The organism is Litoreibacter roseus (assembly GCF_009811795.1).
GTDB lineage: Bacteria > Pseudomonadota > Alphaproteobacteria > Rhodobacterales > Rhodobacteraceae > Litoreibacter > Litoreibacter roseus.
In genome coordinates, this window is record NZ_BLJE01000001.1 from 1,138,170 (window position 1) to 1,194,990 (window position 56,821).

55 protein-coding genes and 2 tRNA genes (2 of these 57 only partly in view) are annotated in these 56,821 nt (G+C 58.3%); 45 read left to right on the forward strand and 12 right to left on the reverse strand.

The window, feature by feature from the left end; all coding sequences use genetic code 11:
* On the forward strand, nucleotides 1–553 hold the 3' portion of the coding sequence (locus tag KIN_RS05675; protein WP_159804951.1) for a TRAP transporter small permease. The gene continues 110 nt to the left of window position 1, outside the view; only the last 553 of its 663 coding nucleotides appear in the window; its start codon lies off the left edge, out of view; the stop codon is at nucleotides 551–553.
* A gap of 3 nt (nucleotides 554–556) precedes the next feature.
* Entirely contained in the window at nucleotides 557–1,948 is a 1,392-nt protein-coding gene (locus KIN_RS05680) for a TRAP transporter large permease (protein ID WP_159804952.1), read from the forward strand.
* On the opposite strand, the gene KIN_RS05685 is transcribed toward KIN_RS05680, so the two are convergent.
* Both KIN_RS05685 and KIN_RS05690 read right to left on the reverse strand, forming a co-directional pair.
* A complete protein-coding gene (locus KIN_RS05685; RefSeq protein WP_159804953.1) occupies nucleotides 1,945–2,718 on the reverse strand; it encodes an FHA domain-containing protein in 774 nt (257 codons plus the stop codon). The two genes, KIN_RS05680 and KIN_RS05685, sit on opposite strands and share 4 nt — an antisense overlap.
* The gene (locus KIN_RS05690) at nucleotides 2,715–3,281 is read right to left on the reverse strand and encodes a hypothetical protein (RefSeq protein WP_159804954.1); all 567 of its coding nucleotides are present in this window, start codon (nucleotides 3,279–3,281) and stop codon (nucleotides 2,715–2,717) included. Before KIN_RS05690 ends, KIN_RS05685 begins: the two co-directional genes overlap by 4 nt.
* 297 nt (nucleotides 3,282–3,578) lie before the next feature.
* Here KIN_RS05690 and KIN_RS05695 point away from each other — a divergent pair, with 297 nt between their 5' ends.
* The 13 genes from KIN_RS05695 to KIN_RS05755 all read left to right on the forward strand — a co-directional run bounded on the left by KIN_RS05695 (nucleotide 3,579) and on the right by KIN_RS05755 (nucleotide 18,167).
* Nucleotides 3,579–4,286 carry a YMGG-like glycine zipper-containing protein gene (locus KIN_RS05695; protein WP_159804955.1) on the forward strand — a complete coding sequence of 236 codons (708 nt, stop codon included), beginning with the start codon at nucleotides 3,579–3,581 and terminating at the stop codon, nucleotides 4,284–4,286.
* Nucleotides 4,287–4,353: 67 nt separating this feature from the next.
* Nucleotides 4,354–4,809, forward strand: coding sequence for a hypothetical protein (locus KIN_RS05700; RefSeq protein ID WP_159804956.1), 456 nt, complete (start codon nucleotides 4,354–4,356; stop codon nucleotides 4,807–4,809).
* A gap of 48 nt (nucleotides 4,810–4,857) precedes the next feature.
* Nucleotides 4,858–6,426 carry an FHA domain-containing protein gene (locus KIN_RS05705; RefSeq protein ID WP_159804957.1) on the forward strand — a complete coding sequence of 523 codons (1,569 nt, stop codon included), beginning with the start codon at nucleotides 4,858–4,860 and terminating at the stop codon, nucleotides 6,424–6,426.
* A gap of 113 nt (nucleotides 6,427–6,539) precedes the next feature.
* Entirely contained in the window at nucleotides 6,540–7,133 is a 594-nt protein-coding gene (locus KIN_RS05710) for an FHA domain-containing protein (protein ID WP_159804958.1), read from the forward strand.
* A complete protein-coding gene (locus KIN_RS05715) occupies nucleotides 7,133–8,512 on the forward strand; it encodes a PP2C family protein-serine/threonine phosphatase (protein ID WP_159804959.1) in 1,380 nt (459 codons plus the stop codon). Before KIN_RS05710 ends, KIN_RS05715 begins: the two co-directional genes overlap by 1 nt.
* Nucleotides 8,513–8,530: 18 nt before the next feature.
* Entirely contained in the window at nucleotides 8,531–9,721 is a 1,191-nt protein-coding gene (locus KIN_RS05720) for a serine/threonine protein kinase (protein WP_159804960.1), read from the forward strand.
* Nucleotides 9,721–11,022 carry a trypsin-like peptidase domain-containing protein gene (locus tag KIN_RS05725; protein WP_159804961.1) on the forward strand — a complete coding sequence of 434 codons (1,302 nt, stop codon included), beginning with the start codon at nucleotides 9,721–9,723 and terminating at the stop codon, nucleotides 11,020–11,022. Before KIN_RS05720 ends, KIN_RS05725 begins: the two co-directional genes overlap by 1 nt.
* 4 nt (nucleotides 11,023–11,026) lie before the next feature.
* Complete coding sequence (locus KIN_RS05730) at nucleotides 11,027–11,728, forward strand: ATP-binding cassette domain-containing protein (RefSeq protein ID WP_243144822.1); 702 nt, start codon at nucleotides 11,027–11,029, stop codon at nucleotides 11,726–11,728.
* Nucleotides 11,728–12,912: an ABC transporter permease family protein gene (locus KIN_RS05735; protein WP_159804962.1), complete on the forward strand. Its 1,185-nt coding sequence runs from the start codon at nucleotides 11,728–11,730 to the stop codon at nucleotides 12,910–12,912. Before KIN_RS05730 ends, KIN_RS05735 begins: the two co-directional genes overlap by 1 nt.
* Nucleotides 12,905–14,533, forward strand: a complete 1,629-nt coding sequence (locus KIN_RS05740; protein WP_159804963.1) for a formylglycine-generating enzyme family protein — start codon at nucleotides 12,905–12,907, stop codon at nucleotides 14,531–14,533. The genes KIN_RS05735 and KIN_RS05740 overlap by 8 nt, the downstream gene beginning before the upstream one ends.
* 37 nt (nucleotides 14,534–14,570) lie before the next feature.
* The gene (locus KIN_RS05745) at nucleotides 14,571–14,840 is read left to right on the forward strand and encodes a hypothetical protein (protein WP_159804964.1); all 270 of its coding nucleotides are present in this window, start codon (nucleotides 14,571–14,573) and stop codon (nucleotides 14,838–14,840) included.
* A gap of 29 nt (nucleotides 14,841–14,869) precedes the next feature.
* On the forward strand, nucleotides 14,870–16,219 hold the full coding sequence (locus KIN_RS05750; protein ID WP_159804965.1) for a serine/threonine-protein kinase: 1,350 nt from the start codon (nucleotides 14,870–14,872) through the stop codon (nucleotides 16,217–16,219).
* Between the two features lie 4 nt (nucleotides 16,220–16,223).
* Nucleotides 16,224–18,167: a vWA domain-containing protein gene (locus tag KIN_RS05755; RefSeq protein ID WP_159804966.1), complete on the forward strand. Its 1,944-nt coding sequence runs from the start codon at nucleotides 16,224–16,226 to the stop codon at nucleotides 18,165–18,167.
* 12 nt (nucleotides 18,168–18,179) lie between these two features.
* Here KIN_RS05755 and KIN_RS05760 read toward each other — a convergent pair whose 3' ends face one another.
* Nucleotides 18,180–19,073, reverse strand: coding sequence for a LysR family transcriptional regulator (locus KIN_RS05760; RefSeq protein WP_159804967.1), 894 nt, complete (start codon nucleotides 19,071–19,073; stop codon nucleotides 18,180–18,182).
* A gap of 121 nt (nucleotides 19,074–19,194) precedes the next feature.
* On the opposite strand from KIN_RS05760, the gene KIN_RS05765 reads away from it, so the two are divergent.
* The 12 genes from KIN_RS05765 to KIN_RS05820 all read left to right on the forward strand — a co-directional run bounded on the left by KIN_RS05765 (nucleotide 19,195) and on the right by KIN_RS05820 (nucleotide 30,788).
* Nucleotides 19,195–20,160, forward strand: coding sequence for a Bug family tripartite tricarboxylate transporter substrate binding protein (locus KIN_RS05765; RefSeq protein ID WP_159804968.1), 966 nt, complete (start codon nucleotides 19,195–19,197; stop codon nucleotides 20,158–20,160).
* Nucleotides 20,161–20,169: 9 nt separating this feature from the next.
* Nucleotides 20,170–20,640: a tripartite tricarboxylate transporter TctB family protein gene (locus tag KIN_RS05770; RefSeq protein ID WP_243144843.1), complete on the forward strand. Its 471-nt coding sequence runs from the start codon at nucleotides 20,170–20,172 to the stop codon at nucleotides 20,638–20,640.
* A gap of 4 nt (nucleotides 20,641–20,644) precedes the next feature.
* Entirely contained in the window at nucleotides 20,645–22,150 is a 1,506-nt protein-coding gene (locus tag KIN_RS05775; RefSeq protein ID WP_159804970.1) for a tripartite tricarboxylate transporter permease, read from the forward strand.
* Nucleotide 22,151: 1 nt separating this feature from the next.
* Entirely contained in the window at nucleotides 22,152–23,366 is a 1,215-nt protein-coding gene (locus KIN_RS05780) for a CaiB/BaiF CoA transferase family protein (RefSeq protein WP_159804971.1), read from the forward strand.
* Nucleotides 23,367–23,399: 33 nt separating this feature from the next.
* A complete protein-coding gene (locus KIN_RS05785) occupies nucleotides 23,400–24,626 on the forward strand; it encodes a CaiB/BaiF CoA transferase family protein (RefSeq protein WP_159804972.1) in 1,227 nt (408 codons plus the stop codon).
* Nucleotides 24,623–25,402, forward strand: a complete 780-nt coding sequence (locus KIN_RS05790; RefSeq protein WP_159804973.1) for a citryl-CoA lyase — start codon at nucleotides 24,623–24,625, stop codon at nucleotides 25,400–25,402. The genes KIN_RS05785 and KIN_RS05790 overlap by 4 nt, the downstream gene beginning before the upstream one ends.
* A 113-nt stretch (nucleotides 25,403–25,515) precedes the next feature.
* Nucleotides 25,516–26,478, forward strand: coding sequence for a Bug family tripartite tricarboxylate transporter substrate binding protein (locus KIN_RS05795; protein WP_159804974.1), 963 nt, complete (start codon nucleotides 25,516–25,518; stop codon nucleotides 26,476–26,478).
* A gap of 9 nt (nucleotides 26,479–26,487) precedes the next feature.
* Complete coding sequence (locus KIN_RS05800) at nucleotides 26,488–26,931, forward strand: tripartite tricarboxylate transporter TctB family protein (RefSeq protein WP_159804975.1); 444 nt, start codon at nucleotides 26,488–26,490, stop codon at nucleotides 26,929–26,931.
* Nucleotides 26,932–26,935: 4 nt separating this feature from the next.
* A complete protein-coding gene (locus KIN_RS05805; RefSeq protein WP_159804976.1) occupies nucleotides 26,936–28,441 on the forward strand; it encodes a tripartite tricarboxylate transporter permease in 1,506 nt (501 codons plus the stop codon).
* Entirely contained in the window at nucleotides 28,441–29,802 is a 1,362-nt protein-coding gene (locus KIN_RS05810) for an acyclic terpene utilization AtuA family protein (protein ID WP_243144823.1), read from the forward strand. The genes KIN_RS05805 and KIN_RS05810 overlap by 1 nt, the downstream gene beginning before the upstream one ends.
* Nucleotides 29,795–30,100 (forward strand): DUF4387 family protein, encoded by a 306-nt coding sequence (locus tag KIN_RS05815; protein WP_159804978.1) that lies wholly within the window; start codon nucleotides 29,795–29,797, stop codon nucleotides 30,098–30,100. The genes KIN_RS05810 and KIN_RS05815 overlap by 8 nt, the downstream gene beginning before the upstream one ends.
* Nucleotides 30,101–30,206: 106 nt before the next feature.
* Complete coding sequence (locus KIN_RS05820) at nucleotides 30,207–30,788, forward strand: SEL1-like repeat protein (RefSeq protein ID WP_159804979.1); 582 nt, start codon at nucleotides 30,207–30,209, stop codon at nucleotides 30,786–30,788.
* A gap of 87 nt (nucleotides 30,789–30,875) precedes the next feature.
* Here the strand turns inward: KIN_RS05820 and KIN_RS05825 are convergent.
* Nucleotides 30,876–30,950 (reverse strand) — tRNA-Asn (locus tag KIN_RS05825).
* Between the two features lie 71 nt (nucleotides 30,951–31,021).
* Nucleotides 31,022–31,933, reverse strand: a complete 912-nt coding sequence (locus KIN_RS05830; protein ID WP_159804980.1) for an MBL fold metallo-hydrolase — start codon at nucleotides 31,931–31,933, stop codon at nucleotides 31,022–31,024.
* A 43-nt stretch (nucleotides 31,934–31,976) separates the two neighbouring features.
* Here KIN_RS05830 and KIN_RS05835 point away from each other — a divergent pair, with 43 nt between their 5' ends.
* From KIN_RS05835 to KIN_RS05860, 6 genes are all read left to right on the forward strand, one after another.
* The gene (locus KIN_RS05835; protein ID WP_159804981.1) at nucleotides 31,977–33,281 is read left to right on the forward strand and encodes an ATP-binding protein; all 1,305 of its coding nucleotides are present in this window, start codon (nucleotides 31,977–31,979) and stop codon (nucleotides 33,279–33,281) included.
* 165 nt (nucleotides 33,282–33,446) lie between these two features.
* A complete protein-coding gene (locus KIN_RS05840) occupies nucleotides 33,447–36,296 on the forward strand; it encodes a xanthine dehydrogenase family protein molybdopterin-binding subunit (RefSeq protein WP_159804982.1) in 2,850 nt (949 codons plus the stop codon).
* Nucleotides 36,293–36,814, forward strand: a complete 522-nt coding sequence (locus KIN_RS05845) for a (2Fe-2S)-binding protein (RefSeq protein ID WP_159804983.1) — start codon at nucleotides 36,293–36,295, stop codon at nucleotides 36,812–36,814. The genes KIN_RS05840 and KIN_RS05845 overlap by 4 nt, the downstream gene beginning before the upstream one ends.
* Entirely contained in the window at nucleotides 36,811–37,749 is a 939-nt protein-coding gene (locus tag KIN_RS05850; RefSeq protein ID WP_159804984.1) for a hypothetical protein, read from the forward strand. The genes KIN_RS05845 and KIN_RS05850 overlap by 4 nt, the downstream gene beginning before the upstream one ends.
* The gene (locus KIN_RS05855; protein ID WP_159804985.1) at nucleotides 37,746–38,438 is read left to right on the forward strand and encodes a Crp/Fnr family transcriptional regulator; all 693 of its coding nucleotides are present in this window, start codon (nucleotides 37,746–37,748) and stop codon (nucleotides 38,436–38,438) included. Before KIN_RS05850 ends, KIN_RS05855 begins: the two co-directional genes overlap by 4 nt.
* A 62-nt stretch (nucleotides 38,439–38,500) precedes the next feature.
* Entirely contained in the window at nucleotides 38,501–38,737 is a 237-nt protein-coding gene (locus tag KIN_RS05860) for a LysR family transcriptional regulator (protein WP_159804986.1), read from the forward strand.
* A 31-nt stretch (nucleotides 38,738–38,768) separates the two neighbouring features.
* Here KIN_RS05860 and KIN_RS05865 read toward each other — a convergent pair.
* Nucleotides 38,769–38,845 (reverse strand) — tRNA-Ile (locus KIN_RS05865).
* Nucleotides 38,846–38,948: 103 nt separating this feature from the next.
* Between KIN_RS05865 and purM the strand changes: the two genes are divergently transcribed.
* From purM to rnd, 3 genes are all read left to right on the forward strand, one after another.
* Complete coding sequence (gene purM, locus KIN_RS05870; RefSeq protein WP_159804987.1) at nucleotides 38,949–39,998, forward strand: phosphoribosylformylglycinamidine cyclo-ligase; 1,050 nt, start codon at nucleotides 38,949–38,951, stop codon at nucleotides 39,996–39,998.
* On the forward strand, nucleotides 39,995–40,567 hold the full coding sequence (gene purN / locus KIN_RS05875) for a phosphoribosylglycinamide formyltransferase (RefSeq protein ID WP_159804988.1): 573 nt from the start codon (nucleotides 39,995–39,997) through the stop codon (nucleotides 40,565–40,567). Before purM ends, purN begins: the two co-directional genes overlap by 4 nt.
* Before the next feature lie 88 nt (nucleotides 40,568–40,655).
* Nucleotides 40,656–41,825: a ribonuclease D gene (gene rnd / locus KIN_RS05880; RefSeq protein ID WP_159804989.1), complete on the forward strand. Its 1,170-nt coding sequence runs from the start codon at nucleotides 40,656–40,658 to the stop codon at nucleotides 41,823–41,825.
* On the opposite strand, the gene KIN_RS05885 is transcribed toward rnd, so the two are convergent.
* Nucleotides 41,822–42,280 (reverse strand): hypothetical protein, encoded by a 459-nt coding sequence (locus KIN_RS05885; RefSeq protein WP_159804990.1) that lies wholly within the window; start codon nucleotides 42,278–42,280, stop codon nucleotides 41,822–41,824. The two genes, rnd and KIN_RS05885, sit on opposite strands and share 4 nt — an antisense overlap.
* Before the next feature lie 136 nt (nucleotides 42,281–42,416).
* Between KIN_RS05885 and KIN_RS05890 the strand changes: the two genes are divergently transcribed.
* Nucleotides 42,417–42,842, forward strand: coding sequence for a SufE family protein (locus KIN_RS05890; RefSeq protein ID WP_159804991.1), 426 nt, complete (start codon nucleotides 42,417–42,419; stop codon nucleotides 42,840–42,842).
* Here the strand turns inward: KIN_RS05890 and KIN_RS05895 are convergent.
* A complete protein-coding gene (locus KIN_RS05895) occupies nucleotides 42,839–43,465 on the reverse strand; it encodes a DUF1638 domain-containing protein (RefSeq protein WP_159804992.1) in 627 nt (208 codons plus the stop codon). The two genes, KIN_RS05890 and KIN_RS05895, sit on opposite strands and share 4 nt — an antisense overlap.
* A 225-nt stretch (nucleotides 43,466–43,690) precedes the next feature.
* The gene (locus KIN_RS05900; RefSeq protein ID WP_159804993.1) at nucleotides 43,691–44,395 is read right to left on the reverse strand and encodes a cobalamin B12-binding domain-containing protein; all 705 of its coding nucleotides are present in this window, start codon (nucleotides 44,393–44,395) and stop codon (nucleotides 43,691–43,693) included.
* A gap of 135 nt (nucleotides 44,396–44,530) precedes the next feature.
* On the opposite strand from KIN_RS05900, the gene KIN_RS05905 reads away from it, so the two are divergent.
* Nucleotides 44,531–45,613 carry a PA0069 family radical SAM protein gene (locus KIN_RS05905; protein ID WP_159804994.1) on the forward strand — a complete coding sequence of 361 codons (1,083 nt, stop codon included), beginning with the start codon at nucleotides 44,531–44,533 and terminating at the stop codon, nucleotides 45,611–45,613.
* Nucleotides 45,614–45,864: 251 nt separating this feature from the next.
* Here the strand turns inward: KIN_RS05905 and bmt are convergent, their stop codons facing one another.
* From bmt to KIN_RS05920, 3 genes are all read right to left on the reverse strand, one after another.
* Nucleotides 45,865–46,881, reverse strand: coding sequence for a betaine--homocysteine S-methyltransferase (gene bmt, locus KIN_RS05910; protein WP_159804995.1), 1,017 nt, complete (start codon nucleotides 46,879–46,881; stop codon nucleotides 45,865–45,867).
* A gap of 44 nt (nucleotides 46,882–46,925) precedes the next feature.
* The gene (locus KIN_RS05915; protein WP_159804996.1) at nucleotides 46,926–48,761 is read right to left on the reverse strand and encodes a phosphatidylglycerol lysyltransferase domain-containing protein; all 1,836 of its coding nucleotides are present in this window, start codon (nucleotides 48,759–48,761) and stop codon (nucleotides 46,926–46,928) included.
* 191 nt (nucleotides 48,762–48,952) lie between these two features.
* The gene (locus KIN_RS05920; RefSeq protein ID WP_159804997.1) at nucleotides 48,953–49,270 is read right to left on the reverse strand and encodes a DUF1476 domain-containing protein; all 318 of its coding nucleotides are present in this window, start codon (nucleotides 49,268–49,270) and stop codon (nucleotides 48,953–48,955) included.
* A 180-nt stretch (nucleotides 49,271–49,450) separates the two neighbouring features.
* Here KIN_RS05920 and purC point away from each other — a divergent pair, with 180 nt between their 5' ends.
* The 7 genes from purC to KIN_RS05955 all read left to right on the forward strand — a co-directional run.
* Entirely contained in the window at nucleotides 49,451–50,212 is a 762-nt protein-coding gene (gene purC, locus KIN_RS05925; protein ID WP_159804998.1) for a phosphoribosylaminoimidazolesuccinocarboxamide synthase, read from the forward strand.
* 52 nt (nucleotides 50,213–50,264) lie between these two features.
* Nucleotides 50,265–50,495, forward strand: a complete 231-nt coding sequence (gene purS, locus KIN_RS05930; protein ID WP_159804999.1) for a phosphoribosylformylglycinamidine synthase subunit PurS — start codon at nucleotides 50,265–50,267, stop codon at nucleotides 50,493–50,495.
* Entirely contained in the window at nucleotides 50,495–51,532 is a 1,038-nt protein-coding gene (locus KIN_RS05935; protein ID WP_159805000.1) for a zinc-dependent alcohol dehydrogenase family protein, read from the forward strand. Before purS ends, KIN_RS05935 begins: the two co-directional genes overlap by 1 nt.
* Nucleotides 51,533–51,542: 10 nt before the next feature.
* Nucleotides 51,543–52,211, forward strand: a complete 669-nt coding sequence (purQ, locus tag KIN_RS05940) for a phosphoribosylformylglycinamidine synthase subunit PurQ (protein ID WP_159805001.1) — start codon at nucleotides 51,543–51,545, stop codon at nucleotides 52,209–52,211.
* A gap of 53 nt (nucleotides 52,212–52,264) precedes the next feature.
* Complete coding sequence (locus KIN_RS05945) at nucleotides 52,265–54,040, forward strand: sensor histidine kinase (protein WP_159805002.1); 1,776 nt, start codon at nucleotides 52,265–52,267, stop codon at nucleotides 54,038–54,040.
* Between the two features lie 25 nt (nucleotides 54,041–54,065).
* Nucleotides 54,066–55,397 (forward strand): sigma-54-dependent transcriptional regulator, encoded by a 1,332-nt coding sequence (locus tag KIN_RS05950; protein WP_159805003.1) that lies wholly within the window; start codon nucleotides 54,066–54,068, stop codon nucleotides 55,395–55,397.
* A gap of 212 nt (nucleotides 55,398–55,609) precedes the next feature.
* Nucleotides 55,610–56,821 carry the 5' portion of an MFS transporter gene (locus KIN_RS05955; protein ID WP_159805004.1) on the forward strand. 24 nt of this gene lie beyond the right edge of the window, so only the first 1,212 of its 1,236 coding nucleotides appear in the window; its start codon is at nucleotides 55,610–55,612; its stop codon lies beyond the right edge, outside the window.

The following is a 56,821-nucleotide window of genomic DNA, read 5'->3' on the forward strand; positions in this document are numbered from 1 at the left end:
CAACTCCAACATTCTCTGGGCGCTTGAATTGACGGTATTCATGTTTGCGTGGCTCGTGCTTTTGGGCGCGTCCTACGCCGTGAAGAAAACCGCGCATCTGGGCGTGGACGCGATCCTTAACCTGGTGTCGCCCGCAACGCGGCGCATCCTCGGGCTGATGGCCGCCTTCGCCTGCGTAAGCTTCGCATTTTTGATGTTCAAAGGGGCGTGGGATTACTGGGCGAACTTCGCCAACCTGCCACAAACAGAGGGGCGCTGGTTTCCGCTGGGGTTCGAAGAAAGCTTCCGCGGCAAGGGCTGGTACGAGGTGAATGACATTCCCGTACCCGAAGCCATGAAGTTTTTGGAAGGTCTCCTGAACGACGGGGACGAATACGAAAAGATGCCGCGTGCCGTGCCTTACATGGTTCTGCCATTGTCCATGGGACTGCTGCTCTTCCGGACATTGCAGGTCACATGGAAAATCTACACCGGCGAAAAAGATATGCTGATCGTCAGCCACGAAGCTGAAGAAGCGGTCGAAGAAGCTGCACAGCAAGCGAAAGGCACCTGATCCATGGAAATCGCACTTCTTTTCGGGATGGTCATTGGCCTGATGCTGATCGGTGTGCCGATCGCTATGTCGCTTGGCCTCAGTTCGATTCTGTTCCTGCTGTGGTTCTCCGACAGCTCGATGGCCTCTATCGCTCAAACGCTGTTCGAAGCCTTCGAAGGTCACTTCACGCTTCTTGCGATCCCATTCTTCATCCTTGCGTCGTCGTTCATGTCGACAGGGGGGGTGGCGCAGCGGATCATCCGGTTCTCCATCGCATGCGTCGGGCATTTCCGGGGCGGTCTTGCGATTGCAGGTGTATTCGCCTGCATGATGTTCGCCGCACTGTCCGGGTCGTCGCCTGCCACGGTTGTGGCCATCGGGACAATCGTGATCGCCGCTATGAAACAGGCGGGCTACACCAAGGAATTTGCCGCGGGCGTGATCTGTAACGCAGGCACTCTTGGTATCCTGATCCCGCCATCCATTGTGATGGTGGTCTATGCGGCGGCGGTCGAAGTTTCGGTGGGCCGGATGTTCCTCGCAGGGGTGATCCCCGGTCTGATGGCGGGTCTGATGCTGATGATTGCCATCTATGTTATGGCGCGGATCAAGGACATGCCGGCGGGTGAATTCGCGGGTTTTGGTGAAATCTTTGCGGCGTTTCGGGACGCGGCGTGGGGTCTGCTGCTGATCGTGATCATCATGATCGGCATTTACGGCATTCCGGGCGTCACAGGGGCAATCTTCACCCCGACAGAGGCGGCTGCGGTTGCGTCGATGTACGCCTTCTTCGTGGCCTGCTTCATCTACCGGGACATGGGGCCCTTGCGCACGAAGGATGGTGAGCGGCTGGCGCTTTATCAAAATCCAAAGGCCATCGTCACAGCGTTCTTTCACAAGGACACACGGCAGACGCTCTTTGATGCGGGCAAGCTGACCGTGACGCTCATGTTCGTGATTGCCAACGCACTGATCCTCAAGCACGTCCTGACCGATGAGCAAATCCCTCAGAAGCTGACACAGATGCTGCTGGATGCAGGCTTCGGTCCGGTGATGTTCCTTGTGATCGTCAACATCATCCTTCTGATCGGCGGTCAGTTCATGGAGCCGTCTGGCCTTCTGGTCATCGTTGCACCGCTGGTGTTTCCAATTGCGATTGAACTGGGCATCGACCCGATCCATCTGGGGATCATCATGGTCGTGAACATGGAGATCGGGATGATTACGCCGCCGGTGGGGTTGAACCTCTTCGTGACGTCTGGTGTGGCGAACATGCCGATGATGGCGGTCGTGAAGGCGGCTCTGCCGTTCTTGGCAGTGTTGTTCGTCTTCTTGATCATGGTGACTTATATTCCGGCAATTTCCACGTTCCTTCCCAATCTGGTGATGGGGCCGGAACTGATCGTGAATTAGCGATCAATCCGTATCACGACGTTTCCAAGACGAAAGCTTTGGGCGAGGCCGACCTTTTCGGCCTTGCCCGGTTTCAGGCGCCGGTTGTCCAGAAAGGTACCGTTGCGCGCGCCGGGCTTGCCCGCTCCGCCGTAGTCCATGATGTAAAGTGAGCCGTCCCGCAGCATCAGAACGCAGTGCTGTCCTGAGACGTCACCATCCCCGACCAGCGGCAGGTCTGCCCATGCCGGGTCCCGCCCGATCTTGATGTTGCCGGTTTTTCGAAACCCGGGGATCTGTTCAAGTCTCACAGGGGGCTTGCCCGCATGGTTGCCGCTGCGAACCTGTAAGGCCCAGTCCTTGAAGGGTTTGATCGGCTTTGGTGCCATGGGTGAAAACCAGGACGCGCCGGTTTTGCGATCATAGCGGGCAGCGCCGTTCGGGTTGAGGCCTGTGAGCCCGAGAAACGTCAGCTTGCCCACGAACCGGGCGGCTTTGCGCGTCGCTGGCAGGTTGCCCCCATCATTGGTACGCATATCCAATTGCAGGATGGATCGGCCAAAGGACCGCCCACCCAGCACCAGTTCTGATAGCACCCAATAAAGCGCCAGCAGCGCGATGAAGACGCCAAGAAAGGCCAGAATGACCTCATTGCCGCGCGCTGAAATAGGCAGCACAGGCAGCAGAAGCCTCGCAAGAAAGGCTACAAGCACCAAATCAACGATCGCGGCAGCCAGCAAGAGCCGCGCTGCACTGCGCCCGTCAAGGCGTCCGCCAACCGGGCCCGTCACGCGAACTCCATCAAAGCGATCATGGCGAGCGTCACACTGGCGAATGTAAGGATCGTGGCGGAGCGCTGTTCCATCACGTCCGGAGTGTTGTATCGCGCATGTGCACGAAATTCGAAGGTGACGAGATACAGCATGATGCTGAGCCCGATCAACGTCAGGAAATGAAGCTGTGGCAACGCGCCCCTATAACCGGGATCGGTCACCATATCCGCCGAGGATACCAGCAGAACACCCCAGATCCCCGCAACAAAGAAAGATCCAACCCGCCACGCGTCCTTCCGTATGCGGGTCATGTAAGCCAGCAGCAGCCCGAGGCCCCAGCCCAAAGCGGTACAGATGATCACGAAAGCCGCCAGACGAATGGGCAGAGAGGCTTGCTGAAGCGCGTCAATGACAGTTGGTCCGGATCGCGATCCGCCACCATTGCCGACTGCGTTCAACGTGATGCCCAGGCCGGCCAGTAGCGTTGTGACGACAGACACAAGCCCTTTGATCAGATCAATGGCATTGTTGGAGAAGTCGACCCACTGTTTCAGCGGGCCGCTTTTCACCCAGCGGTTCATGGCTCCCACGTCTGGTACGCTCTTTTTGCGTGACCGGGACCCGGTGCTGTGTCTGTTACTCACCTGAAATGCCCCCCACGAACAGCTCAGAATTCGTTAAACCGATTGTCTATTGACACACCGCCCAAAACTGCATGGAGGCGGTGATCATACCACGCACAGTACGCACGCGCTGATTGTATCCTAATCTGATCTCCGGCAACCTTGTCTATGTTTTTTATTAAAACCTGTTGAGATCGTATGTCTTTTCGATAACCTGCGAGTCGTGTTTTTTGTGTGTTCGTGGGGGACAAATTTATGCAAAAGCTTATTTTTTCGGCATTCGCCGTGCTTATTATGCTGCTATCAGCCTGTACGGAAGAGAGCCTTCAACTGGCCAGTGTCACCGGGGGTGGCAATAAAACGCCTGCAGAAAAGGCGCTGGAAAAAGAAGTTAAAAGCCTCAATCAGCAAACCCGCGATATCATTGTCAGAAACACGGTCCAGGGTGCGCTGGCGGGGGCCGCCGCGGGATGCCTTGTCGGCGCATTGATCGGTGACAGCGGCGATTGCGCACGCGGCGCGGCAGCAGGTGCGGTGATTGGCGGGATTGGGGGCAATCAGGTTGGGCGCAAGGCCGCCAACGTGAATAAAGAACTGGTCAAACAGCGTGAGATCATCGCGAATTTGAACGGCGTGAACAAGCGTCTGACGTCGGTCGAGGGTAATCTCAAGCGCGTCGTGGCAAGCCAGAATGCGGAAATACGGTCCTTGCGGCGACAGCGCGCCAACAATCAATTGTCCAGTTCCGATTACGCAAAACGCGTGAATGCGATCAACGACAATCGCAAGGCGGTCCGCAACGGTCTTGGGACGGCTGAGCAGAACGTCGCCAAATCCCGCACCGAACTCGTAAAATTGGAAAAAGAAGGCGGTCGTCCGCTAACGTCCTCCAAGAAAGCGGCGTCCAGTACCCAGCGTCGTCTGTCGAGTTTGCGTAAATCCGTGGCGCTTGTGTCGGGCTGACGGTCCTGCCGAAGTCTATGGTCCGCCGCCGGATCTCAATCCTTGTAGACGTGTTTGGAGTTCTCAGATGAAACCTGTTTCGATTTTGACCTTTTGTGTGGCCGCCGCAGGGCTTGCCGGGTGTACCGGATCTACTGATCCGTCAGAAGCCGGGCTGTTCGACAATATCCGCAACATCAACACCGGTGAATATGATCGCCAGATCGCCCAGAACGAGGCCGAGGCTGCCCGGATTACGCGCGAAAACCAGGCCCGCCAAAGCTCCATCAATTCGCTGAACCGACAGAAGGCGTCCAACGCCTCAACGATTTCATCTTTGCGTCGGGAAATCGCCGCTCTGCAATCGCAACTCTCGTCTCTCAGGGCGGATGCGGGATCGGATGCGGGCAAGCTGGCGCAGATCAATCAGCTGGAAAACCAGCTTGTTGAGGTGCGGTCCGACGCCAACAACGGGGCCAGTGCCGGAATTGTACGCGCAGAATTGGGTCGCATCCGCAGTGCCGTGCGCGCATTGTCGAGCTAGGGAAGAAGCGACCGCAGAACCAAGAAACGTGAGGAGGGTAGGCGACATATGCAGGCAGGGTTAGGGGCGATTGGGGCGGCAATGCTCTGCTCACTTTTGATGGTCGGTGCGCCGTCCTTCGCGCAGGACAGCGGTACGGCTGAGCCGACGCAAGCGCAGGCCGGAACGCCGCAGCGTTACCCCGAGACGGGCATTGCGATCCTTGATTGCGACCCCGGTGCCCCCGCGCCTGACGACAGCTGCCTCGTCCGGCTGCCACCGAAGACCTTGCGCAACGGTCTACGGGCCAGTGAAGAGGCATCGTTTACATTTGCCCGGCCGGGGGCTGAACAGTTTCCCGAAGACATTGCCCTTTCGGCTACCCTTCTGCTGGTTGACGTAACACCGGGTCTCAACAGTGCCCGCCGCGCGACCTTCGCGAACGAGAAAGCCCTGTTGCGGAGCTTTGTCGAGGGATTGCCGGAAGGCGAGTCCATCGCGCTTTACACCTTCAAGGAAGATCTTCTGCGGGTCGTTGATTTTACCACCGATCACAATGACGTTTTGGTTGAGATCGACGCGCTTGCCTTGACTGGGCGCAACACACTGATCGCAGAACACACGAAGCAGGCGATCGACATTCTGGACCGCAAATCTGACGTTCTGCTGAAAAATGTTATTCTCGTCACCGACGGTCAGGATGAGGGTTTGGATTCCATCGCTGAAATCTCCGCAGCCGCGATTGAGGCGGAGGTCGGGATTTCCGCCCTCGGCATGGCATGGCGAGGCTTCGGCGACGCGCAGGTCGGTCGGGACGAAAACTTTCTGCGCCGCCTGACGGATGGACTTGGTGCAACCCAGATGGTCATTTTGCGCCGTCCGGCCGAAGCCACAACTGCGGTTACGAATTTCGCCGAAGATGTGTCCGCCTCCCGCCGCGGGTCCGGTTTGATCGTGCCAGACGGCGAGGCGCAGGCCGCCGATATTATTCTCGAACTGCGGGAACCTGAACCCGGTGTAGAGGGCGAATACCAAACCAACGAGGTGCGTGTGCGATTTGTCCCGGTCGCAGGTGAGGCTGCCCCCGAAACCCAGACACCGTCTGAACCTGCACAAGTCCCCGAAGCTACATTGTTTGGTGTACCGATCCTTTGGGCTTATATTGTAGCAGGACTGTTGATTTTGCTCGCGCTGGTTGTGTTGTTGATGAAACGTCGCAGCCATGCCTCGGACACAGGAACTGTTGACGACGACATTGACATTGATTTCGGCAGCGAAAGCGATGCTGATTTTGCCGCCGATCCCGATGATGCAACACAGATAGTGGGCGGCACCGTGCCGGACAAAACGCCTTCGGCGTTTCTGGTGCGCGAGCCTGACAATGCAAGAATGCCGCTCGTGGGTCAGCGGATTTCCATCGGGCGAGGCTCGGCCAACGCTGTGATCCTCAACGATGTGAGCATCAGCCGCGTCCATGCGGAACTGCATCGCAACAGGGATGGCGGGTACTCGGTCACGGATATGGATAGCCTCAATGGCACGTTCATCAACGGGCGTCAGGTGCGGGGCACATTACCGGTTCGTGCGGGGGATACGCTGAAGTTCGGTGAGATCAGCACGAAGCTGGTCTTGCCCTGAAGCCGGTCCCGCGTCGGGGCCGCACACGGGGAAAGTCGCGCGAACACACCGTTTGCGCCGTTAACGAGAGAGGGATCAGGGGGGCTGATCCCACACTTATAGGAGCTGCCGTTATGGGCAATGATAAGACAAAGTGGATTTTTGACGACAATGATGACCTGTCCTCGGACAGCAGTGTCGACTTCACCGAAACGATTGGAAACACGCAGGGTCATGACGAATTTACCGTCACGCCCGACGATGATGAAACGACGAAGATGGTTCCCCAGTCGGAAAAGACGACGATTGCGGTGGGTGACGCCTTCGATCCCGAGGAAGACCCTGACACCGCCGGGATGTCTGACCCGGTTGTTGGATGGCTCGTGGTCGTAAAAGGACCCGGTATGGGGCAGGCCGTTGCCTTAGGGGCGGGCATGAACACGGTCGGGCGCAGTCCCAGCCAGCGCGTCGCTTTTCCCTTTGGAGATCGCCTCATGTCCTCGGAAGATCACGCGCGGATCATATATGACGATGACAGCCGCGCATTTTTCATTGCCCACGGGTCTGGAAAGAACATCACGAAGGTAAACGGTCAGATGGTCGCCAATACGTTGCCGCTTGAAAATGGCGCAACCGTGGAGCTGACCAAAGCTACGCATTTGCGCTTCGTTGCTTTCTGCTCTGAAGACTTCGACTGGGCGGATGTGACAGACGCCGACGGGGCATAATGGTTCAGGTCGCCGGCAACCGCATTCTCGGTCAGCGCGAAAATCAGGAAGATGCGTTCAAGATCGTTCTGCAAAGCGAGCAGGACCCCAAATCTGATATTCTTCTGATCGTCTCCGACGGCATGGGCGGACATGTGGGCGGGGAGGTCGCCAGCGCGCTGGCCATTGATGCGTTCGAGACGCATTTTGTGTCCGGCTCTACCGCGCCGCGCCCCGGCGACCGCTTGCGGGATGCCACATTGCGGGCAAACGAAGCGCTTGGCGTCAGGATCTCGAAGGATCACACGCTCAAGGGCATGGGATGCACACTTCTCGGTGCGCTCAAGCTGAACGACCGGCTGATCTGGTCGAGCGTCGGCGACAGTCTTCTGTATCTGTTTCGGGGCGGCGTGCTGAAGCGCCTGAATGCGGACCATTCGATCTACGGCGAACTGATGGAACTTGTCGCGCAAGGGAAGATGACCAAAGCGGAAGCGTCAGCTCATCCTCGCAAAAACGCGCTGCGGTCCGCGATCACCGGCGAGCCGATATCGCTGGTCGATGTGAACTCTATCGCGTTGGAGCCGGGCGATCTCGTTCTTTTGGCAAGCGATGGTCTTGATACCCTGTCCGAACAGGAGATCGCTGAGGTCTTGCGCCATGCAAAACGCTCCGACGTGCCGGTCAAGGTGCGGGAGCTTTTGAGTGCGGTCGAAAAGGTTGGCAAGGCCACCCAAGACAATACGACGGTTTTGATCTACCAGCACGAGGGCGCTGGTGCGAGCGGCGTCTACGATGACAGCCTTTGGAAGCTTGGTGGCAAGACAGGCAATGGCGGTCTTGGTGTTGCCCTTGGATTTGTTGTCGGCGCGGTTGTTGCAGGGGGCATTGGGCTTGGCGTCTACATGCTGTCGCCCGACGAGCCGCCGCTGGTCACCGAGGAAGACCCGGTCGAGACCGCACCGGCGACCGAGGACCGGATGATCGTTGAAGAGGATGCAGAGCGTGCGCCTTTGCCTCAGATTACGCCGGACCCTGATGCGCAAGAGACCGTACCCGAAGGCGACGCAATCGTCCCCGAAGCGCCGACGCCGGCGCCCATTGAGGAAAGCCCGATAGAAGAGGGGCAGGATACCCAAACGCCGGAAGACGCGCCTGATCCGGACGCGGATAACGCAGACAGGGACGAAACGCAGGAAAGCCAGATCGAAGAGGCCGAGCCCATTGAACCTGCCCCCGCACCGGGGGATGCCGATCCGCCTCAGACAGATGATCCGACGGATGGCGCGGCAGATGATGGCGGCACCGACACGGGTGCAGGCGAGCAGACCGAGGAAGAGGTAACCCCTGCGCCTGAGACGTCCCCGGCCGCCCCAGCCGATGGCGCGCAGAGCGGATAGGTAAGGGGTGATCGATCCATGAGCACAGCCCTGCCCAAAGGTTTTGTCATCGGCGGCATGACACTTGGCGCACCGCTGGGCAATGGCGGCTTCGGGATCACTTATCTGGCGCGCGACAACAAGACGAAGCAGAAGCTGGCGCTCAAGGAATACTTCCCGGCCGAGTTCGCCGACCGTACCAGCGATATGCGCGTCGTCGCAAAACCAGAGTGGCGTAAGCTCTTTGACATGGGATTGGATGCATTTCTGAGCGAGGCAAATATCCTGAAGACGTTGCCGCGCCAGCCGGGGCTTGTTCGGGTGCGGGGCGCGTTTGCCAAGATGGAAACGGCTTATTGTGTGATGGAATACATCGAAGGCGATCCGATGGATAAAATGATCCCGCGGGTGGTGCAGCAGTACGGCTCTGTGCCCGAAGGTTTGATCGAGCAGTTCGTGGTGTCGATCACACAGGCCCTGTCTGCGGTTCACAGCAAGAAGCTGATCCACCGGGATGTGAAACCAGGCAACGTCATGATCCGTCGCGACGGCCAACCGGTGCTGATCGACTTCGGCGCCGCGCGGCCATACGGCAAGGCTGCCGGTGACGCGCTGATGTTCACGCGCAAATACGCCGCGATTGAGCAGTTTCCCAGCGAAGGACTCCGCCTGCGCAGACGGCTGCGCGAGGGGCCTTGGAGCGATCTCTATTCGCTTTCGGTGATGCTCTACGAGATGGTTGCGCGACGCGTCCCCCCGGACGCGATGACCCGGATGGAGGCAGTGCAGCAGGGCAAGAAGGACCCTTACGTGCCGGTCGCCGCGATGTTGCAGCGCAATAAGACACGGGACAAGTATTCCGACCGCCTTCTGGAAATGATAGATTTCGGATGTGCGCTGCTTCCTGAAAACCGACCCGCAAACGCCACTGCATATTGTCGGATCTACACCGAGAAGCTGGCGCCGCAGGACGCGTCGCTTACCCAGCATGAACAGTTTGGCATGGCCGAAAAGGTCGGCACATTCATGCGCGGTGCGGCGACCAAGATCACCAGTCGCAAGCCCCCCCGGGATCAACGCACAGAACCTCAGGACGCACCTGTCTCATCCCCGCAAAAGGACACCTCGAAGCGCAAAGGCGTTGTTCGGATGCTGGGGCTCATTTTTTTGCTGGCCGTTGGTGCCGCGATCTATGGCTGGATCGGCCAGCCCTCTCTGGAGGATTTTTAATGCTGCGATTTGCACTACGCATTGTGCTCTTTCTCACGCTGGCGTTTCCGGCTTGGGCCAAGCCGCCCAAGGATATGATCCAGAAAGCTGATGTTTCGACGGGGCGGGTTTTCACGATCAAGGAAAAGGGAGTGGGCACGGGATCCGGCTTTGTGGTCGGAACGCATGCGGGCAGCAACGATCTGCTCTTTGTTACCAATTTTCACGTCGTACAGGGCGGCAAGCAGTGGTTTGTGGGTTTTGGCGTGGGCGATGTCGTGCATCGGTTTGACGGCAAGGTCTTCGCAGCATCGACCGAGCTTGATCTGGCGGTGTTGAGACTGGATATGTCCAAGGCATCTTACCGCCCGCCCGCCATTCCCATCGGCACGGCCACTCTGGAGAAGGGTGATGAAGTTTTTGCCTTGGGGTTCCCGGGCACCACTGACGCGACCGTGAGCCGGAAGATGAGTGCCGATGCGTTCGAGACTACGCTGACACCGGGGATCGTCAGCAAGCTGTCTACGGGCCGTTGGAGCAAGCAGATTCGTGATCTTGAGATCATCCAGCACACCGCGGCGATCAATCGGGGCAACTCCGGTGGGCCACTGATTGATTACTGCGGTAACGTTGTGGGGGTGAACACAGCCGTTCGCAAGGGGCTGTCCAGTGTGAACCTGTCATCCTCCGCCGAGGTGTTGGCCGGATTTCTACGCTCTACCGACATTCCATTCCAACAGGTCGTGCAGTCCTGCAATCCGGATGCCACGCCGGCCCGACCGCAGCAGGTCGATCCCGGCGATGAGGTCGCATCGAACAACTCAGATGCGCCTGGCGGCTTGCCTGCATGGGGTATCGCGCTCATTGCTTTGGGCGGCGTCGCTGCGCTTGGCGGGGTCGCGGTTTACGTGACGCGCAGCGGCGCGAGCGCTCCGCTGGCGCCCACCTATGATGACACTTCGATGCTGTCGGGCGGTGTTGCCGGGGCCGCAGCGTCAATGGGAAAACCTGCCTTGGAACTCGCAGTGAAGCTGCCCGACGGCGGGACAAAATCTTTCGCAGTGAGCACAGAGCAACTGCGGCAGGGCGTAACAATCGGCCGGGCCGACAGTGCGGGTATCACAATCGACAGCCCCAAGCTCAGTCGGGAGCATGCCAAATTGGCCCTGAAAGACCGCAAACTGACCCTTCAGGACATGGGTTCGACCAATGGTGGTTCGGTCGATGGCAAGGCGCTGACGGCAGACAAGTCAGTTCAAATCAATTCCAAGAGCCGGATCGAGCTTGGCAATGTGCGTTTGAAAATTAGCAAGGTCGGATGAATCAGTGGGGGGCCAGGTCGTTCATATCCGAAATCTCGGTGTACGGCTCGGACCGGAGCTTGCCGTGATTGTCGAGGCGATGGATATGTCCGCCGGTGATGTGGTTGTGCTGGATGCAGAAAGCGGCGCGGGCAAAAGCACGGCCCTTGGTTTGATTGCCGGGGCCATTCCGGCCTCCGCCTTCGATGGCACGGTACATTGCCTTTCCAACACAGAGATTACACCACACGCACCGCGGTTGGACTACGGCAGTCCGGATCGCATCGGGTTCGTGCTTCAGACCAATATCCTGCTGCCTTACCTCACAGCCCTTGAAAACATTCGTCTTCCTGTCGAGATCGCCGGCCAGACGCTTGATACCGCTTGGCTTACGCATCTTCTGGGGGCCTTGGGGCTGAGCGGGCTGGAGTATCGGAAGCCCACCGAGATTTCGGTGGGCCAGCGTCAACGTGTGGCCATCGCACGGGCGCTTCTGGGGCGGCCTGATCTGCTGCTGCTGGATGAGCCTGTCTCGGCGTTGGACCCCGGCAATGTGGGGCAAGTCGAGGCTTTGATCGAGGTGCTCGCGGAAGATGCAAAGAGTGCCGTCATTCTTGCCAGCCATCAGGCGGCGCGGGGGGCTTTTGCGGGCGCGCGTCGCGCCCATCACCGGGTGGAACAGAGGGACGGTGTGACACATTCGATCTTCGCCATGGAAACGGTCTGATGGCGCTGTCCCTTACCCTTGCGCTGAAAGACATGCGTCACGACTGGCAAAGTGCGCTGTGTTTCGTCGCCGCACTCGTGGGGGTTCTCGCGCCACTTCTGATCATTCTCGCGCTGAAGAATGGTATTATTGGCACGATGGTCGGGCGGCTGATTGATGATCCGAACAACCGCCAACTTATCGCGGTGGGCGCAGGGTCGCATACGCCAGCGTTCTTTGACGAGATGCGGGCGCGAGATGATGTGGCCTTCATTGTGCCTGCGACCAGATCCATCAACACGGTCGCCAACGCGCTTAGAAATCGCAACCCCCGCGCGTTGGAGCGCGCGGTTCCGCTGATCCCGACCGGCCCCGGTGATCCGCTGCTGCCAGATATTCCCCTTACGGAGGGGCAGGCTGTTGCGTCGGATACGCTGCGGGAGCAGTTGTCACTGGAGATAGGCAGTACCGTCGAAATGGTCATCGGGCGCGAGTTGGACAGCCAGTCGCAGACTGCCCGCGCCGATCTGACGGTCACCGGGTTCGTTCCACCGGACCTCTATGGCCGGGCGGCGCTGTTTATCTCACTGCCCGATCTTCTGGCGGTGGAGCGGTTCCGCGATGATGCGTCCGTGACGCCGGAGACATGGCGCAACCCCGCACCGTTTGACCGCTATGCGAGTTTTCGTATTTATGCGAAAAGCCTCGATGACCTGCGACCGCTGCAGATATATCTTGAAGAACAGGGCGTTCAGGTTCGGCCACGCGCCGAGAATGCAACGCTGTTGCTGCTGTTCCGCAAAAATCTCAACATCCTATACGCCGCGGTGGCGGTGATTGCAGCACTTGGGTTCTGGGCCGCCATGGCCGCCAATCTGCGCGGTATGGTGGAGCGCCAGCGGATCGCCTTCAGCCTACTGACGCTTTTAGGCCTGCCCGAGGCGCAGCGTCGCCTTATCCCGATTTTGCAGAGCACAACTCTTGTGATCCTCGGGGTCGCGGCGACACTGGTGCTGGTTTTACCGGCGATTGCACTGATCAACCTGGGCTTCGCGACAGCGCCGGGGCAGTTCATTGCGCGCCTGTCGATGCTCGACATCGCGGCAACGTTGACGCTTGGCCTGATCACTGCTCTGACCGCTTCCATCTGGGCGGTCGCTGCAATCGGCAACATCCATTCAGAAGAGGTACTGCGCCATGCGTAAGGCTCTTACTCTTGCATTCTCGTTCCTTATGGCGACCTTGCTGCCATCTGCCGGTCTGGCCGAGATCACGTGGAAAGACAGCTATTACAATCCGCAACCCGCGAACGGTGATCTGGTCTTACCGATGCCCTGCGGCGGGGCGATGGTGTTTCGCAAGGTCGCAACGCCAAACTCCGATGGCGCGATCGGGGATGTGGCTGTCACCCTGGGGCAGGAAGGCAAGGATCAACCTTATCTGAACGGGCTCAGGCGGTCCTATGTCTCTGGTCCGTTCACCGATAACGAAGGCGGTCGGGACAAAGGGTATTTCTTCCTCGCCAAATACGAACTGTCAGAGATCCAGTTTGATGTGGTCATGGGGGAATGCCCGGACAAGGCGCCGCGCAAACGGGCGTTCCGGCCGAAAGTTGACACCAGCAAGCTGGAGTTTGAGCGCTTTGCCGAGGCCTACACGCTTTGGCTGATGGGCAACGCCAACAACAGTCTGCCGCGCGTGGGTGACACCAAAGGCTACCTTCGCTTGCCAACGGAAGAAGAGTGGGAATTCGCCGCTCGCGGGGGCCTCTCCGTTGAGGAGGCGCTGTTTCGGGCGCCGCTGCCACCGCTGGAAGAGGGGCAGGATCATTCGGAATTTATCGCTCACGGAGGAACTGAAAGCGCTGGTGGCAAAATACAGGTGATCGGAACGCTGGGGCCGAACCCGTTGGGGCTGCACGATATGCTGGGCAATGTGGCGGAGATCGTCTCGACCCCATTTTCCCTTGTGCGCCACGGCCGTCTTCATGGCCAGGCGGGGGGCTACGTCAAGCGGGGCGGCGACGCACGCACGCCCTTGGGCTCGATCAACAGTGCCACGCGCTTCGAGGTCGCGCCGTTTGACGTGCGTGCAGGCACGGTGACCACGGATCGCTTTACCGGTACACGGCTTGCGATTGCCGGACTTGCGATCACATCGTCGGATCAAGCGACCGACCTTGCAGCAGCGCTCGAGCGTCTTGCGGCGCTGGATGCACAACTCTCTACAGCGCAGAGCGAAGAAGAAGTTCTGGCGATTATTGATCAATTGACCGATCAGGTCGCTTCCCCGCGGGCCAAATCACAACTTGCCGTGATCCGTGACACGGTTCAACGGGGACGGGCAGAGCGAAATGCGCAACGGGACAAGTCTATCCGCCTGATCCTCGGCTCCGGCACGCTGATCTGTGACCAGGCGGTGCAGCGCTATCTCAATGCGCTGGCGATCCAGTCCGTGTTGCCGACCTATCAGGACTACGAAGCAGAAGCGCTTGCGACCGGCGACGCGGATCTTCTGGCGGAAGTGCGCGACGCGATGGCTGAAGCCACCGAAAACCTTGCCAAACTGGAAAAACGGATCGCCGCCGAAGTGATCGAATATGCGAACCTCGTTGAAGGTTTGGCCGATGATTATTCGCAAGATCTGCTGACGCGGCAGGCGACGTTCATTCAGGAAGATGTGGCCGGACGCGGCACACGCCGCGCCAGTTGCCTGACGTCTTTGCGCAATCATCTGGTGACCCGAAAGGCGGCCGGGTTTTCGGATACCGAGCTTATGTCATTAGACTTTCAGGGCATTGCGTTGAACGAGGCGGACGCGCAATGAATGGAATACGCTTTCAAACCGCTTTTGGGGCCGGACCATGCGCGACACACTAAACAAGTCTCTTGAGATCCTGATCTGGATTTCGACCGGCTTTCTGGTTCTGATTTCCTGCTATTCCGGTGCGATGATCATCCGCTATGGCGGTCTTATCCCAGGATCCGAGACCTGGGCGATCATTGGCGGTTTTCTCACGATCATTTTCGGCGTGACGACATCGTTCGTCTTTGCTGGCCTGTGCTTTCAGGTCATGGATATTCGCAATTTCACCAAGCACATGGCGATGGGCATCAAGCGGTTGCAGAAATGAAGTTCAAGGGTTTTAGGGGGTAGAACCAGATGGCAGAACAGGCGGTAGGGCTAAAGCCCGGCGACGTGATTCAGAACACCTATGAAATCCTCTCATTGCTCGGCGAGGGGGGGATGGGCGCAACCTTCAAAGGGCGCAACGTTGCTACGGGCCACGAGGTCGCAATCAAGGTGATGACGCCGGAATTTGCGCGCAACGACAAGGCGTTGGATTTGTTTCGACGGGAATCCTCGCTGCTGCGCACTGTTCAAAGTGATGCCGTTATCCGCTATGAAACCACCTTGCAGGACGCCCAAAACCGGCTGTTTCTCATAATGGAGTACGTCAATGGCAAGCCTTTGGCGTATTACGTCAAGAAGGGCGCGCGGCTGACCTCACGCGATGTGCTGAAACTGGGGCTGCAACTGGCGGGTGGCTTGGACGCGATCCACAAGCTGAACATCGTCCATCGGGACGTGGCGCCCGACAATATTCTCGTGCCCGAGGATGACATCCTGAATGCCAAGCTGATTGATTTCGGCTTGGCGTCGAACACGGTTGGGACCGAAAAGTCGATCATCGGCGACAGCGTTGCTGGCAAATTCAGCTATATGGCGCCGGAACAGCTTGGTCTCTTTGGGGGCAAAGCGACGGCTGCCACTGATATCTACGCGCTCGGGCTGGTCCTGCTTCAGGTTGCGGGCCAAGCGGTTCCGGGCGCGGGCATGGGGGCGGCCGCGCTGGAGATCAGAAGTAAGGATATTCGATTGAAGGGGGCCGGTCTGTCCCAGCCCTTGACCAAGGTGCTGGAAATGATGCTGCGGGCTGATCCGACGAAGCGGCCAAGCGATCTGCTTGGGCTGATCCGGCAGGCAATTGCCGCCGAGGAAAAGAGTGAGCCAGGCAGGAAGCGCGGTCCGGTGTCGACGCCGGTGACGATGCCCCATGACAACAAGAAGTCCTCCAGGTCGCCTGCGCTGTTCATAGGCGGTGCGCTGGTGGCGTTGGTGATTGCCGTGGGTGGTAGCGCCTATCTGTTTTTGGGGTCGGGGGCTGTGCCAGAGGACGCAAGCTTGCGCACGGTGGATCGGGCAATCGAGGTAACTGATCAGGCCGATCCGGTCGCGGAAGCTGTTGCCTTGATCAACAAAGGCGGCACCGAAAACCTTGAGGTCGCCTTGGGCGCGCTGATGAAGCTTGGCACCGACAAGGAGACACCCGCAGAAACGCGGGAACGCGCGTTGGTGGAAGTCGCGCGCATGTACGACCCAGATACATATGATGCAGCGCGCTCGCCCTTCCCACAGGCCAACGCGGCCGCGGCCCGCAGGCTCTATCAGCAAGCGGCAGAGCTTGGGTCCGCTGAAGCGCAGAACGCGCTCACCCGGTTGGGGGAGTAGTCCCATGATAAGATCGGTTTGCTTTGCGCTTTTGATGGCTTGTGCGGCGCCCGCTGTCGGGCAGGACCGACCACTGTTGATGGACGGAAAATCGCAGCTTTATGAACGTGTGCTCGTTCGGGATCGCGTACCCGCCCGTGACGGGCCGAACGGCGCTCCGGGGGAAGAGGTTGCCCCCCTCAAGCCGCTCTATGTCTATGCGCGTGACGGGGACTGGGTTCATGTCGCACCGCGTGACGAGGGGGGCGGTCAGTTCTGGTTGCCCTCCGACGCCGTGGTGAGTTGGAACCAGAACATCGTGGTGACATTCGAAGCATCTTCAAATGTAGACCGCGTTTTGTTCTTTTCAGATCTGGACGGTCTCTATGACGTGGTCGAGGCAGAAGACCCTGGCCCGGGCGCTGCCGCGTTGAGAGAGGCCGCGAAAGCCGCCGAAAGTGGTGGGCCCGCCTCTGAGACGATTGTGGCGCTCGGTCCACGGGAACAGGTTGATCAGCGCCAAAACCTGTACGTAATGCCCATTCTGGAGGCTGAAGAGGCCATTTTCGAGAACGGTGCATTGGTCAACCTGCTGAAGGTTGCCGTGGCACGTGCCAATACAGGGGACCGTCAAGCGACCCCGAAGGTGGACGCCCCGATCGGCGCCCCGGATCGGTTCCGGGAAAACTTCAAGGCAGGGATCGTCTTCGTCGTGGACACCACCATTTCGATGGAACCCTACATCCGGGGCACCCGCGCGGCCTTGCAGGAGATCTATCAGAACGTCGCGCAAAGCGCGGCGGGGGATGTGGTCTCGTTCGGTCTCATCGGCTATCGCGACAGTCTGACGGCGGCGCCAGGTCTGGAATACGACGTACGGACATTCGTGACGCTGCAGGACGGCAGCGACCTGCAATCTTTCCTCAACGGCATCGACCAGATGACCGAGGCGAAAAGCTCGTCGCGTAATTTCCGGGAAGACAGTTATGCCGGGGTCGAACACGCCATCCGTGCACTGGATTGGTCCGGGTTCGGCAGCAAGCTGATCGTGCTTGTGACAGATGCCGGACCGCGCGAGGCCGGGGACGAACTGTCCTCGACCAAGCTCAGCGCCGCCGGGCTCAACACTGTTGTGAAGGAACGTATAGGGGCCGCGATTGCGGTTCTGCACTTGCGAACTGACAAGGGTGCGCAGGATCATGACCGGGCCGAGCAGGCCTATCGCGATCTGTCCCGCGAACCCAATCAGGCCTCGCTTTACTTCGGCGTCGAGAATAGCGATCCGGCTGAATACAAGCGGGTAGCTCAGAACTTGGGGCAATTGATCGTCGATCAGGTGGTCAGTTTCCGCAAAGGGACGGAGCCTGAGGACTTTCCGAAGAGCGCGCCGAATTCCGAATTTGCCCGGGCGCTCAGTTCGGCGGGGCGTACGATGCAACTGGCCTATCTGGGTCGCGAGCAGGGCACCGAAGCGCCCGATGTGTTCGAGGCCTATGTTGCGGACAGAGATTTTGACCGAACCGGATTGAAGCCGCTTTCAATCCGGCTTCTGCTCACCAAGTCGGAACTGAGCGATCTGGATGAGGCGCTGAAGATCATCATTGAGCAACAGGAAGAGAACATCCTGAACCCAACCGAGTTCTTTTCCCAGGTTCTTGGCGCAGCGGCTGACATGAGCCGCCGTCCTGACGAGGTGTCCCGCAGAAGCGATCTCAGTCTCGCCGAAGCCGTGTCGATCAGTGAATATCTTGAGGGGCTTCCGTATCAGTCAAGGATTATGAGCATCACCGAGGAAGACTGGATCAAGATGTCCTTTTCCGAGCAAATCACCGTGACCAATGAGTTGTACGAAAAGCTGGAACGTTATCGGCGATACAACGAGGCGACGGATCAGTGGGTCGACTATCTGGGAACGGGCGCGCAGGCAGAAAATCTGCTCTATCCGATGCAACTGAATGACCTGCCGTGATTGGCCCGGTGTTTAGGCCTTCAGGCGCGGCTCGATGATCTCACGCAAGACCGCGCTGAACTGCTCAATATCAGAGCGATCCTTGCGGTTCGGCGTGACGAAACATCCAAATTCAACCTGCATGGCAGGCTTCCACGGAATGAGGCGGATACCGTCTGATATCTCGGGATCCACGGCAACAGGATCCGCGAACGTATAGCCCAACCCCAAGTAGACAAGCCTGTAGGCTGCGGACCCGGCCGACACCTCATGCTGGATCTTCAGGGAAATGCCCGCCCGCTCGCATTCCCGATCAACGATACGTCGAATCGCGGTGGTCTCATCAAGCGCGATGTAGGGAAGATGCTTCACGTCATCCGGCCCGAGCGATTGTCTGTCTGCCAAGGGATGCCCCCGCGCGATCGCGATCCGCAGGTCCGTTTTGCCAAGCTGGATCGGTTTCAACGTATCAACGGGCAGGGGCAGAACCGAAATGCCGATGTCATACCGCCCGTTCATGATCTGGCGGCCCAAATCCCGGCGCGGGTGAATCTCCAGCTTGATCGGAAGCTCCTCGCGGCGCTTCGCCATCTCGGCGATGGCCGGGATCACTAGGCCGTTTACAATACGCGAATGGCAGATAACGCGCAAAGGCTCGGATTTGCCCGAACGCACTTGCGAGAAGAAGCTGGGAATATCCTCGATTTGGGACAGGATGCGGAGGGCCTCGGGATAGAACCGTTCGCCTTCCTCGGTGGGGATCAGCCGCTTCTTGTCGCGACGAAAAAGCTGAACCGCGAACTCCTCTTCTAGAATTTGCAGCAACCGGCTTGCCGCTGACTGGCTCAGGTGCATACGATCTGCGGCTCGCCCCAGCGTGCCTTCTTCCATAACCAGCGAAAACACCTTCAGACTTCGCAAGTTCATTGTTCTAATTTTCCGATATATGAATTGAATAATTGCGTTTTTTCTACGTTATCAATGCCGCTAATGTCCAGCGCTAGACAAAGGCACCAGGAAGGTGCCGTTCCACTTGGGAGGACTACGAATGAAACGTCGCGAACTTATCAAGACAGGTATGGCCGCAACTGCGCTTGGCCTTGCGGGCGTGCCCGCATTTGCAGAATGGAACCCGCGCCGTCCGATCGTTACGATTTTGCCATACGCGGCAGGCGGTGGAACAGACGCTTTGGGTCGCGCTGCGGCTGCGTCGGCTGAAGGCATTCTGCCCGTTCCGCTGATTATCGTGAACAAGCCCGGCTCCTCAGGGATCACGGGTGCGACAGAGGCCGCAGCTGCGCGCCCTGATGGCAACACGATGATGCTCACGTCGTCTGGATCGTTTTTGCTGACATCAATGCTGCGGGAGACTGATGTTAACCCGTTTGACAGCTTTGAAATCGTGGCCCAGATCGGCAATTTGACCCCAGCCGTCATCGTTCCTGCCGGCAGCCCTTTCCAGACCCTGCAGGATCTGGTGGACGCGGCAAAGGCAAATCCCGGTGGGCTGCGGTGGGCCCATAACGGCCGCGGCGGGTTCCACCAAGTTGCGGGACAGAGCTTCCTGAACAGAAACGACCTTCAGGCGCAGGATGTGCCTTTCAAAGGTGGCGGGCCAACACGGGCGGCTGTCATCGGCGAGCAGGTTGATTTTGCGTTTGTCGGCATTCAACAGGCGGCTGGCTTTGAAAACGAGCTTCGTGTGCTCGCATTGGCCGCGCCGGAACGTGACCCGATCCGGGATGACGTACCGACCATTCCCGAACTGGGCTTTGACTACGTTGCCGTATCTTCACCCATCGTCCTGTTCGCACCGAAAGGCACCGACCCCGAGATCGTGTCGGGCATGGAAACTGCGCTGAAGGAGATCACGGAAACGCAGCAATTTTCGGATCTGATGCGCGAGCGTGGCAATGTCCCGGCTTTCTTGACAGGGGAAGAGACCGAAGCCCGTCTGCGTGCAATGCAAGAAGAAACCCAGCCGGTGATTGATGCGCTGAAAGAGCAGGGCTGATCCTTGAGCGTGGGCTCCTCTCCCGCCCCGCAGGCTGTCGGTTTGGCACTGGTCCTTCTGGGGATTGGTGCCACAGCGACCAGTCTGTCTATTCCGTTGGATCAGTACGGGCGGTGGGGCGCACGCATCTTTCCGTTGGCCGGTTCCTTATCCCTGCTGCTTCTGGGCGGGATTGAGCTGCTTTCAGCGCGGAATATCTCTAAAGAGCCCACGGACACCCGTCATTTGCCGGCGATTTTTGCATTGCTGGCACTGGCCATCGGCTATGTCTGGGCCATCGCGCATTTCGGTTATCTGCTGAGCACTGGGGTCGCCGCGCCGATCGCCATGTGGATTTTTGGTGTGCGGCATCCGGTTGGCCTGTTGATTGCCGCACTCCTTTGTCCGGCTCTTTATCATCTGATCTTTTTCAAACTTCTTGGTGTGTTCCCACCGCTTGGGCTTTGGTTTGACCTGCTCGATGTAATCGGGGGCTACTGAGGCAATGGAAATTTTTGTCGGCCTCGCAACAGTTCTCACTGACCCCATTCTGATGGGATGGGTTTTTGCCGCCGCTGTTGTGGGCATGGTCGTCGGGGCCATTCCGGGGCTAACGGCATCCGCTGCAATTGCAATGCTCCTGCCACTCACGTTCTACATGGAGCCTCTGCCCGCCTTGGCGTTTCTTTATGTCATCGGCAAGTCGGGCAGGTACGGCGGTTCAATCGCCGCGATCCTCTTCAATACACCCGGCACCGCCGCATCTGCAGCGACACAGATCGACGGTTATCCGCTGGCCCGTCAGGGCAAGGCGGGAAAGGCGATGAAGGTTGCAACCATCTCATCGGTCATCGGGGATTTTGTTGGGGAAATCCTTTTGATTGTGGGCGTTGCGTGGATCGCGGCGATTGCCCTGAAACTTGGCCCGCCGGAGCTGTTTACCGTATATTTTGCGGCCTTCATCGTGATCGGATCCGTGATTGGGAAATCCGTGACGCGCGGGCTGGCCTCGGCAGCGTTGGGTGTTCTGATTAATATGATTGGACTTGATCCAATCAGCTCCACCGAGCGGTTCACCTTCGGAAGTTTTGATCTGACAAACGGGATCGGCCTTGTGCCTCTGATGATCGGGATTTTCGTCTTGGGTGAGGTTTTCGCGCAGATCGAAGAGCGAGGAAAGACCGCAGAGATGGTGCCGGATGGGGACGACGCCGCGCGAAACGGTCTGACATGGGCTGAGTACAAACCCTGTATGCCCCATGTGATCCGGTCTTCCTTCATCGGCTCCTTCATCGGCATGCTGCCGGGACTGGGCTCCGCCATCGCGGCCTTTGTGGCATATGGCGAAGGTAAACGGCGCGCAAAGAACCCGGAGGAGTGGGGCAAGGGCGCGCTGGAGGGCATTGCCGCACCGGAATCTGCAAACAACGCGGTCAGCGGTCCATCCATGGCGCCCCTTTTAACCTTGGGCATCCCCGGATCAACCATCGGCGCGATCTTGATTGGGGTCTTCCTGATCCACGGAATCCAGATCGGGCCAACCCTGTTTCTGACCTCCCGCGATCTGATCTATGCGCTCTTCGCGTGCGGTCTTATCGGCATCGTCATGTACGGCGTTATCGGCTATTATGGTGCGGCTTATGTGGGGCGGTTTATCACCCGTATCCCGACCCAAGTTCTCTATCCAATTATCTTTCTGACATCTTTCATCGCCGCCTATACGTCCCGCGGAAACCTCTTTGATGTCTACGTGATGGTGGCTGCGGGCTTTTTGGGCTGGGGTATGCGCAAGCTCGACTTCAATCCTGCGGCATTTGTCATTTCTTTCGTTCTCGCTGGCGGGGCGGAGGAGACATTTCGCCAAGCACTTCTGCTGTCGGACAACGGCGTTCTGATTTTCGTGACCCGACCGATCGCGCTTTTGTTCCTGCTGCTGGGATTTGCTGCGCTGGCCGTGCGGGTGCGAAGCCTGAATCGTCAGGCGCGCGCAAATGCGCTGAGGGATGCCTAAAATGAGTGGTCCGTTAAAGAGTATCCGTGTGATTGACTGGACCCACGTGTTGGCGGGGCCGGCCTGTTCCTATTTTCTGGGACAACTCGGGGCCGAGGTCATCAAGATCGAACATCCAGGCCATGGTGACGCGATGCGCCACCGGGGCGGCACCGACAAGGCGCGCGCTGCGCAAGGGATGAGCACAGCCTATCTGACCCAGGGGGCCGGTAAGACGTCCATCGCCGTGGATCTGGGGCGGCCACGCGGGCGCGAGGTGTTTGAACGACTTTTGAAATCGGCGGATGTTCTGGTCGAAAATCACCGGCCTTCGACGCTGGACCGGTTGAACCTGTCGGAGGCGCAAACCCGTGCGATCAATCCGCAGCTTATTCATTGCGCGATGACAGGGTATGGGCGGGCAAACGATATGGCTGATGTCCCTGCCTACGATATCAACATTCAGGCAATCTGCGGTTTGATGGATTTGACCGGAACTGCAGATACTGGCCCGATCAGGACAGGCGCGCCCATAATCGATTACGCTACGGCCCTGTCGGGGGCGTTTGCAGTGACCGCTGCGTTGTATCAACGCGCGCAGACGGGCGAAGGCGCCTTCGTTGACGTATCCATGCTGGAGACCGCGTTGACGTTGATGAGTTCCACCGTCACCGATTTTCGTTTGACCGGTACTGTTCCGAAGCCGCGTGGAAATGCAGCCAACAGCAGATCTCCGGCAGCCGGGACGTTTGCGTGCCGAACCGGCCACATAAGCCTCGGAGTGAATGAAGAGCGTCAGTTTGTTGCGCTGGCCGAGGCTTTGGGTCAGGCCAATTGGCTGCGCGATCCCCGGTTCGCCGAAAGAGTGGCGCGCGACGAGAATGCAGCAGCGCTTGGGGATGAGATCGCAGCGGTTTTGGTGACCCGCGACGCGGAGGAGTGGGAGCCACGGCTCAGCCACCATGGCGTACCCGCGGCTCGGCTGCGTAGTTTGCCAGAGGCGCTCGATTTGCCGCCGGTCCACCAACGCGGTTATCTTTCGGACGCTCCCGACACCACCGGCGCGGCTCTGCCGTTTGAGATAGATGGCACTCGCGAGATCGCAGCCGGACCGTCCCCCGCCTTGGGCGCGGACACTGTCGCAATTTTGCGTGATCTCGGGTACGATACGTCGGAAATTGAAGCGCTCGGCGAAGACGGCGCTGTGGACCGCGTAGAACCTGCAACTGTTGGGTGACTGTCGCGTGCATATTCGTTATGCCCAGATGTGATGATACCTGACGACCCAAACCCCGCCGATTTTGACCCGTCCAAACCGCTTAGCGGTATCCGAGTTCTCGACCTGACGAATGTTCTATCGGGTCCGTTCGCGTGCCATCAACTGGCACATCTTGGCGCGGATGTGATCAAGATCGAACGACCCGGCAGCGGTGATCTGGCCAGACAGCTTGGTGCTGATCCAGATCTCAATGCCAAGAATATGGGCGTATCTTTTCTGGCGCAGAACGCTGGTAAGGCGTCCGTTTGCCTGAACCTGAAAGATGCGCGCGGTGTGGAGCTGCTTAAACGGTTGGCAGCCGAGGCCGATGTGCTCGTGGAAAACTACCGCCCCGGCGTTATGGAGCGGCTTGGTGTCGGTGCGGAGACGTTGCGCGCTGTAAACCCGCAATTGATCTATTGCGCGATTTCCGGCTTCGGTCAGGATGGTCCGTGGAAAGATCGACCGGCTTATGACCAGATCGTTCAGGGTCTGGCGGGGGTGATGTCGGTTACCGGAGCGCCGGACGGTGATCCATTACGCGTGGGCTTTCCAATCGCCGACACCGTGGGCGGTTTGACAGCAGCATTCGCAATCACCGCAGCACTGAATGCACCCAAGCGGGGCTGCGTTATTGACGTCTCAATGTTGGAAGCCACGCTTTCCACGATGGCGTGGGCAATCTCAAACTTTCTCATAGCGGGGGTTGCTCCTCAGCAATTCGGCAATGAGAATCCGACCTCCGCCCCGTCCGGTGCGTTCCGAGCGGCGGACGGGTTTCTCAACATTGCAGCGAACAAGGATCAGCAGTGGACGGCGCTTGCGCAGCATCTGGGTCGCGACGATTTGCTGATCCGTCCCGATTTCGCCACCCGTGAAGATCGCAAGCGCAATCGCCTGGTTCTGCGGGCCGAGCTAGAGACCGTTCTGGTCACCAGACCTGCGGCCGACTGGGCGCGGGAACTGAACGACGTGGGCGTCCCCGCAGGGGCAATCATGACCGTACCTGACATTCTCAGTCATTCCCAAATAACGGAGCGCGGGTTTCTGGCCACCTATCAGTCCGATAGCCTGGACATGCCAATCCGGGCCGTGCGGACCGGGATCAAGATGAACGATGCTGCACCTCACGTCGCCGATGCGCCGCCAGCTTTGGGGGCGGATACGGCACGTATCCTTGGCGCCATCGGAGTGTCAGAGGCAGACCTGAAAGACCTGAAGGCCGGAGGGGTAATATGAGTGACGTCAGCGACTGGTGGACGACGGGCATCATCGATATGGAACCTGGGCGGATAGATATCCGCGGTCGGCCCATTCAGGAATTGATCGGCGAGGTCAGTTTCGCGCAGATGATTTGGCTGATGCTCAGGGGTGATCTGCCGTCCAAAGGACAAGCGCAGTTGCTGGAAGCGGCATTGGTCGCCGCCGTCGATCACGGACCACAGGCCCCTTCGATCGCCGCGGCGCGGATGGCCGTGACCTGCGGGCTTGATCTCAACAATGCGATGGCGAGTGCGGTAAACATGCTGGGTGACGTCCATGGCGGTGCGGGGGAACAGGCGGTGCACATGTTTCGGCAGATAGATCAAGATGGTGATCTGGACGCAACTCTCGCTTCATGGCGTTTCGCGCATGGCAAATACATTCCGGGCTTCGGCCACAGGTTTCATAAACCAACCGACCCGCGCGCGCCGCGCCTTCTGGCGCTGGTCGGAGAGGCGGTGACGGCAGGTGTTTGCGATGGCCGGTTCGCGCAGATCGCCATACGATTGGAACGCCAGCTGGCAGAGGACGCAGGTCGCCCCATCCCGATGAACATCGATGGTGCCACCGCCGTTATTTTCGCCGAGCTGGGGTTCGCCCCTGAACTGGCCCGAGGCATCTTCTGCCTATCGCGGTCTGTGGGCATTCTGGCCCATGCGTGGGAGCAGAGCCAGCAAGGCGGGCGCAACAAGGGACCAACGCCCCCGGGCTACCGTTGGACCTATAAAGCGGATGACCCGAACCCTTCATAAGTCTGGACAATTTGGCGCGAGATATGCCAGTCCTGCGCTCGACAATCTGTCATATTTGACCCTGCGCCATCTGCGGCGCATCATATTGAAAATGTTCCATCCGGAGGTTCCTCATGAACATATCCATTCGCGCGCTCGGTCTGAGCGCGTTTCTCACCCTCAGTGCAGGCGCCGTCAGTGCTGCCGAGTGCATCGCGCCAGCGAACCCAGGGGGCGGATGGGACTTCACATGCCGCCAAATCGGCAAAATTTTGTATACACTGGGCGAAGTTGATAGCCCTGTTCAGGTGACCAACATGGCTGGCGGCGGCGGCGGCCTTGCCTTTGGCCACGTCGTGAATGAGCGCAACACGGACGAGGACCTCATCGTGGCGGCGTCTTCGGCAACGGCAACACGGCTTGCGCAGAACGCATTCGGCGGCCTGACAGCTGATCAGGTTCGCTTTGTCGGCGCCATTGGTGCGGATCCGGGTGTGATCGTCGTGGCCGACGATAGCCCGTATCAGTCCCTCAACGAATTGGTTGATGCGATCAAGGCCGATCCCGGCTCGGTCGCGTTCGCAGGCGGTTCCGCGGCCGGTGGGTTTGATCATCTCAAGGTCCTTCAGGTCCTGAAAGAGGCGGGCTTCGATGACATTCGCAAGATCAAATATATCGGCGTCGATGGCGGTGCGGACGCAATCACACAGACCGTCGGCGGGTTCACCCAAGCAATGACCGGCGATATGTCCGAGATCGTGGGCTTCCTGAAAGCTGGCGAAGTGCGTGCCCTTGCTGTCTTGACCCAAGACCGGGTGCCTGGTTTTGAAGATGTCCCAACGGCCAAGGAACAAGGTTTCGATGTCGTCGCCGTGAACTGGCGTGGTCTTTACGTGCCCAAAGACATCTCGGACGAGGCATTCAACGCATGGGCGGACAAACTTCTGAACGTGGCAAACAGCAGCGAATGGAAGGCCGCAATGGAGGCAAACGGCCTGGCGCCCTTCACTATGGTTGGCGATCAGTTCCAGAATTGGGTTAATACCGTCGTGGCATCCGTAGAGGCACTCAGCCGCGAAATCGGTGTGATCCAATAGGGCACGACAATGCTGCACTCTGACCGCGTCTTCGGACTGGTCGTAATTCTTGTGGCGCTCGCATACATCGCGAGCGCCCTTCAAATCCAGACAAGTTTCATGTCCGACCCTGTCGGGTCCAAGACCTTCCCGATGCTAGTGGGGGCTGTCGCTGCGATTTGCGGTGGGACTATGGTCTTCCGCCCCGGTGAAGACGCCCATTGGCCAGCCCTGCGAACCTTACTCTCTCTGGTGCTTTCGGTCATCGTGATGGTCGTCTACGCCTATAGCCTGAAACCCTTGGGCTTTCTTATCCCGACCGCGGTGACGGCGGCGATCCTCAGCTACCAAATCTCACCGCGCCCGGTTTTTGCAATTCTGACGGGCGTAGGTTTATCTGTTGGTCTTTTCCTTCTGTTCAAATACGCGCTGGACCTTGGGCTCGTACCGTTTCCCAAGATGAGCGCGGGCTGAACAGATGGAGCTTCTGTCCAATCTCGCCCTTGGCTTTAGTATCGCGCTGTCGCCGACGACACTGTTTCTCGCGGTCATCGGTTGTTTTCTGGGAACGATCATCGGCTCCCTTCCGGGGCTCGGACCCTCCAACGGCGTCGCTATTCTGATCCCGCTGACTTTTTCGCTGGGCTTCGACGCGACTGCGGCTCTTGTTCTGATGACATCAGTCTACTACGGCGCGATGTATGGCGGGCGTATCTCGTCCATCCTGCTGAACATTCCGGGCGACGAGCCTGCGCTGATGACCACGCTGGATGGGTATCCGATGGCCAAGCAGGGCAGGGCGGGGGATGCCTTAGTTCTATCCGGCGTGGCGTCGTTTGTCGGTGCGTTCCTGGCGACGATCGGTTTGATGCTGCTCGCCCCCGTTCTGGCGCAGGTTGCCTATCTCTTTGGTCCTGCGGAGTATTTCGCCCTCTATCTTCTGGCCTTTTCCACGTTGGGTGGCATTGCATCCAACAATCAGGCCAAAGCCGCGCTTGCGTCATGTATTGGCCTGGCGATTGCGATGATCGGGCTGGACAACAATACCGGCATGCCGCGGTTCACCTTCGGCAATCTGCACTTGATGGATGGCGTCGACTTCCTTGTCGCAATTGTCGGCCTGTTCGCGGTGGCGGAAGTCTTCATTTTCATCGAAAGTCACGGGAAGGGATCTTCCATAGGCGTGAAGCTGGAGAAAGTCCGGATCCCGTTCCGCGATATTAAGAACTCGTTCTGGACAATGATCCGCGCAAGCGGTGTCGGCTTTGTGGCGGGCGTGCTTCCGGGGGCGGGGGCATCCCTTGGATCGTTCCTTGCCTATATGTCCGAGAAATCACTGGCCGGGCCGAAGGGCGGTTTTGGGACCGGCGTGCCGCGTGGTGTGGCCGCACCAGAGGCTGGCAATAACGCAGCTGCAGGGGGCGCCCTTGTACCGATGTTGACCTTGGGCGTGCCGGGTTCTGGCACCACGGCGGTGCTGCTCGCCCTTTTGATGACCCTGAACATCACGCCGGGGCCAACGCTCTTTACAGACAGGCCGGATGTTGTCTGGGGGCTGATTGCCTCCCTGCTTATCGCGAATTTCGTGTTGCTCGCAATGAACGTCCCGATGGTGAAAGTCTTTGTTCGGGTCCTGTCGGTGCCGCCCGCAATTTTGCTGCCTGGCGTCACGATGATCTCCTTTGTCGGGATCTATTCCCTCACCGGCAGCTATTTCGACCTGCTGCTTATGGTGGGGTTCGGGGTGATCGGCTACGTATTCCGCAAGCTGGATGTGCCGACGGTGCCGATCATTTTGGGCATCCTTCTGGGCAAGCATATGGAGGACGCGTTGCGCCGGGCCATGGTGCTGTCAGACGGAGACGCCTCGTACCTATTTTCCTCTGGCATCGCCATCACGCTGTGGATCGCTGCCGTGCTTGGCTTCTTCGCGCCGATCTTCGTGCGGCGGTATCTCAGAAAACCCGCTGCTGTGAGTGATTGATGGTCAAGGTTCTTGTTCCGTCGGGCGCTTTGGGACTGGGCTACGATCCGGTCGCACTAAAGCGTGGGATCGCGGCAAACCCCGATCTTATTGCGATTGACGGCGGATCGACGGACAGCGGGCCGTTCTATTTGGGCGAAGGGGTGTCGAAATATGCGCGGGCCTCGACCAAGAAGGAATGGGCCGGTCTGATTGTCGCGCGACAGGCGGCTGGCGTCCCGCTTGTGATTGGAACGGCCGGGACGTGCGGCGCGGGACGCGCTGTCGATTGGCTGGTGGACATCACAGACGAAATTCTGCGCGAGACGGGGACCTCGGCGCGGGTCGCTGTGCTGAAATCTGATCAGAGTGCGCGCCATTTAAAAGCGTCTCTTGCACAGGGTCACATCACACCGTTGCAGCCAGCGCCGGATATCTCTGAGGCTCTGCTGGACGCCTGCAGCAATATCGTGGCGCTTGCAGGGGCGGAGCAGATCAACGCCGCCTTGGACACTGGCGCGGACATCGTCATCGCGGGCCGGACGACGGACACGGCTATTATCGCAGCGCTTCCACTTGCCAGAGGATGCCATGCGGGCGCGGCATGGCACGGCGCCAAGATTGGTGAATGCGGCGCGCTTTGCGCGACCAATCCCCAGTCCGGGGTCATCATGCTGGAGTTCGACGCCGAGGGGTTTACTGTGACCCCGCTTGCGGACGGAGCCTACGCCTCGCCACATACCGTGTCGGCCCACATGCTTTATGAAAACAGCGATCCGTTCCTTCTGTATGAACCTGGCGGGCATCTGGATGTGACCGATGCCCGGTACACGGCGCTGGATGAACGACGTGTGCGGGTCGAGGGCTCAAGGTGGGTGCCATCAGACCGCTATACCGTAAAGCTCGAAGGGGCACGTATCGCGGGGTATCAGACCATCCTGATGGCACTGATCCGCGACCCACGTTACGTGGCGGCGTCTGATCATTGGTGTGCGGATGTTTCTGAGAAATGCAGCCAGAAAGTTTCTGACCGTTTGGCTCTGGCGCCCGACGCATTTCATATTGAGCTGCGTCAGATCGGTAAGAATGCGACGCTTGGTGCCTTGGAGACCGCGATCGGTGATCCGGTTGAACTGGGCATTCTTGCAATCATCACAGCTGACACTCAAGACATCGCCGTCGAGATAGGGAAGCTGTTAAACCCGTACCTGCTGCACCATCCCCTCACATCGGGCGAAGAGCAGCCAAGCTTCGCGTTTCCGTTCTCGCCCCCGGAAATTGATCGCGGGCCGCTTTGGGAATTTTGCCTCAATCATGTTTTGACCCTGCAGGACCCAATGGACGGGTTCGATCTGCAGGTGCTGGAGCTTGGTCTTGACTGATCGCGTATCGGATATCGTCCAGAAGGTCAGGTCCAAGAACGCGGGGCCGTTCTGGGTGACACTTGATCTCTTTTGCGGCTCGGCGCCGGCGTTCGAGCGGATCACGCGGGGACTTTCAGATGAAAAGATCGCTTCCCTGCTTGGGTTGGAATCCGGCGCGCTGAAGCGATTTGAGCTTCCAGATTTACACGTGCTGAAGTTCAGTGCGCCCCGTCCAGCGGTTCAAGGCATCCGCGAAGACCGTGACATGCACGGCGCGGGATGGGCGGTCCTGATCGCCGAATTGGAAATCGATTGATGTGTCTATCCCGCATCTGACGACAGCGTTGTTTTCGGGGCAGCTATACGTCGATTCCGGAACCGCCTATCGGGTCCGGCGTGGGTTCAAGAGGTAAGGTATTACGATGTCCGACCAATCGCGCCAGGATCGGCTCACTGAAGCGCGCAAGCTGCTTGATGCATCCGCTTTCGTCTCGTCAAATCTACTCGCGGAAGACATGCTTGCATGGGCCCGGAAGCTGATTGAAGCAGACGTTATGGAAGGTGACGCCGAGGCCACGTGGCTCAGCGGCGAACTATCAACAGATTATACAGGTACACCTGCAGAAGTCGAAGCGCGCCATTTAGACCATTTGAACGCGTCAGCGGCTGCGGGCGTGATCGAAGCCAAGTTCAAGCTCTCTCTCTTTCTTTTCGATCAAGGTGAAACAAGTCGCGCCGCTACCCTGTGCCAAGAGGCGGCGGAAGCCGGTTTGCCTGCTGCGATGTGGTGTCACGGGCTGGATCTGATCTCCGGAACGGCCCGTGATCGGAACGAAGCTACCGGTATCGACTACATCCGCCGCGCCGCTGAGCAGAACGTAGCAAATGCCGTCAAGTTTATGGCGGACACGACAGCTCTCGGACAGTTCGGACTAACCCAAGATGAGGCAGAAGGCGCGCTATGGCACCGAAGGCTTAACAGCCCTCAGGTCTACTGGATCTGACACGAACCTATCTTCAGCTGTAATTTATGAGCTGCTCATACCGAAAACCGCAAAACGACCTGCAGTCGGTTCTTAAGATTGGGGAATTGGCTCCGGCGGTAGGGATCGAACCTACGACCAATTGATTAACAGTCAACTGCTCTACCGCTGAGCTACGCCGGAACGGTGAGGGCGCGTATAGCAAGCGGGATTCCGGTCGTAAAGAGGGATTTGGCTAGGATCGCTTGGAATTTTCAGGCCAGAGAAAAGCGAGCGTCCCGGGCGACGTTTCCATCTGCCTTCACGACGTTTCGGGCCGCCAGATCTATCAAATGGGCCAACACGTTTCGCTCGGCGGCGGGCAGTAGCGCCGGATCAACATCCGTGTAGATCGCCGCTGTCAGGTCAGGCACGTAGCCCGGGTGCTTCTGAAGCGCATCTAGAATCTGCCCCTCCCGCGATTTACGGTGCGCAGCGAGTTCCCCGACGCGGTGAGCCGGGTCCTTGATCGGCGCGCCATGTCCCGGATAGTAGACCTGATCCTCGGAGCGGCTGGCGAGTAAATCGAGGGACGCCATGAACGCCGTCAGATCCCCGTCCGGGGGGGACACCATCGAGGTTGCCCAACCCATGACCAGATCCCCTGAAAAGAGTGCGCTGCTTTCCGGCCATGCATAGCAGAGGTGATTGCCCATATGACCGGGGGTGTGAAGCGCCTTGAGGCTCCACCCCGCGCCGTGGACAGTCATGCCGTGGACAAGCGTGACATCGGGCATAAAGGTCTCGTCAATACCTTCCCCGCCGCCAAGATCGCTCAAGCTTTGCATCACGGGACTGCGGCCAGCCTTTGACGGGCCAAACCCATGAACTTTTGTGTCTGTCAGTTGGGCCAAGACCATTGCCAGCGGGGAATGATCAATATGGCTGTGGGTGACAAAGATGTGGCTGATCCGCTGGTGCGCCTCCAGCGCATCGAGAATGGCCGTCAAATGCGCCTGATCGGGTGGGCCGGGGTCAATCACGGCGATCTCGCGCGTGCCCAGAAGATAGGTGTTCGTTCCGCGAAACGTCATGGGGGAGGGATTGGGCGCAAGTATTCGCCGCAGTCCCGGAGCTATCATCTCTGCGACACCGGGCTTTGGGTTGAATTGAGCGGGCTTTGGCATGCCTCTTTTCCTTTCAATCAGCGCGGCTTACGATTGATCGCATATGGCACGCTTCTCGATCAAACGCTACCTTCCACGCAGCCTCTACGGACGGGCGGCTTTGATTTTGTTGGTACCGGTGATTACGATTCAGCTGGTGGTGTCCTTCGCCTTCATCCAGCGACTGTACGAAGATGTAACCGAGCAGATGACGGACAATCTTTCTGTGGGCATCCGCTATCTGCTTTCGGAATTCCGAACGGGTGGGCCGGACGCAATGCAGGACGCCGCCGACGCGCTTCAGATGGAGCTGACGTATCCCGGTGGACCCGTCGGGTTTGAAAGGCGATTTTTCGACCTGTCCGGTCGCGTGATCGAGCGGCAGTTGACCGAAAGCTTTCCAGCGCTGACAGGTGTTGATCTGGTCGATGATCGCAAGCGGGTGTTGCTGGGAATCGAGACTGGCGAGGGTTTGGTCGAGATCAGTTTTCCCCGGCGTCGCGTGACCGCAACCAACCCGCACCAATTGCTGGTCTGGATGGTGCTGACGGGTGGCTTGATGACATTCGTGGCCTATCAGTTTTTGCGCAACCAGCTCAGGCCGATCCGGCGGTTGGCGCGAGCTGCCGAGGCTTTCGGGAAGGGGCAAAGTGAAACCTATCACCCCAGCGGTGCTGTGGAGGTGCGCTCGGCCGGCAATGCGTTTTTGAATATGCGGTCACGGATCGAACGGCAGATCGAGCAACGGACATTGATGCTGTCCGGGGTCAGCCATGATCTGCGCACACCACTGACGCGCCTCAAGTTGGGGCTGTCGATGCAGCCGGATACGGAAGACACACGGGCGCTGATCGCCGACGTAGACGAGATGGAAGCGCTGATCGCGGCCTTTCTGGATTTTGCTCGCTCCGACGCGATTGAAGACCTTGAACCAAGTGACCCTGTCGCTGTGGTCCGGGCGGTTGTCGATAAGGCGCAGCGGGCGGGCCGGAATGTGGTTCTGAAAGATCTTCCGCACGAGCCTGCAACTCTGACGCTGCGGCCGCTGGCCATTGCACGGGCGGTGGACAACCTTGTCGGGAACGCCGTTCGCTATGGGACGAAGGCGGCGGTTTCCGTAGATTTGCTGACAACGGCGCTTCGGATCAGGGTCGAGGATGACGGGCCGGGTATTCCCGCTGAAAACCGGGACGAAGCACTCAAGCCGTTTGCACGACTTGATGCGGCACGTAATCAGAACGCGGGAAGTGGTGTCGGGTTGGGCCTTGCAATCGCGGCCGACATTACTCGGTCCCATGGGGGCACGCTCAGACTTGGCGAAAGTGAAGCGCTTGGAGGGCTAAGTGCTGAAATTGTGCTGCCCAGATGACCCGCCAGTGTTGAAACGGGAGCAAAAAATTTTCATCGGAAAATAATTTCCGGAAATCGGATGCATCTGTCGCCAAGGCGACAATGTGCAGAAAAAATGGATCCTAGGGTGGATCAGTACGTAACGAGTGCTATTTTGCCTCGAAATTTTTTTCTGGATCAGTTTATGGTTTTTGCTTCAGCGAACCCCGTATCGGGGGGGCTCAGTCGCCGTAGGTTTTTGCAGACATCATCCGGCACTGTAGCAGTTTCATTGCTCGGACTGCCCGCAGTCGCGAATTCTTCGCAGCAAGCACAAATCGGAACCTCGCCGGCTGGTACACCGGGCGTGGCGGCGCAGCGGATTGATGGCGTGGCGAAGGTCACAGGACAAAAGGTATACGCGCGGGATTTCGACGCCCGCGACATGCCAGAGCCGTGGCCGAAAACACAGACCTACGCGATGTTTCTGCGGGCGCTGACAACGAAGGAGCGGTTTATTGGTCTTCGGACCAGTGCTTTGCCGAAAGTGGCGCAGAGCGCGCGTATCGTATTGGGCAACCAGCTGACCAAAGCACAAAGATCTCCTCAGGTTTCGTTCCGGCGGGACCTGGTGATGGATCAGCAGATCAAAGAAACGCGGTTCGTCAATCAGCAAATCAAGGAAGCGCTTTTTGACCCCAGCCCGGAAGGGTTTGATCGGCCCAGTGCCGTGGTGTACGACCTGATTGTCCAGCCTGGAAATGTCCCAGATTATCTGGGGCAGGCTGTTGCATTGTTGATCTTTGACGATTTCAAAGGATACCGCGCGGCCCTTCAGGCCATGCAGTTTCAGGATGACCAGTTCCAGATCTATGCTCCGCCGGATGGCCCTTTGCCGCCGAAAGATCAGCCGTTCGATCCGAAGACGACTTACGTCAAGTATGATGTCGACGGTGAGGCCTTCGATTACGCAACGGCCAACCCCTATGCCTATCCACATGAGGCGGATACCTACCGCGGGAAAATCGAAGCGCGTTTAGCGTCGATCCCCGGTCTGATCCGGCAGGATATCCAGTCTGACATGCGGGCAATGGATCCGATGTTCATGGAGCCAGAAGCAGGTCTTGCTTGGCTGGACCCAGAGAAGAAGATCCTCAGGCTCGTTCTGGGTACGCAATCGCCTGATGGTGACGTCCGCGACATTGTCTCCATGTATAAGGAAGGCGATGCACCTACGCCGCTTGACGAAGTGACCCTGACAAGCTGTTATCCGGGCGGTGGTTTCGGGGGACGTGACAAGTCACCCTTTTCGCTGATGCTGGCGCTGGCCGCAGCCTTCACAGATGGCAGACCTGTGAAGCTGATCTATGATCGGTTTGAGCAGTTCCGCGTCGGCCTCAAACGACACGCGGCCACGTTGAGTGGTCAGTTGGCCATCGCGCCGGACAAAACGATCCAGAACATCGAGATGACACTGCAGTTCGACGGGGGTGGGCGGAAGAACCTCAGCCCCTATGTCGCCAGCCTCGCCGCACTCTGCGCCGGGGGCAGCTACAAGACCCCGATGGCCAATATCTACGCCGACGCGATCCATTCCGAGAATATCTCTGGTGGGTCCCAGCGGGGATTTGGCGGACCGCAGGCATTTTTCGCCATTGAGACCGCACTTGACGACGTGGCTGCGGCGAAGGGTTGGGACCCGGTGGACTTGCGGCGCATAAATGCAATCTCGCAGAACGATACAACGGTTGTCGGCGGACCTGTCGAGCAGGAGCTGCGCCTGACCGAGATGCTGGACATGGCCGAGGCGCATCCGCTTTGGGCCAACCGGGCCGCCTTGAAACAGGATTATGATACGCGCGAGGTCAACTATGGCACCGGGATTGCCATGTCCTTGCAAGCCTACGGCACCTCAGGCGACGGCACGGTCGCGGCTGTTTTGATAACGCCCGAGGGCAAGCTGACTGTCCAGTCCGACGCCGTTGACATGGGCAATGGCTCGGCGACCACGCTTGGCGTTGTGATCGGGGATATTCTGGGGGCCAATGCGGACCACGTCGATATGGGCTGCTATACCCTGTTCGGTCAGACGGGTCTCACAACAAAGGACACCACGGGTACCCGTTGGGCCAATCCGGATTGGACAGCCAAGGGCGTTGGGTCTTCGTCGGCGTGTCTCACCGGGCTTCATCAGGTGCACGTGGTTCAGCAGACAGCGCACGCATTGTTCGAGGCCACGCTTTTGCCCGCCGCGCGCCAGATCTGGGGGCAACCTGATTTGGTGCGATCTGATGTGACATGGCGCAATGGCGCCTTGAGCCTCGTGGACGGGGCCACCGATCCTATATCGTTGCCGTCACTTGCAACCGCAGCGGCCGAGATGGGCCTGCCTCGGGGTGCGTTGGGGCACGCCTATTTCCAAAATACTTGGGCGGAGGCCGATTTCGATCTGCGGGAGGGCGCGTTAACTCACTTGGCCCTCGATGGCGTCTCTCTTTACGAAGGTGAACAGAGCTTGCCGCGCCGCGTGGTTCGCCAGAACGGATTTGGCCCTGACAGCGCGTCAAAGCGGTACTCACGATATGTCTGGGCGCCTTGCGTAAACATCGTGTCCTTGACCGTGCATCGCACAACCGGGCGCGTGCAGATCGAAAACGTGGTCAGCATTTTGAATGCCGGTCGTATCCATGTTCATGATCTTGTCTCGGGGCAAAGCCAAGGCGGTGTCGCGATGGCAATAAGCTATACGTTGCACGAGGACCTGCCCCCGGGTATGGGCGGCCCTGCAAACGGCACGTGGAACTTGGATCAGTATCACGTCGCGCGGATGCAGGACGTGCCCTTGGGTGTCGAATATCGACCGGGTGCCCGGGCGCAGGAATTGCATATCCTTGACGAGACACCTGCGGACAAGGGGCAGGGGCGTGGCATTGCGGAAGCGGTGATGTGTTCTATCCCGCCTGCGATCTCGAACGCGCTGAGGGATGCGGTCGGCAAACGCTATACGTCGCTTCCCATCACACCCGAGAAGATACTGGAAGGGTTGCGCGCATGAGCATTTCATTCAGCGTAAACGGCGTGGTGCAGACCGTAGGTGCGGAGCGAGGGGACGAGATGCTGCTCGACTACCTTCATGAAGACATGAATATGACTGGCACCAAGTTCTGCTGTGGCATGGGGATTTGCCGCGCGTGTACGGTTTCCGTCGTGAAGGCTCCGAACCCCAACGCTGTTCCCGTCATTAGTTGTTCAACCGCCCTTGCGACGTTGAACGGCACCGACATTACCACAGTGGAGGGCGTTGCATCAGGTGACGATCTGCACCCGATCCAGACAGCGTTTCTGGAAAATTTTGCGTTTCAATGCGGCTACTGCACGCCCGGTTTTGTCATGGCCTCGAAAATTTTCCTCGACTGGCTGGCCACTGCGCCTGTCACCGAAGACGAATTGGACGATGCGATCCAAAACGCGATTGGCGACCATATCTGCCGGTGCACAGGATATGTCCGCTACTATGAAGCTTTGAGAAAAACGGCGCAGGATGTACTTGCCGCAAAGGAGGGTGCGCTGTGATCGGGCGGGCCAGAGCCCTCGTCGTCGCGGGCTTTCTTCTGGCGCCCCTAGGCGCGAATGCGCAGTCCTACGCCGAGCAATGCATCGAACAGGTCGGACCGGTGCCCGCCTTTTCCTGTGCCGATGGGGTCACTGTTCCGATCACGGTAGACGGAACGCTCATCACGTCGGAAACGTTCGAAAGGAATATGGACTGTGACCGACCGGGGTTGTTGAGCAACGGGGCAGGGACAGACGGTCAGTGTGTTCCGAATTCCCGTATCTTGGATCTGTCGACGGACACCGCACAGATATCTGTCATGTGCAGGCAGAAACACAATCGCGCGGAAGACATTCTTCTCTATGATGAAATTGACGTGATTGCGCACAACCCCGCGACCGGCGCGACCTGCTGGTTTCAGGCAATCTCCCATGATCGCGAAAACCCGCTGGATGGCGCGTTAGTTGCCTCACCAACGGATAGGGATGACGGCGGGTTCTGGGTATCACCCGAAGAGGTCGCAAAGGACGGATGCGGGATCTGTCATGACAACGATCCCTTCATGTATTCCCCGTTCATGGGGCAGGTGTGGCATGAGATTCCCGCTAACCCGCTGGGTCCGTACTTTCATGTCGGGTCCGAGTTTGGGTTTGGTGAATGGCCTACCGAAACCATGGAGCCGCGCGACAACACATGTCTTGGATGCCATCGTATCGGCGTCGCGCGCACGTGCGGAGAGCTCACGGACTGGATGACCGGATTGGAAACACCGGAAGGTGCCGACATAGCAGCGCGGGAATTTCCCATGTCGCATGCGATGCCGCCGCTCCATGGACTGACCCGCCCGGCATGGCAGACGTTCCACGGCAGTTCCCTTGCTGAGATCAAGTTTTGCTGCGACCATCCGGACCATGAAATGTGCAACGTGACCCCGTTGGAGGCCTACAGAAAATGAACAATTCCCTGAGGTTCCCGCATCTTCTTAAAGCAAGCCTGCTCAATGATTTGCCGGACGACAAGAAGGTCGAATTGATCGATCTCTGCTCTGTCCGTTCGTTTCCCAAACAAGAGGTCGTCTTGGCACAGGGCGAAAGCACGTCGGGCATGTTCATGGTGGCTCATGGGACGATAGAGGTCAGTTACATGAGCGAAGATGGCCATAAGTCGATCATCTATCATGCGGGCGAAGGTGATGCTTTGGGCGCAATCGAAGCCATTGCGGACCGCCCCTGTGCGGCAACCTGTGTGGCCTTCCCAAACACCACCGTTCTCTTTTGCGCTACGCCGCTTTTGTTTGAGCAGCTGAAGTCGCCCGTCATGATCCGCAATCTGGCGGTGATCTTCCACGACATGATGACCCGAGATAACATGTTCAAATCGGTGGACCAGTTCTACTCGGTAGAACAGAAGATCTGCGTATATCTTCATGACATGTCGTCCCGAAATTCGAAGTTCACCCAAAGCCAGTCCTATCTGGCAAATGTCGTAGGGTGCTCTCGACAGACTGTGAACCGGGAGCTTGGAACGCTGCGGGACATGAACATCATAGACATCAGCAAGGGTGCCATCGGTGTGTTGGATCAAGACGCACTGGCCCGCCGTATTGAGGATCTGGACCTGTCGCAGTCTTCCCGCAAGAACTGAGGGTTGCGCTTTCCACGGCAGATGGGCTGCTCGCTCCTGTCATCCATCCATAATTTCCGCGAATGGATATTGAAAACCTGAAAACAATGTTGCTTTTGGCGCGGCACGGTAGTTTTGCTGCGGCCGCCCGTGTGCTGGATCTTGATCCATCCTCCGTGTCTCGAATAGTGTCTGCACTTGAAGACATGGAGGGGCGCAATTGCCTGTGGTTTGCGTTGCCTGATTTTCGAAGCCGCAGCTATCTGCCGAAGAAAGTCCGCGCGGCGATCAACTTTTTCCGGCCCAGATTCAACGCCTAAGCAGGTCAGGCTTCGTCGCAAAGGCGGAAGTTGGTAGGCCCGGAGGGACTTGAACCCCCAACCAAAGCGTTATGAGCGCTCTGCTCTAACCAATTGAGCTACAGGCCCCCGATTGGCGTGAAACAGTGCCTATCAGAACCGCCGGAACGGTCAAGCATATTGCCCCCCCGGCACCCATGCGCTATCGCGGGCGCACCAGATTGGGGGCGTTATGAGCGAGACGAAAAACGGGCTGACCTACGCGGATGCGGGCGTGGATATCGACGCGGGCAACGCCTTGGTGGACAGGATCAAACCGGCGGCCAAGCGCACCGACAGACCCGGGGTTATGGCAGGATTGGGCGGCTTCGGCGCGCTCTTTGATCTCAAGGCTGCAGGCTATGAGGATCCGGTTCTGGTGGCGGCCACGGATGGCGTCGGGACGAAACTGCGGATCGCTATTGACACGGGGCGATATGATACGATTGGCATTGATCTGGTCGCCATGTGCGTGAACGACCTTGTTTGCCAAGGGGCCGAGCCGCTTTTCTTCCTCGACTATTTCGCGACCGGAAAGCTGGAGATCGAGGCTGCTGCGACCATCGTTGAGGGTATCGCGGAAGGCTGCGTCAAATCGAACTGCGCGTTGATCGGCGGCGAAACGGCAGAGATGCCGGGCATGTATCATGGCGAGGATTTCGACCTCGCGGGCTTTGCCGTTGGCGCGATGGAGCGGGGCAGGGCGTTGCCGTCAGATGTGAATGAGGGCGATGTGCTGCTCGGGCTAGGCTCGGACGGGGTGCATTCAAACGGTTATTCACTGGTGCGCAAGGTCGTCGAGGTGTCCGGCCTCGACTGGGATGCAGACGCGCCGTTCGCGTCTGGCGTGTCCTTGGGCGACGCGCTTTTGGCCCCAACACGCCTTTATGTGACGCCATGTCTGGCTGCAATCCGGGCCGGGGGTGTGCACGCCTTGGCCCATATCACAGGTGGTGGCCTGACCGAAAATCTGCCGCGTGTTCTGCCCGAAGGTTTGGGCGCAGAGATTGATCTGACCGCCTGGGATCTGCCGCCTGTTTTTCGCTGGTTGGCTGAGACAGGTGGCACACCAGAGGCCGACTTGCTCAAGACGTTCAATGCGGGGATCGGCATGGTACTGGTGGTTGCACCACAGGCCGCAGAGGCTATCAGCCTGCAATTGACTGATATGGGCGAGACGGTTTTCCAGATCGGTACCGTCACGACGCGCGGCGACATTGGGTATCAGGGCCAGCTTTTGTGAAACGAACGGCCATTCTGATTTCTGGTGGCGGCTCCAACATGGTACGCCTTTGCGAAGATATGACAGGCGATCATCCGGCTCGCCCTGTTTTGGTGTTGTCCAACGATCCGGCGGCGGCGGGGCTTACCAAGGCCAGCGCAATGGGCATCGCGACCGCAGCGGTTGATCATCGGGCATTTGGCAAAGACCGGGCCGCCTTTGAGGCGGAACTCTTGAGACATCTCGAAGCAGCCGACCCGGATATTATTTGTCTTGCCGGGTTTATGCGGGTACTTAGCGCCGATTTTGTCAGCCGGTATGAAGGGCGCATTCTCAATATTCACCCGTCGCTTCTGCCCAAATATAAGGGGCTGAACACGCATAGCCGTGCGATTGAGGCGGGCGATACCGAGGCCGGCTGCACTGTCCATCTGGTCACCGCTGAGTTGGACGACGGTCCAATCCTTGGCCAAGCGAAGGTGGCCATCGTGCCAGAGGATGTGCCCGATAGCCTGGCCGCAAAAGTTTTGGTCGAGGAGCACCGGCTTTATCCCGAAGTGCTGCGTGCGTTTGCGACCAGTTTAGGTTAACGCCGCGGGACTTCCCAAGCCGGGTCTTTTGGCTTAGACCGGAAAGCGGGGGAGCACCAAAGAACAACAACAAAAAGACGCCCACTGCATGAAGACATTAACGACGACCGAAGACTTGGCTGCCTTTTGTGAGCACGCCAGGGAATTTGATTATGTCACCGTCGATACGGAATTTTTGAGAGAACGCAGCTATTACGCGAAACTGTGTCTGATCCAACTTGCTGTCGCGGGCGAAGGTGAGGACGACGCGGTCCTTGTTGATCCGATTGTTGGATCAGACATGTCGCTTGAGCCGCTTTATGATCTTTTCCGGGATCCGAACGTCGTCAAAGTATTTCACGCGGCGCGACAGGATCTTGAGATTTTTTATGTCGAGGGCAATGTCATCCCGGCGCCTCTGTTCGATACGCAAGTGGCCGCAATGGTCTGCGATTTTGGCGAACAAGTGGGGTATGAGACTTTGGTGAGGAAGATCACCAAGGGCTCTGTCGACAAGTCTTCGCGGTTTACAGACTGGTCCAGGCGCCCATTGAGCGATGCCCAGAAAAACTATGCTCTGGCTGACGTGACGCACCTGCGGGAGATCTACGAATATCTTTCGGCACGTCTGGATCGCACGAAACGCCGCGCTTGGGTTGAAGAGGAAATGGACGTTCTCAGGCGTCCCGAGACTTATGTGATCGATCCCGATGACGCATGGAAGCGCGTAAAAGTCCGATCAACTGCGCCGCGCTTTCTGGCAATTGTGCGCGAACTGGCCCGGTTTCGCGAAACTTATGCGCAAACTCGCAATGTACCGCGCAGCCGCGTTTTCAAGGATGATGCGTTGCTGGAACTGGCTTCGACCAAACCTAAAAACGCGAATGACCTTGGGAAGTCTCGTTTGCTGTTACGAGAAGCCCGCAAAGGAGACATCGCAGATGGCATCATCGCCGCTGTCGAAGCGGGCCTTGTCTGCCCCGATGCCGACCTGCCGCGCGCAGCGCCTCAACGGGACAAAGGGCAAATCAACGCGGCCTTGGCCGACCTGCTGCGCGTCCTGTTAAAGGCCAAGGCCGAAAAGGCGGGTGTCGCGCAAAAACTGATTGCAACCGCGTCAGAGCTTGATGACATCGCCTTGGGGGACCGGGACGGCCTTGCCTTGATGGGGTGGCGCGCGGAAGTTTTCGGCGAGGACGCCCTGCGTCTGTGTCGGGGGGAAGTCGCCCTGTCCGCCGATGGCGCAAGCGTCAAGATCGTCGAATTGACGCAAGCCTAGCGCCGGACACTTCGCCGGTTGGTGTTTCCATTTACGACGATGGTGCGAATGCCCTCAAGATCGTCAGATGAAACGGCCCGACCTGCAAGGATTTCCCGGGAGCGTTCCGTGCCTTGCGGCTGCGCGTTTACAGGCGGCAAAGCCCTGAAGTCGAAGGCCAGAACGCTTGGGTCGCTGCTTGGCACGCGCACCAAACCTGCATCCCAGTAGCCCTGAGTGGGCGGCAATCCGATGGCGCGTATAATGGCACCTTCGGGCGTTGGATCGACCTGAAGTCCGACGATTGACGATACAAGTGGGCGACGGTTTTGCGGCGCTTGCACATCTGACGCGGCAACGGGCTCGCTGCGATCCCTGCCGAACCAGTTGAATGGGTTAAGGCCCGACTCGCGAACTCCGCCGCATGCGGTCAGGACAAGCACAAGGCTCAGTGCCGCCAAAAGTGATCGTGTCATAGAGGTCCCCGCCTTCGTCTCGTGTCGATTGGGTAGCGCATACATCGCGCCTTGAAAAGCCTGCGCGTCCTTGTGTGCTCTGGACGTGCCCGGCAGTGCAGCTTATCTCACCACCAAGCAGAAAAGGACGTGGATGATGGCGCAAGCTGCCTTTGAAGAGATTGTCGAGACATTCGAGTTTCTCGAAGACTGGGAAGATCGCTACCGGCATGTGATCGACATGGGTAAAGCGATGGATCCTCTGGATGACGCGTTGAAGGTCCCTGCCACAAAAGTCGACGGTTGCGCATCGCAGGTCTGGCTTCATCCGACCATAGAGGGCGAGGGGCCATCGGCGACGTTTACCTTCGAAGGAGAAAGCGACGCGATGATCGTTCGAGGTCTGATCGCGGTCCTGAAAGCGCTCTATTCCGGTGTTTCCGTGTCGGATATCCCCAAAATCAACGCGCCGGTGGAATTGGGTCGGCTCGGGTTGAATGATCACCTCTCGGCTCAGCGGTCCAACGGACTGCGCGCCATGGTGGATCGGATCAATTCCGTTGCTGTCGCAGCCGCCGCTTAGGCAGATGTCAGGGCGCGGGCAAGATCGCCGTAGCCCGTGAAGCGATACTCGTATTTCAAACCCAACCGGTCTGCACAGGCCTTCGCCGTATTCTGAAGCTCAGGTGTGTCTGTCTGGGCCAGATATATGAGCCGGTCGTAGTTCCCGAAATACATGTCGCGCAGGTCAGGGTGCCGGTCGAGCCCCAACGGTTTCGTTACAAAGGTATCGAACTGGCGGACCAGAAAATCGGTCAGGTAGAATGCCGCCATCTCATCTCGTGCGGCGAAAGCCACGTTGCCGTCAAAGAAGCTGTAACAATGGGGGCCGTCGAGCATTTCAACGCCAAGACGGTCACATGTGGCCCTCAGCAATCCACCGGTTCCGCAATCTGCATAAAGCACAAAAATATCGCTGTAGTTGCCCCTGTGCTCTTTAACAGCGGTTTCAACAGCGGCGGGGATGCGGTCCGGGTGATTGTGCAAAATGGCGGGAAGGCAGGTCAGGTCCATGTGACCGAGCCCATGCTGCGATTTGACCGCAAGCACTTCGCGGGCCAACGCGCCACAGGCCAAAAGAAGCACTCGGCCTGATCCTGTCGGCGGCGCGCCTTGCTCTGTCAGCGTTTGGTCGTCTGGGATCATCTCGCCGCTACTTTCGGCTCGACTGCGCCATCCATCGCACAATAAGGGCGGCAATCATAAGGCCACTCAATACCAGCATCCCTTCCGGACCCGTCAACGGACCGATTTGGGACGCAATGAGCAGTGTGAGACCCGCAGTAGCGAGCACAACGACGAAAAGAACTGCGAACATTTTTGGCGGCATGATTACAATATGGGGTGCATGCCACCACAAGAAAAGGGCGGTTAGCCCGCAGCCAGTTGATTGTGTTTACGCGCCATGAAGTCCTTCGCTGTTTCCACAGCCACCGCGGCATCCCGGCAGTAGGCATCCGCGCCGATGGCCTTGCCAAATTCCTCGTTTAACGGCGCGCCGCCTACGAGCACTGTGTAATCCTCCCGGATGCCTTTCTCGACCATCGTATCAATGACGACCTTCATGTAAGGCATCGTCGTTGTCAGCAGCGCAGACATACCCAGAATATCGGGTTGCTCCGTCTCAAGCGCTTCAAGATACGCCTCTACCGCGTTGTTGATGCCCAGGTCGACGACCTCGAAACCGGCACCTTCCATCATCATGGAGACAAGATTCTTGCCAATGTCGTGGATGTCACCCTTTACGGTGCCGATAACCATTTTGCCGACACGGGGTGCACCGGTCTCTGCCAGCAGCGGCTTGAGGATGAACATCCCGCCCTTCATTGCATTGGCTGCCAGAAGAACTTCAGGCACAAACAGGATCCCGTCACGGAAGTCATGGCCAACTATGGTCATCCCCCCAACAAGGGCTTCGGTCAGGATCCGATACGGCGCCCATCCCCGTTCAAGCAAGATGTTCACGCCTTCCTCGATTTCCTCTTTGAGGCCATCGTAGAGGTCGTCGAACATTTGCTGGACAAGCTCTTCGTCGTTCAGCTCGCTCAGGATGATGTCTTCTTCTTCATCGGACATGTCCGTGATCCTTTTTCGTCATGTTGGCTCAGCCTTGACGTTTTGCCGCAGGGAATGCGCATTAATTTGCGACATCGCCCATGCCACAACCGACCGGCGCTTGAAGATGTTCTTATTTTGTTCTAATTTGACGGAATGGAAAGTGACCCCAACATCCGGCATGGTCAGCGCAAAGGACGCGCAGCCTCCAGCAATGTGACGAACCGGTTTGAGCGCTTGAAATCCGTCGGCGTGGATGATGGCTGGGGGCGGGAGGAAGAGTGGCCAGTTCTGCGCACAGAGGTTAGCACCGAGCGACCACGCAGCGTTATTGCACGCAACACGTCGCCCGACATTGGGTTCGATCGCTCGCTCAACCCCTATCGCGGGTGTGAACATGGCTGCATTTATTGCTTCGCCCGACCAGGCCATGCCTATCTTGGCATGTCGCCGGGCCTTGATTTTGAGACGCGACTGATCGCCAAAGCGGGTGCCGCTGACGTTCTGAGAAAGGAGTTGTCTGCGAAAAATTACAAGCCTGATGTCTTGGCGATCGGCACCTACACCGATGCCTACCAGCCGATCGAAAAACGCCATCAGATCATTCGCGGTGTTCTGCAGGTTCTGTCGGATTTCAATCATCCCGTCGGTCTGGTCACCAAGGGAAACCTGATCGAACGCGATATCGACATACTGGCGCCGATGGCTGCGAAAGGCCTTGCCCATGTCTCGATTTCCGTCACGACACTGGACCGCGACCTTGCCCGCAAGATGGAGCCGCGTGTTCCCAGTCCTGAGCGGCGTTTGAAGACGATCGAGCGGCTGGTTTCGGCGGGCGTTCCGGTGCGCGTAAGCGCGTCCCCGATGATCCCTGGCCTGACCGATCATGAGCTTGAGGCGATCCTGGCCCGTGCGCGCGATGTCGGTGCCAGCAGTGCGACATCCATCGCCTTGCGCCTCCCGAGGGAGGTTTCGGATCTGTTTCAGGACTGGTTGGCGGAACATATCCCGGATCGCGCTGCGCGTGTTATGGCGCGGGTGCGCGAAATGCACGGCGGAAAACCCTATGACGCGAATTTTGGGACGCGCATGACGGGAACGGGCGTCTATGCGAAGTTGCTTCGCGACCGTTTTTACCGCGCAACGCAGTCTTTGGGTCTTCGAACCGGTGCCATCAGCTTGCGTACGGATCTGTTTTCGGTGCCCCCTAAGACGGGCGATCAACTCAGTTTGTTCTGAGCGCTTCTGCGGATAGCATTTTGCCGCCGGATTGGCGACGGACGCGCTAGTTTCAACAGGACGTCCGATGTCACATGTGGATCGGATGCTCCGATCGTTTCTCAAAATGTCACTGGTCGACTTCACTTCCTGGCCCGGACCCGCAGAGTTTTCCTGATCGGTCGAACGTATGTATGACGCCGGGACATGGAAAATCACGGATCGAAGCCCTTGTTGAAGAGAAGAGTTTGCTTTGGTCGAGATGGTCGGCGTCAGGCGCGGGCACGCCTGCGTGTCCGGCGTGGCGCGGGGGTCGTGCTTGGATCAGTGCCATCGCTGGCTGACGAGAACCCGCCCAGTGCGGACGAGATTGCGTCAAGCTCGGGCACGCCGCCCTTCGGCCGCGTCTCCAAAGCCGCTCTCATGGATTCCAAATGAACCGGGGTGGTTCCGCAGCATCCACCAATGATGCGTGCGCCTGCATCACGCGCCAGAACGGCGTAATCCGCCATCAGGTCTGGCGTGCCGTCGTAATGAATATGCCCATCATGATACTTCGGAATGCCCGCATTGCCCTTTGCAATGATCGGACGGCTTGCGTCGGCAAAACCCAAAACAGTGCGGAGCAGGTCGGACGCGCCAACACCGCAATTCGCGCCGAACGCGACGGGTTTGTGCTTCAGCCGGTCCACCAATGCCACCAGAGCAGGCGCAGTTAGCCCCATCATGGTGCGGCCTGCGGTATCAAAACTCATTGTGCCGCACCAAGGCATATCGGCCAGAGCCGCAGCCTCCGCCGCTGCTTTCAGTTCTTCTGCGGCCGAAATCGTTTCGACCCAGAGGACATCGGCACCCCCGGCTTTCAGACCTTCAGCTTGTTGGTGAAAGATTTCTACGGCGTTCTCATGTGTCAGCGTGCCCATAGGCGCCATGATTTCGCCTGTGGGGCCCATGGAGCCTGCGACAACCACCGGACGGCCTGCCGCGTCTGCGACATCCCGGCCAATCTCAGCTGCCATGCGGGACAAGTCAAATGCTCGATCTTGTGCGTCATGCAATTTAAGACGGGCTGCATTTGCACCAAAACTGTTGGTCAGAAAGATATCACTTCCGGCATCAACGGCCCCCTTGTAAAGGGTGTGGATACGATCCGGATGATCTTCGTTCCACAGTTCAGGCGCATCGCCTGAGGCAAGACCCATATTGAAAAGCTCTGTTCCCGTCGCACCATCGGCAAGAAGCCAATCCCGTTGCTGGAGAAGCTCTTCAAGTTTTGAGGTTCGGGCCATGATAATTACTTTCCTTATGTTTGGCGCTCATGCCAGAAATTAGGCTATGCAGCAAATTCATAATATCCATAATGTTCATGAAGTAGATTGGTCTTCGCCCTAATCGGATGTTTGACCCGGCGGGAAATCTCGATCGCCGATATGGCAAGAGAAGTGTAAGACGATCCCACAACGTAAACAGGCTCCCAATTTGGAGAAAAGCTGCGTTTGAATTGAAAGAGCCCCTGGGCGTAGCGGCTGCTATCAAAGCGCCGGGAAAGCAGGTGTTCCGTCAAAGTGCACGGTGCGATTATACCCGAAAGTGGCACGGTCGACAAAGAGACGGAACCAACATCCTCCTCTCTTGCGACCTTCAATGCGTCGTATATGAGCGCATGCATCGTGCCATCTGGGCAGGTCGCGTCGCTGCGCATCAGATCGAGAACCCATCGATTTCCAGAAGTGTGGAAGGTGATAAATCCGCAGATCCGTCCGTTGTGGGACGCTGTGAAGACGGCTTGTCTTCTCACAAGTGTCCGCTCGAACGTTCCCATGGAGAACCCCATTGCGGCTCCGTTCCGGTGCTGCCATTGGGCGTCGATCCGTTTCAGATCGACCCAATCATCGAAGTGCAATGCACGTACCGCAACGCCTGACTTCTGGGCCTTTTTGAGCTTTCGACGTAACGTTCTACGATCAGAGCCGTCCACCGCGAAATCTGCCGGGCTCACGACCGCGTCCTGCCCAATCTGGTGAACTGCCAGCCCAAGTTCACGAGCGGATTGCGCGACACCTGCCGAACATTTGTAAAGACAAAGACCCCGCCCGGCATGGGATGCGTCACGCTGGAGATGTGCCAAAGTTTCCTGTCTTCGGTCGGCGTCCGTCCTTTTACCAAATGGATCGCCCAGAACGATGTGGGAATTCGTGGTGATGTGCCGGAGGACATGCAACTGACTTCCGCGCGGTTGATGAACCTTGAACATATTAAGCTGTGTAAGTGTCGCCTCGGGCGGCAGGCAGGCGGCCTTATGCAAGGTCACTGACTGCGCGGCTCGCCGTCTGGCGGGGCGGACAAACACAAGGGACGTTCCGGCGATCGCGGCAGGACCGAGGTAGTAGGTCAGCCGATATCCAAGAAGTGAGGCGATAAGCGCATCGCCGTTGGAATGGGGCACGAGCGCTAGAACACAAAGTTCAAACGCACCCGCGCCGCCGGGTATGCCCGACATCACGCCCGCGACATAGGCTGCGAGAAACGCAAGATAGATGACTGTGAAGGGCGCGTATCCGTCCGGGAGAAAAAGAAAGATAATGAGGGCGGCGGGTGCTGTGTCGAGCACCGTAAGACCGACAGATTTGAGCAAGACACGGACAGATGGCAGTCGGCTTGACCATGGCGGCAGCGCCCAGATCGAAAGGGCTAGAATTCCGCAGAAGCAAAGAATAGCCAGAGCTGCTGCGAATTTGTAGGGCGCAGGAATAGCCACGGTCACCAAAGCCGTACCGCTTATAACAACAACCCATCCTACAAGGAACATGATGCTGACCGCCGCCGTTAGACGAGACGCGTCCCATAGAGTTAAACCAGCTTTTCGGCCAAGAACGTGCCAGCGGACAAGCGCACCGGTGATGAGGCCAAATCCGAGCGTCTGCGAGATCGCGGTTGCCCGCCAACCGGCAGACTCAGCGTCCTGCCTTCGCACAGACAGTGAAAGATGGGCAGACATCGCCGCATCGTACTGCCCGATCGCCCAGAAGCTTATTGCTGTCAGGACCGACGCGGCGCCCCATTCAAACAGCGTGAACTCGGAGAGAATTGAGCGAATGGCGTCTGGATCCAGAAGATCGATCCGGTCCCGCAGTAGATAAAAAAGACCGGCGCACGCAAGCGCGGACACAGCAATCTGTCCCGCAATTTTGAAAGCGCTTCTGAGCCCCTGGAGAGAAGAGGGGACCGCACCGCAGGCGCGAGTTGACTGATCCGACATGGTGGCCCTTCGGTTGCACCATGCCCGCTTAGATCATCTGCCTTGCGGCCTGATTAACGATTAAAATTGGCCAGACATAAAGTCGACAGAGAGCGTTTGTGCTATTTCACTTCGCTCATAATCTGGCCTTTGGCCTCGGCCATTAGTTCCAGCATCTTCGTGCGAATGGTTGCCTCGTCCGCTTTGTCGCCCAAATCGCCCGCGACTTTGCGATAGACATCTTCGTCGCCTGCTTCTTCAAAGTCAGCCTTCACAACCTCTTTGGCGTAATCTGCAGCGTCCTCGCCGGATTTGCCCATGAGATCGGCAGCCCAAAGACCCAGCAACTTGTTACGCCGTGCTTCGGCTTTGAATTGCATCTCCGCGTCATGGGCAAATTTGTTTTCGAATGCGTCTTCGCGGCTGTCGAATGTTGTCATTGGATTGGCTCCTGTCAGGTCCTTTGATCCTGATATGCCTATCGCTCGAAGACCATGCAAGACCTCATCGGCTTTTGGTGCTGCTGCTTGTCTGCGCAGGTGACGTGTCCTATGCAGGCAAGGCGCAAGGTCGGGGTGAGTCCCGGCCCGAGGGCGGTTGGCCCTCACAAAGGAGTCCAGATGGCACGTCGCAAGAAGATCTACGAAGGCAAGGCAAAAACTCTTTATGAGGGTCCCGAGCCGGGAACACTGGTGCAGTATTTCAAGGACGATGCAACGGCCTTCAACGCGGAAAAGCGCGACGTGATCGAGGGCAAGGGCGTGTTGAACAATCGCCTGTCTGAATATTTCATGACGGGGCTGCAGCAAATTGGTGTGCCGACCCATTTTCTGAAGCGCATTAACATGCGTGAACAGCTGATCCGGGCGGTGGAAATCATCCCGCTTGAGGTGATCGTGCGCAACTACGCGGCAGGCTCCATGGCCAAGCGGTTGGGAATGGAAGAGGGTACGCCGCTGCCCCGTCCGATGGTTGAGTTTTCGTACAAGAACGATGATCTGGGCGATCCTCTGGTGCCCGAGGAATACATTATTTCTTTCGGGTGGGCGTCACAGCAGGATCTCGATGACATGGTCGCCCTTGCATTGCGGGTGAATGACTTCCTGTCCGGCGTTATGTATGCCGTCGGCATCAAGCTGGTGGACTTCAAGATCGAGATCGGGCGGCTCTACGAGGGTGATTTCCAGCGCCTGATCGTTGCCGATGAAATCAGTCCGGACAGTTGCCGGCTGTGGGACCTGGAAACCAATGAGCGGCTCGACAAGGACGTGTTTCGCCGGGATCTTGGCAATCTGGCGGACGCCTACACGGAAGTGGCGCGCAGGCTGGGGGTGATGCCCACCAACAGCGCACCTTTGGGCAAGCCGACGCTCATCAATTGAGGCCGACGGATTTGAGTATTTTTACCAGAAAGAAGACACGAAGGGCAGAGTCATGAAAGCACGGGTTCATGTGATGTTAAAAGACGGTGTGCTGGATCCTCAGGGGGAGGCGATCCGCCATGCACTTGGTGCGCTTGGATTTGACGGTGTAGACGGCGTGCGGCAAGGCAAGGTGATCGAATTGGACCTTGCAGATGGCACGTCTCGCGAGACCGTCGAACAGATGTGTGAGAAGCTACTGGCGAACACGGTTATCGAAAGTTACGCGGTGGAGGTCGGCTGATGCGCGCGGCGGTGCTTCGGGCCTATAACGAAGACCTGAGCATCGAAGAACGGCCAATGCCCGAGTGCCCAGAGGACGGCGTTGTGCTGAAGGTTCTGGCGTGCGGTGTGTGCCGGTCTGATTGGCATGGCTGGGTCGGGGAGCATCCGCGTGTCAAGCCGGGGCAAATCGGCGGTCACGAATATTGCGGTGAGGTTGTCGAAGCGGGTGCCGGTGCCACCTACAAGGTCGGTGACCGTTTGATCGCGCCCTTCATTCTGGCATGCGGAACATGCCCGTCCTGCCAATCTGGCCATCAAAACACATGTCCAAACCAGCGGTTGCCGGGATTTGTCGAGCCGGGTGCTTTTGCTGAATATCTGGCGGTTCCCTTCGATCACAATCTGGCACACTTGCCGGATAGCCTGTCGCCAACGCTTGCTGCAGGATTAGGCTGTCGGGTGACGACGGCTTGGCACGCGCTTACGGGCCGCGCGGCACTGCAACCCAGCGAATGGCTGGCTGTTCACGGTACTGGTGGCATCGGGTTGTCTACATTGCTTTTGGGGCGTGCCATGGGTGCGCGGGTCATTGTTGTGGATATCGTCGAGGAAAAACTGGCCCACGCCAAGGCGTTGGGTGCTGAGGCTGCTGTAAACGCGGCGGGCGGAGATACCGCGGGCCGGATAAAAGAACTGACCGGGGGCGGAGCGCACGTATCGGTCGAGGCGCTTGGCATTCCCGAGACCACGAATGCCTCGATTGAATGCCTCAGGCCGCTCGGGCGTCATGTTCAGGTTGGAATGCCGGTCGGTCATACGGCGCGGATGGAGATTAACATGAGCGCTGTCTATCTGGGAAACCTTGCACTCTATGGAACGCGCGGGATGCCATCGTGGAAATATCCGAGCCTGCTTTCGCTTATCGAGACGGGGCAGGTCGACATGTCGCCCTTGATCGCGCGCGAGATCAAGTTGAGCGAAGCCGGGCGGGAGCTGGCCGCATTCAATGGGCCGACGCCACCGGGCGTTGCCGTTATCACCGATTTTCTGAATTAGGGGCTTTGTCATGAAAGCAGCGGTCATCGTATTTCCGGGGTCCAATTGCGACCGAGATCTTGCGGAGGGGTTTCGAAAAGCTGGCGCAGACGTCAACATGGTCTGGCACAAGGACACCGATCTGCCTGAGGGTATCGACATCGTGGGCGTGCCGGGTGGCTTCTCGTTCGGGGATTATCTGCGCTGTGGTGCGATCGCGGCGCGGTCACCTATTTCTCAGGCCGTTGTGGCGTTTGCTCAGAAGGGTGGTCATGTCTTGGGCATCTGCAATGGGTTTCAGGTTTTGTGTGAAACCGGTCTCTTGCCCGGAGTGCTGATGCGCAATGCCGGTCTGAAATTCGTGTGCCGCCAGCAGGTGCTACGCGTCGAAACGCAGCAGAGCCCATTTACGCAGGAATTCGCTCAGGGGGCAGAGATCACGATCCCGATTGCACATCATGATGGCAACTACTCAGTGGCCGATGAGGAGATGAAACAACTTCAGGACCAAGATCGAATTGCGTTCCGTTATATCGACAATCCAAACGGATCTATGGGTGATATCGCGGGTGTTCTTTCCGAAAATCGCCGGGTTCTCGGCATGATGCCCCATCCAGAGCGCGCCGTTGAAGATCCCCAGGGTGGAACAGATGGTGCGAAACTCTTTGCATCCCTGACGCGTATAATGACGCTGGCGTGATTCCGCCGAAGGGTGCGCTTGAGCGTGGGCACAGGACCGCTTAATCTGGCCCAATGGGACCGGGCGAATTTATAGAACATCGTGACGACGATGCGCGACGTGCTAAACTGCGCGTGCGTTTGATCGTATTGGCGCTTATCGCGATTGCTGTTTCGATCGTCTGGGTCTCCAACTCTTTGCTGACCGCACGGTTCACAGAAACGACGCGCAACCGTGGCGAGATTCGTATCGCGCTTTATTCGAACGCGATCACCAGCGAGTTGCAGCGAAATCAGGTCGTACCCCTTTTGCTGTCCCGCGACCCGGTTATGATTTCCGCGCTCAATTCTGATGATTTTACGGCGACCTCCCGTCGCCTCATTTCGTTCGCGGAAGAGATCGGGGCCGCAGGCCTCCGACTTCTCGACGGAGAGGGCCGCGTCGTGGCGTCGGCTGACCGTCAGGAACTGGGCACAGTTTATCGACAGGAGCCCTACTTTATAGATGCGCTTCGCAGCGAAGGTACGGTTTTCCACGCGACCCAGGCGGATACCGGCGCATATAACTTCACCTATGCCCGTCGGATCGAGTTCGAGAAGCAGGGTATCGGTGTGATCGTTGTGGATGTTGACCTGCGCCGGTTTGAAACCCGTTGGCGCTCCCCGTCTGAGGCGGTCATGGTCACGAACTCCGAAGGGGTGATCGTGATTGCGACAGACCCGCGCTGGCGCGGCAAGACCGTTGAAGAGGCTCTGGCTCAATCCCCGACATCGAGCGCGTTTCGTCGGGCATTTGAGGCAACGGGCGGGTATTTCGATCTGGCCCCGGCGGACGCCTATCTGCGCGGTGAGGCCGTCATGCAGCTTGAGGGACGCATCCCGTTCAGGGGATGGCGCCTCACATCATTCTCCACATACGAAAGTGTGCGCGAGCGTGTTAACGGCGTCTTGGCGCTGGAGATCATGGGATTTGCGATTCTTTTGGCGATGTCGTTCTACCTCTTGTCCCGAAAAGCCCAGTCTCAGGCCGGGTTCTTCCGACGGGAAAGCGAAGAGTTGCGCGGTTTGAACCAACGCCTCAGTCGCGAGATCGCAGAGCGTAAGAAGGTCGAGAAAAACCTTGAGGTGGCTGAACAGTCTTTGGCGCAGTCCCAAAAGCTGGCCGCTTTGGGTGAGATGTCTGCCGCGGTCAGCCATGAGTTGAACCAGCCGCTGGCCGCCATGAAAACATATCTGGCGGGCGCGCGTTTGCTGTTCCAGCGGAAGCGGCTGGACGAAGCGCAAAGTTCGTTCCAAAGGATTGACGACCTTATCGACCGGATGGGCGCGATCACTAAGCAGTTGAAAAGCTATGCCCGCAAAGGCGGCGACGATCTGGCGCCGGTGGATTTGCGCGACGCCGTGAAATCATCGCTCTCGATGATGGAGCCACAGCTGAAACGCGGGAATGTGCGGATCATTTCGACGCTCACGCCTGAACCCGTCGTTGTCCTTGGGGACCAATTGCGTTTGGAACAGGTTATCATCAACCTCTTCCGCAACGCGCTTGATGCAACGAAAGGCGTCAGCGAGCCGCAGATCGAGATCATGCTGAACGCAGGAGATACTGCGGTCCTGACAATGCGCGACAATGGCGAGGGAATCGAAAATCTCGATCACTTGTTTGAGCCGTTCTACACAACGAAACAGCCGGGTGAGGGGGTCGGACTGGGCCTGGCGATCAGCTCGGGGATTATCACGGATTTGGGGGGGCGCCTGACCGCCCGCAATGGTCAGGGAAGTGGAGCTGTCTTCGAGATGCAGCTTCCGCTTTTAAAAGAGAGAGACACACTTGTGGAAGCCGCCGAGTAGGCACCATGCAAAGGGATATGAGATCATGGGACACGCTTTGAAAATAGCGATCATTGATGACGAGCAAGACATGCGTCAGTCAATTTCGCAATGGCTTGCGCTGTCGGGGTATGACACCGAAACATTCGCAAGCGCCGAGGATGCCTTGAAAGGCATTGGCAATGACTATCCGGGCATCGTCGTAAGTGACATTCGCATGCCGGGAATGGATGGGATGCAGTTTCTTAAGCGTTTGATGAGCCAGGACAGTTCGCTGCCTGTTATCATGATAACAGGCCACGGGGATGTCCCCATGGCAGTTGAGGCGATGCGCGTTGGTGCGTTTGATTTCCTCGAGAAGCCGTTCAACCCGGACCGGATGACGGAACTGGCCAAGAAGGCCTCCGTTTCGCGTCGTTTGACATTGGACAACAGGGCGCTGCGGCGTGAATTGTCCGATGGGGCGGCGTTGATGAAAAAGCTCATCGGCTCCAGCCCTGTGATGGAACGGTTGCGCGAGGACATTCTGGATCTGGGGCAGGCGGACGGCCATGTGCTGATCGATGGTGAAACCGGAACAGGTAAAACCCTGACCGCCCATGCGCTGCATGCCGTGGGACCTCGCGCCGGAAAGAAGTTCGTCACGCTCAGCTGCGCGGCCTATGACGCAGACTCCCTTGCATCCCGTCTCTTTGAGCCGATCGAAGAGGGGGATACCCTTCCTTTGGTGGAAGAGGCGCGCGGGGGAACGTTGGTTCTGGAAGACATAGAAGCGCTGCCCGAGAACCTTCAGGCGCGGCTGCTTCAGTTCATCAATGACCAGGGTGTTCCCGCTGAGACGCGGATCATCGCAATCTGCAATACGCAGGCCCAAGGCAAGACCTGCGAGGATCTGATCCGCGCCGATCTCTACTATCGTCTGGCTGCGATGAAAATCACCCTTCCACCCCTGCGCCAGCGGGGCGAGGATATCTTGACGCTGTTCACTCGGTTTGCCGAGCAATACGGCGAAGAGTACGGCTCCGACGCGCCCGAGGTGTCGGCCCAAGAGGCGGCGCAATTGCTGCAAGCCCCGTGGCCCGGAAACGTGCGCCAACTGATCAACGTGGCGGAACGGGCGGTTCTTCAGAACCGTCGCGGTTCGGGGTCCATTGCGTCCCTCCTCATGGCAGATAACGACGAGATGGGGCCGGTCATTACGACAGAGGGCAAGCCGCTCAAGGAGTATGTGGAAGCCTTCGAGCGGATGCTGATCGACAACACCATGCGTCGTCACAAAGGCTCCATCGCCAGCGTGATGGAAGAGCTGTGCCTGCCGCGTCGTACGCTGAACGAAAAGATGGCGAAGTACGGCCTACAGCGGTCCGAATACCTCTAAAGCCCGCTACAGCTATACCCACCGCCGCGCCACTTCACCGGTGCGGCGGTTTTGCTTTCGGTAGCCAGATCGCGCCGCCACATTTCCGGAATTCTGACTGGATATCGACCACCCCATTCTCTAGCCTTGAGGCTCGGCATGCCCCCGGAGGTCATGCAGTTTGACCAAGGAGTGGGTGCGATTTACCAGTTTTCTCTTGCGGATCTTAAAGTGTGACTGGCGAAGCGGACGAGTCCGGTGCGGCCCGCAATGTGGTGCTCTACCCATGGTTTCGCTTTTTCCAGAGCTTGGTTTTCTGGCAGGCGATCTGGTTTCTCTACTTCCAAAATGAACTTTCTGCCGCCGAGGCGGTGATGCTCTACGCAATTTATGACGTGGGAACCACGCTGCTTGAGGTTCCGTCGGGCTACATGTCGGACAGGCTCGGGCGTCGGTTTACTCTGATATCGGCAGCGATTGCTGGAACGGCCGGAACAGCGCTTTTCGCCGCCGGGGACAGTTTTGCTGTCTTTGCGCTCGCACAAATTCTGGTTGGGACAGCCGCGGCTTTCGCGTCCGGAACTGACAGTGCCATGCTGTACGAGTCCCTGAAGGCCGTTGGACGGGATGATGAAATTGAACGTCAGGAATTGAAAGCGTGGCGTTTCTCTTTCACGGCGCTTGCAATCTCCGCCGTGACCGGTGGCCTTATGGCGCTGCACAGCTATACGCTTCCCTTTATCGCGGGCACTTTTTCGTTCGTTGGCGTTCTTGTGGTCACGCTTGCCTTCCGAGAGCCGCCACCTGTAAGCGACGGCTCTGACGCTCATACGGCTTCCGCTGCTTTGAAGTCGCTGAAGGTCGCGCTGACGAAACCGGCGCTTGTCTGGCTCTTTGCCCTCAGTGTGGTGATGTATGTGTTCAGCCACGTCCCGTTTGTGTTTGGGCAGCCCTATATCCTTGAGGCTTTGAAGGACACCGGGATCGAAGCGCAGGCGCCGTCGGTCAGTGGCGTCGTCACGGCGTTGATGATGTTGTTGTCAGTCACCACGTCTCTGTTTGCGTTGAAGCTGCGGGAGCGTATGGGATTGCCCGCCATCCTGCTTTTGGCGTTCGGGCTTCAGATCGGATTATCTGCAGTCCTTGCGCTTAGCAGTCAGGCGATTGTCATTGCCTTCCTTCTCGTGCGGATGGTCCCGGATTCGCTGTCGCGACCCTTTATCCTCGCACGTATCCAACCACTTCTGGCAAGCAACAGCCGCGCCACTTACATGTCACTTCAAAGCCTCTGCGGTCGTGTGGTTTTTGCCGGAAGCCTGTTCTGGGCCTCCCGTTCTGCATCAGACAGCGGCGCGATGGAGCACAACGAAATCCAAAGCGTGTTGGGCTGGTACGTGGCCTTGGGCGTGATCGTTTGGGGCGCGCTGGCGCTCGCTGCAATACGG

Excerpts from the sequence above, each read along its gene's own strand:
- KIN_RS05680 (WP_159804952.1), top strand. The coding sequence starts at position 557 with ATGGAAATCGCACTTCTTTTCGGGATGGTCATTGGCCTGATGCTGATC.
- KIN_RS05690 (WP_159804954.1), bottom strand. The coding sequence starts at position 3,281 with ATGAACCGCTGGGTGAAAAGCGGCCCGCTGAAACAGTGGGTCGACTTC.
- KIN_RS05695 (WP_159804955.1), top strand. The coding sequence starts at position 3,579 with ATGCAAAAGCTTATTTTTTCGGCATTCGCCGTGCTTATTATGCTGCTA.
- KIN_RS05700 (WP_159804956.1), top strand. The coding sequence starts at position 4,354 with ATGAAACCTGTTTCGATTTTGACCTTTTGTGTGGCCGCCGCAGGGCTT.
- KIN_RS05705 (WP_159804957.1), top strand. The coding sequence starts at position 4,858 with ATGCAGGCAGGGTTAGGGGCGATTGGGGCGGCAATGCTCTGCTCACTT.
- KIN_RS05710 (WP_159804958.1), top strand. The coding sequence starts at position 6,540 with ATGGGCAATGATAAGACAAAGTGGATTTTTGACGACAATGATGACCTG.
- KIN_RS05715 (WP_159804959.1), top strand. The coding sequence starts at position 7,133 with ATGGTTCAGGTCGCCGGCAACCGCATTCTCGGTCAGCGCGAAAATCAG.
- KIN_RS05720 (WP_159804960.1), top strand. The coding sequence starts at position 8,531 with ATGAGCACAGCCCTGCCCAAAGGTTTTGTCATCGGCGGCATGACACTT.
- KIN_RS05725 (WP_159804961.1), top strand. The coding sequence starts at position 9,721 with ATGCTGCGATTTGCACTACGCATTGTGCTCTTTCTCACGCTGGCGTTT.
- KIN_RS05735 (WP_159804962.1), top strand. The coding sequence starts at position 11,728 with ATGGCGCTGTCCCTTACCCTTGCGCTGAAAGACATGCGTCACGACTGG.
- KIN_RS05740 (WP_159804963.1), top strand. The coding sequence starts at position 12,905 with ATGCGTAAGGCTCTTACTCTTGCATTCTCGTTCCTTATGGCGACCTTG.
- KIN_RS05745 (WP_159804964.1), top strand. The coding sequence starts at position 14,571 with ATGCGCGACACACTAAACAAGTCTCTTGAGATCCTGATCTGGATTTCG.
- KIN_RS05750 (WP_159804965.1), top strand. The coding sequence starts at position 14,870 with ATGGCAGAACAGGCGGTAGGGCTAAAGCCCGGCGACGTGATTCAGAAC.
- KIN_RS05755 (WP_159804966.1), top strand. The coding sequence starts at position 16,224 with ATGATAAGATCGGTTTGCTTTGCGCTTTTGATGGCTTGTGCGGCGCCC.
- KIN_RS05760 (WP_159804967.1), bottom strand. The coding sequence starts at position 19,073 with ATGAACTTGCGAAGTCTGAAGGTGTTTTCGCTGGTTATGGAAGAAGGC.
- KIN_RS05765 (WP_159804968.1), top strand. The coding sequence starts at position 19,195 with ATGAAACGTCGCGAACTTATCAAGACAGGTATGGCCGCAACTGCGCTT.
- KIN_RS05775 (WP_159804970.1), top strand. The coding sequence starts at position 20,645 with ATGGAAATTTTTGTCGGCCTCGCAACAGTTCTCACTGACCCCATTCTG.
- KIN_RS05780 (WP_159804971.1), top strand. The coding sequence starts at position 22,152 with ATGAGTGGTCCGTTAAAGAGTATCCGTGTGATTGACTGGACCCACGTG.
- KIN_RS05785 (WP_159804972.1), top strand. The coding sequence starts at position 23,400 with ATGATACCTGACGACCCAAACCCCGCCGATTTTGACCCGTCCAAACCG.
- KIN_RS05790 (WP_159804973.1), top strand. The coding sequence starts at position 24,623 with ATGAGTGACGTCAGCGACTGGTGGACGACGGGCATCATCGATATGGAA.
- KIN_RS05795 (WP_159804974.1), top strand. The coding sequence starts at position 25,516 with ATGAACATATCCATTCGCGCGCTCGGTCTGAGCGCGTTTCTCACCCTC.
- KIN_RS05800 (WP_159804975.1), top strand. The coding sequence starts at position 26,488 with ATGCTGCACTCTGACCGCGTCTTCGGACTGGTCGTAATTCTTGTGGCG.
- KIN_RS05805 (WP_159804976.1), top strand. The coding sequence starts at position 26,936 with ATGGAGCTTCTGTCCAATCTCGCCCTTGGCTTTAGTATCGCGCTGTCG.
- KIN_RS05810 (WP_243144823.1), top strand. The coding sequence starts at position 28,441 with ATGGTCAAGGTTCTTGTTCCGTCGGGCGCTTTGGGACTGGGCTACGAT.
- KIN_RS05820 (WP_159804979.1), top strand. The coding sequence starts at position 30,207 with ATGTCCGACCAATCGCGCCAGGATCGGCTCACTGAAGCGCGCAAGCTG.
- KIN_RS05830 (WP_159804980.1), bottom strand. The coding sequence starts at position 31,933 with ATGCCAAAGCCCGCTCAATTCAACCCAAAGCCCGGTGTCGCAGAGATG.
- KIN_RS05835 (WP_159804981.1), top strand. The coding sequence starts at position 31,977 with ATGGCACGCTTCTCGATCAAACGCTACCTTCCACGCAGCCTCTACGGA.
- KIN_RS05840 (WP_159804982.1), top strand. The coding sequence starts at position 33,447 with ATGGTTTTTGCTTCAGCGAACCCCGTATCGGGGGGGCTCAGTCGCCGT.
- KIN_RS05845 (WP_159804983.1), top strand. The coding sequence starts at position 36,293 with ATGAGCATTTCATTCAGCGTAAACGGCGTGGTGCAGACCGTAGGTGCG.
- KIN_RS05855 (WP_159804985.1), top strand. The coding sequence starts at position 37,746 with ATGAACAATTCCCTGAGGTTCCCGCATCTTCTTAAAGCAAGCCTGCTC.
- KIN_RS05860 (WP_159804986.1), top strand. The coding sequence starts at position 38,501 with ATGGATATTGAAAACCTGAAAACAATGTTGCTTTTGGCGCGGCACGGT.
- purM (WP_159804987.1), top strand. The coding sequence starts at position 38,949 with ATGAGCGAGACGAAAAACGGGCTGACCTACGCGGATGCGGGCGTGGAT.
- rnd (WP_159804989.1), top strand. The coding sequence starts at position 40,656 with ATGAAGACATTAACGACGACCGAAGACTTGGCTGCCTTTTGTGAGCAC.
- KIN_RS05885 (WP_159804990.1), bottom strand. The coding sequence starts at position 42,280 with ATGACACGATCACTTTTGGCGGCACTGAGCCTTGTGCTTGTCCTGACC.
- KIN_RS05890 (WP_159804991.1), top strand. The coding sequence starts at position 42,417 with ATGGCGCAAGCTGCCTTTGAAGAGATTGTCGAGACATTCGAGTTTCTC.
- KIN_RS05895 (WP_159804992.1), bottom strand. The coding sequence starts at position 43,465 with ATGATCCCAGACGACCAAACGCTGACAGAGCAAGGCGCGCCGCCGACA.
- KIN_RS05900 (WP_159804993.1), bottom strand. The coding sequence starts at position 44,395 with ATGTCCGATGAAGAAGAAGACATCATCCTGAGCGAGCTGAACGACGAA.
- KIN_RS05905 (WP_159804994.1), top strand. The coding sequence starts at position 44,531 with ATGGAAAGTGACCCCAACATCCGGCATGGTCAGCGCAAAGGACGCGCA.
- bmt (WP_159804995.1), bottom strand. The coding sequence starts at position 46,881 with ATGGCCCGAACCTCAAAACTTGAAGAGCTTCTCCAGCAACGGGATTGG.
- KIN_RS05920 (WP_159804997.1), bottom strand. The coding sequence starts at position 49,270 with ATGACAACATTCGACAGCCGCGAAGACGCATTCGAAAACAAATTTGCC.
- purC (WP_159804998.1), top strand. The coding sequence starts at position 49,451 with ATGGCACGTCGCAAGAAGATCTACGAAGGCAAGGCAAAAACTCTTTAT.
- purS (WP_159804999.1), top strand. The coding sequence starts at position 50,265 with ATGAAAGCACGGGTTCATGTGATGTTAAAAGACGGTGTGCTGGATCCT.
- KIN_RS05935 (WP_159805000.1), top strand. The coding sequence starts at position 50,495 with ATGCGCGCGGCGGTGCTTCGGGCCTATAACGAAGACCTGAGCATCGAA.
- purQ (WP_159805001.1), top strand. The coding sequence starts at position 51,543 with ATGAAAGCAGCGGTCATCGTATTTCCGGGGTCCAATTGCGACCGAGAT.
- KIN_RS05945 (WP_159805002.1), top strand. The coding sequence starts at position 52,265 with ATGGGACCGGGCGAATTTATAGAACATCGTGACGACGATGCGCGACGT.
- KIN_RS05950 (WP_159805003.1), top strand. The coding sequence starts at position 54,066 with ATGGGACACGCTTTGAAAATAGCGATCATTGATGACGAGCAAGACATG.